The organism is Kribbella sp. VKM Ac-2571 (assembly GCF_004362255.1).
Lineage (GTDB): Bacteria > Actinomycetota > Actinomycetes > Propionibacteriales > Kribbellaceae > Kribbella > Kribbella pratensis.
The window spans coordinates 55,720-112,673 of sequence record NZ_SNWS01000016.1 but is presented as its reverse complement, the minus strand read 5'-3'; the positions used below and the strand labels follow the sequence as shown (position 1 = coordinate 112,673).

General features: G+C 68.5%; 56 protein-coding genes (2 of these 56 only partly in view). 39 read left to right on the top strand and 17 right to left on the bottom strand.

The window, feature by feature from the left end:
* Both EV651_RS30600 and EV651_RS30595 read right to left on the bottom strand, forming a co-directional pair.
* Positions 1–824: the 5' portion of a M56 family metallopeptidase gene (locus tag EV651_RS30600; RefSeq protein WP_133788736.1), read on the bottom strand. 82 nt of this gene lie to the left of the window's left edge; the window shows 824 of its 906 coding nt (coding positions 1–824); it begins with the start codon at positions 822–824; its stop codon lies off the left edge, out of view.
* Positions 821–1,213, bottom strand: a complete 393-nt coding sequence (locus EV651_RS30595) for a BlaI/MecI/CopY family transcriptional regulator (RefSeq protein ID WP_133788735.1) — start codon at positions 1,211–1,213, stop codon at positions 821–823. The genes EV651_RS30600 and EV651_RS30595 overlap by 4 nt, the downstream gene beginning before the upstream one ends.
* Before the next feature lie 82 nt (positions 1,214–1,295).
* Here EV651_RS30595 and EV651_RS30590 point away from each other — a divergent pair, with 82 nt between their 5' ends.
* From EV651_RS30590 to EV651_RS30560, 7 genes are read left to right on the top strand one after another with little or no spacing between them, the layout of a single operon-like run.
* Positions 1,296–2,699 (top strand): cytochrome ubiquinol oxidase subunit I, encoded by a 1,404-nt coding sequence (locus EV651_RS30590; protein ID WP_133788734.1) that lies wholly within the window; start codon positions 1,296–1,298, stop codon positions 2,697–2,699.
* Positions 2,700–2,709: 10 nt separating this feature from the next.
* Complete coding sequence (gene cydB, locus EV651_RS30585) at positions 2,710–3,693, top strand: cytochrome d ubiquinol oxidase subunit II (RefSeq protein ID WP_133788733.1); 984 nt, start codon at positions 2,710–2,712, stop codon at positions 3,691–3,693.
* Positions 3,690–5,315: a thiol reductant ABC exporter subunit CydD gene (gene cydD, locus EV651_RS30580; RefSeq protein ID WP_133788732.1), complete on the top strand. Its 1,626-nt coding sequence runs from the start codon at positions 3,690–3,692 to the stop codon at positions 5,313–5,315. Before cydB ends, cydD begins: the two co-directional genes overlap by 4 nt.
* A complete protein-coding gene (gene cydC, locus EV651_RS30575) occupies positions 5,312–6,925 on the top strand; it encodes a thiol reductant ABC exporter subunit CydC (RefSeq protein WP_133788731.1) in 1,614 nt (537 codons plus the stop codon). The genes cydD and cydC overlap by 4 nt, the downstream gene beginning before the upstream one ends.
* A 43-nt stretch (positions 6,926–6,968) precedes the next feature.
* The gene (gene ftsY, locus EV651_RS30570) at positions 6,969–8,168 is read left to right on the top strand and encodes a signal recognition particle-docking protein FtsY (protein WP_133788730.1); all 1,200 of its coding nucleotides are present in this window, start codon (positions 6,969–6,971) and stop codon (positions 8,166–8,168) included.
* A gap of 60 nt (positions 8,169–8,228) precedes the next feature.
* A complete protein-coding gene (locus tag EV651_RS30565; RefSeq protein WP_133788729.1) occupies positions 8,229–8,636 on the top strand; it encodes a YciI family protein in 408 nt (135 codons plus the stop codon).
* The gene (locus EV651_RS30560; protein WP_133788728.1) at positions 8,614–9,825 is read left to right on the top strand and encodes an RNA polymerase sigma factor; all 1,212 of its coding nucleotides are present in this window, start codon (positions 8,614–8,616) and stop codon (positions 9,823–9,825) included. The genes EV651_RS30565 and EV651_RS30560 overlap by 23 nt, the downstream gene beginning before the upstream one ends.
* Here the strand turns inward: EV651_RS30560 and EV651_RS30555 are convergent.
* The 5 genes from EV651_RS30555 to EV651_RS30535 form a co-directional block, all read right to left on the bottom strand.
* A complete protein-coding gene (locus EV651_RS30555; protein WP_166658843.1) occupies positions 9,818–10,465 on the bottom strand; it encodes a DivIVA domain-containing protein in 648 nt (215 codons plus the stop codon). The genes EV651_RS30560 and EV651_RS30555 overlap by 8 nt on opposite strands.
* The gene (locus EV651_RS30550) at positions 10,462–11,604 is read right to left on the bottom strand and encodes a globin domain-containing protein (protein WP_133788726.1); all 1,143 of its coding nucleotides are present in this window, start codon (positions 11,602–11,604) and stop codon (positions 10,462–10,464) included. Before EV651_RS30550 ends, EV651_RS30555 begins: the two co-directional genes overlap by 4 nt.
* A gap of 7 nt (positions 11,605–11,611) precedes the next feature.
* Positions 11,612–12,001 (bottom strand): group 1 truncated hemoglobin, encoded by a 390-nt coding sequence (locus tag EV651_RS41620; protein ID WP_166658842.1) that lies wholly within the window; start codon positions 11,999–12,001, stop codon positions 11,612–11,614.
* A gap of 184 nt (positions 12,002–12,185) precedes the next feature.
* On the bottom strand, positions 12,186–13,142 hold the full coding sequence (locus EV651_RS30540; protein WP_133788724.1) for an asparaginase: 957 nt from the start codon (positions 13,140–13,142) through the stop codon (positions 12,186–12,188).
* An 11-nt stretch (positions 13,143–13,153) separates the two neighbouring features.
* Positions 13,154–13,729 carry a helix-turn-helix domain-containing protein gene (locus tag EV651_RS30535; RefSeq protein ID WP_131463962.1) on the bottom strand — a complete coding sequence of 192 codons (576 nt, stop codon included), beginning with the start codon at positions 13,727–13,729 and terminating at the stop codon, positions 13,154–13,156.
* Between the two features lie 78 nt (positions 13,730–13,807).
* Between EV651_RS30535 and EV651_RS30530 the strand changes: the two genes are divergently transcribed.
* The 3 genes from EV651_RS30530 to EV651_RS30520 are packed head-to-tail and all read left to right on the top strand — an operon-like array spanning position 13,808 to position 16,458.
* Positions 13,808–14,755 carry an NAD(P)/FAD-dependent oxidoreductase gene (locus EV651_RS30530; RefSeq protein WP_133788723.1) on the top strand — a complete coding sequence of 316 codons (948 nt, stop codon included), beginning with the start codon at positions 13,808–13,810 and terminating at the stop codon, positions 14,753–14,755.
* A 27-nt stretch (positions 14,756–14,782) separates the two neighbouring features.
* Positions 14,783–15,226 carry a sigma factor-like helix-turn-helix DNA-binding protein gene (locus EV651_RS30525; protein WP_133788722.1) on the top strand — a complete coding sequence of 148 codons (444 nt, stop codon included), beginning with the start codon at positions 14,783–14,785 and terminating at the stop codon, positions 15,224–15,226.
* Positions 15,223–16,458: a hypothetical protein gene (locus tag EV651_RS30520; RefSeq protein ID WP_133788721.1), complete on the top strand. Its 1,236-nt coding sequence runs from the start codon at positions 15,223–15,225 to the stop codon at positions 16,456–16,458. The genes EV651_RS30525 and EV651_RS30520 overlap by 4 nt, the downstream gene beginning before the upstream one ends.
* Here EV651_RS30520 and EV651_RS30515 read toward each other — a convergent pair.
* On the bottom strand, positions 16,447–17,061 hold the full coding sequence (locus tag EV651_RS30515; protein WP_133788720.1) for a TetR/AcrR family transcriptional regulator: 615 nt from the start codon (positions 17,059–17,061) through the stop codon (positions 16,447–16,449). The genes EV651_RS30520 and EV651_RS30515 overlap by 12 nt on opposite strands.
* 264 nt (positions 17,062–17,325) lie before the next feature.
* On the opposite strand from EV651_RS30515, the gene EV651_RS30510 reads away from it, so the two are divergent.
* The 4 genes from EV651_RS30510 to EV651_RS30495 are packed head-to-tail and all read left to right on the top strand — an operon-like array spanning position 17,326 to position 22,337.
* Complete coding sequence (locus tag EV651_RS30510; protein WP_202870578.1) at positions 17,326–18,678, top strand: ammonium transporter; 1,353 nt, start codon at positions 17,326–17,328, stop codon at positions 18,676–18,678.
* Positions 18,675–19,013 (top strand): P-II family nitrogen regulator, encoded by a 339-nt coding sequence (locus tag EV651_RS30505; RefSeq protein WP_133788719.1) that lies wholly within the window; start codon positions 18,675–18,677, stop codon positions 19,011–19,013. The genes EV651_RS30510 and EV651_RS30505 overlap by 4 nt, the downstream gene beginning before the upstream one ends.
* Entirely contained in the window at positions 19,014–21,272 is a 2,259-nt protein-coding gene (locus EV651_RS30500) for a [protein-PII] uridylyltransferase (protein WP_133788718.1), read from the top strand.
* Between the two features lie 9 nt (positions 21,273–21,281).
* Positions 21,282–22,337, top strand: a complete 1,056-nt coding sequence (locus EV651_RS30495) for a DUF2332 domain-containing protein (protein WP_133788717.1) — start codon at positions 21,282–21,284, stop codon at positions 22,335–22,337.
* Positions 22,338–22,355: 18 nt separating this feature from the next.
* Here the strand turns inward: EV651_RS30495 and EV651_RS30490 are convergent, their stop codons facing one another.
* Positions 22,356–23,231 (bottom strand): arginase family protein, encoded by an 876-nt coding sequence (locus EV651_RS30490; protein WP_238157285.1) that lies wholly within the window; start codon positions 23,229–23,231, stop codon positions 22,356–22,358.
* 277 nt (positions 23,232–23,508) lie between these two features.
* On the opposite strand from EV651_RS30490, the gene ffh reads away from it, so the two are divergent.
* From ffh to EV651_RS30445, 8 genes are all read left to right on the top strand, one after another.
* A complete protein-coding gene (gene ffh, locus EV651_RS30485) occupies positions 23,509–25,065 on the top strand; it encodes a signal recognition particle protein (protein WP_133788716.1) in 1,557 nt (518 codons plus the stop codon).
* 258 nt (positions 25,066–25,323) lie between these two features.
* A complete protein-coding gene (locus EV651_RS30480; RefSeq protein WP_133788715.1) occupies positions 25,324–26,688 on the top strand; it encodes a lytic transglycosylase domain-containing protein in 1,365 nt (454 codons plus the stop codon).
* A 290-nt stretch (positions 26,689–26,978) separates the two neighbouring features.
* Positions 26,979–28,163, top strand: coding sequence for a lytic transglycosylase domain-containing protein (locus EV651_RS41615; protein WP_166658841.1), 1,185 nt, complete (start codon positions 26,979–26,981; stop codon positions 28,161–28,163).
* A gap of 142 nt (positions 28,164–28,305) precedes the next feature.
* Positions 28,306–29,400, top strand: coding sequence for an amidohydrolase family protein (locus tag EV651_RS30465; protein WP_133788713.1), 1,095 nt, complete (start codon positions 28,306–28,308; stop codon positions 29,398–29,400).
* 110 nt (positions 29,401–29,510) lie between these two features.
* Positions 29,511–30,830: an N-acetylmuramoyl-L-alanine amidase gene (locus EV651_RS30460; RefSeq protein ID WP_133788712.1), complete on the top strand. Its 1,320-nt coding sequence runs from the start codon at positions 29,511–29,513 to the stop codon at positions 30,828–30,830.
* Between the two features lie 61 nt (positions 30,831–30,891).
* On the top strand, positions 30,892–32,124 hold the full coding sequence (locus EV651_RS30455; protein ID WP_133788711.1) for a histidine kinase: 1,233 nt from the start codon (positions 30,892–30,894) through the stop codon (positions 32,122–32,124).
* On the top strand, positions 32,115–32,753 hold the full coding sequence (locus tag EV651_RS30450) for a response regulator transcription factor (RefSeq protein ID WP_133788710.1): 639 nt from the start codon (positions 32,115–32,117) through the stop codon (positions 32,751–32,753). Before EV651_RS30455 ends, EV651_RS30450 begins: the two co-directional genes overlap by 10 nt.
* 86 nt (positions 32,754–32,839) lie before the next feature.
* Positions 32,840–33,958 (top strand): S1 family peptidase, encoded by a 1,119-nt coding sequence (locus EV651_RS30445; protein WP_133788709.1) that lies wholly within the window; start codon positions 32,840–32,842, stop codon positions 33,956–33,958.
* A 63-nt stretch (positions 33,959–34,021) separates the two neighbouring features.
* On the opposite strand, the gene EV651_RS30440 is transcribed toward EV651_RS30445, so the two are convergent.
* Positions 34,022–35,371, bottom strand: a complete 1,350-nt coding sequence (locus EV651_RS30440) for a flotillin family protein (protein ID WP_133788708.1) — start codon at positions 35,369–35,371, stop codon at positions 34,022–34,024.
* A 21-nt stretch (positions 35,372–35,392) separates the two neighbouring features.
* On the bottom strand, positions 35,393–35,587 hold the full coding sequence (locus tag EV651_RS30435; RefSeq protein ID WP_130387656.1) for a hypothetical protein: 195 nt from the start codon (positions 35,585–35,587) through the stop codon (positions 35,393–35,395).
* Positions 35,588–35,702: 115 nt separating this feature from the next.
* Between EV651_RS30435 and EV651_RS30430 the strand changes: the two genes are divergently transcribed.
* Positions 35,703–36,086 carry a hypothetical protein gene (locus EV651_RS30430; protein ID WP_133788707.1) on the top strand — a complete coding sequence of 128 codons (384 nt, stop codon included), beginning with the start codon at positions 35,703–35,705 and terminating at the stop codon, positions 36,084–36,086.
* A 1-nt stretch (position 36,087) separates the two neighbouring features.
* Complete coding sequence (locus tag EV651_RS30425) at positions 36,088–38,172, top strand: caspase family protein (RefSeq protein WP_133788706.1); 2,085 nt, start codon at positions 36,088–36,090, stop codon at positions 38,170–38,172.
* On the opposite strand, the gene EV651_RS30420 is transcribed toward EV651_RS30425, so the two are convergent.
* The 4 genes from EV651_RS30420 to EV651_RS30405 are packed head-to-tail and all read right to left on the bottom strand — an operon-like array spanning position 38,138 to position 42,156.
* The gene (locus tag EV651_RS30420) at positions 38,138–38,965 is read right to left on the bottom strand and encodes a carbohydrate ABC transporter permease (protein ID WP_133788705.1); all 828 of its coding nucleotides are present in this window, start codon (positions 38,963–38,965) and stop codon (positions 38,138–38,140) included. The two genes, EV651_RS30425 and EV651_RS30420, sit on opposite strands and share 35 nt — an antisense overlap.
* Positions 38,962–39,879, bottom strand: a complete 918-nt coding sequence (locus EV651_RS30415; RefSeq protein ID WP_133788831.1) for a carbohydrate ABC transporter permease — start codon at positions 39,877–39,879, stop codon at positions 38,962–38,964. Before EV651_RS30415 ends, EV651_RS30420 begins: the two co-directional genes overlap by 4 nt.
* An 11-nt stretch (positions 39,880–39,890) precedes the next feature.
* Positions 39,891–41,180 (bottom strand): ABC transporter substrate-binding protein, encoded by a 1,290-nt coding sequence (locus EV651_RS30410; RefSeq protein ID WP_133788704.1) that lies wholly within the window; start codon positions 41,178–41,180, stop codon positions 39,891–39,893.
* Between the two features lie 4 nt (positions 41,181–41,184).
* Positions 41,185–42,156 (bottom strand): carbohydrate kinase family protein, encoded by a 972-nt coding sequence (locus tag EV651_RS30405; RefSeq protein WP_133788703.1) that lies wholly within the window; start codon positions 42,154–42,156, stop codon positions 41,185–41,187.
* Positions 42,157–42,281: 125 nt separating this feature from the next.
* On the opposite strand from EV651_RS30405, the gene EV651_RS30400 reads away from it, so the two are divergent.
* The 15 genes from EV651_RS30400 (at position 42,282) to EV651_RS30330 (ending at position 54,566) form a co-directional block, all read left to right on the top strand.
* Positions 42,282–43,034, top strand: coding sequence for a DeoR/GlpR family DNA-binding transcription regulator (locus tag EV651_RS30400; RefSeq protein WP_133788702.1), 753 nt, complete (start codon positions 42,282–42,284; stop codon positions 43,032–43,034).
* On the top strand, positions 43,031–44,401 hold the full coding sequence (locus EV651_RS30395; RefSeq protein WP_133788701.1) for a 6-phospho-beta-glucosidase: 1,371 nt from the start codon (positions 43,031–43,033) through the stop codon (positions 44,399–44,401). Before EV651_RS30400 ends, EV651_RS30395 begins: the two co-directional genes overlap by 4 nt.
* 185 nt (positions 44,402–44,586) lie before the next feature.
* Positions 44,587–45,123: a 30S ribosomal protein S16 gene (gene rpsP, locus EV651_RS30390; protein WP_133788700.1), complete on the top strand. Its 537-nt coding sequence runs from the start codon at positions 44,587–44,589 to the stop codon at positions 45,121–45,123.
* Positions 45,124–45,128: 5 nt separating this feature from the next.
* Entirely contained in the window at positions 45,129–45,380 is a 252-nt protein-coding gene (locus tag EV651_RS30385; protein WP_133788830.1) for an RNA-binding protein, read from the top strand.
* 94 nt (positions 45,381–45,474) lie between these two features.
* The gene (gene rimM / locus EV651_RS30380; RefSeq protein WP_133788699.1) at positions 45,475–46,020 is read left to right on the top strand and encodes a ribosome maturation factor RimM; all 546 of its coding nucleotides are present in this window, start codon (positions 45,475–45,477) and stop codon (positions 46,018–46,020) included.
* Position 46,021: 1 nt separating this feature from the next.
* Entirely contained in the window at positions 46,022–47,221 is a 1,200-nt protein-coding gene (trmD, locus tag EV651_RS30375; RefSeq protein ID WP_133788698.1) for a tRNA (guanosine(37)-N1)-methyltransferase TrmD, read from the top strand.
* Positions 47,222–47,402: 181 nt separating this feature from the next.
* The gene (rplS, locus tag EV651_RS30370) at positions 47,403–47,762 is read left to right on the top strand and encodes a 50S ribosomal protein L19 (protein WP_130387668.1); all 360 of its coding nucleotides are present in this window, start codon (positions 47,403–47,405) and stop codon (positions 47,760–47,762) included.
* Positions 47,763–47,906: 144 nt separating this feature from the next.
* Entirely contained in the window at positions 47,907–48,536 is a 630-nt protein-coding gene (gene lepB / locus EV651_RS30365) for a signal peptidase I (RefSeq protein ID WP_238157283.1), read from the top strand.
* Positions 48,533–49,297 carry a signal peptidase I gene (lepB, locus tag EV651_RS30360; protein WP_133788696.1) on the top strand — a complete coding sequence of 255 codons (765 nt, stop codon included), beginning with the start codon at positions 48,533–48,535 and terminating at the stop codon, positions 49,295–49,297. The genes lepB (EV651_RS30365) and lepB (EV651_RS30360) overlap by 4 nt, the downstream gene beginning before the upstream one ends.
* A gap of 52 nt (positions 49,298–49,349) precedes the next feature.
* Positions 49,350–50,051 carry a ribonuclease HII gene (locus tag EV651_RS30355; RefSeq protein ID WP_133788695.1) on the top strand — a complete coding sequence of 234 codons (702 nt, stop codon included), beginning with the start codon at positions 49,350–49,352 and terminating at the stop codon, positions 50,049–50,051.
* Positions 50,048–50,371 (top strand): DUF2469 domain-containing protein, encoded by a 324-nt coding sequence (locus EV651_RS30350; protein ID WP_012922325.1) that lies wholly within the window; start codon positions 50,048–50,050, stop codon positions 50,369–50,371. The genes EV651_RS30355 and EV651_RS30350 overlap by 4 nt, the downstream gene beginning before the upstream one ends.
* Positions 50,372–50,465: 94 nt before the next feature.
* A complete protein-coding gene (locus EV651_RS30345; protein ID WP_133788694.1) occupies positions 50,466–50,822 on the top strand; it encodes a YraN family protein in 357 nt (118 codons plus the stop codon).
* Complete coding sequence (locus EV651_RS30340; RefSeq protein WP_133788693.1) at positions 50,822–52,399, top strand: YifB family Mg chelatase-like AAA ATPase; 1,578 nt, start codon at positions 50,822–50,824, stop codon at positions 52,397–52,399. The genes EV651_RS30345 and EV651_RS30340 overlap by 1 nt, the downstream gene beginning before the upstream one ends.
* Positions 52,400–52,743: 344 nt before the next feature.
* Positions 52,744–53,832, top strand: coding sequence for a DNA-processing protein DprA (gene dprA / locus EV651_RS30335; protein ID WP_166658840.1), 1,089 nt, complete (start codon positions 52,744–52,746; stop codon positions 53,830–53,832).
* A gap of 95 nt (positions 53,833–53,927) precedes the next feature.
* Positions 53,928–54,566: a glyoxalase gene (locus EV651_RS30330; protein ID WP_133788691.1), complete on the top strand. Its 639-nt coding sequence runs from the start codon at positions 53,928–53,930 to the stop codon at positions 54,564–54,566.
* A gap of 38 nt (positions 54,567–54,604) precedes the next feature.
* Here EV651_RS30330 and EV651_RS30325 read toward each other — a convergent pair whose 3' ends face one another.
* Together EV651_RS30325 and EV651_RS30320 are read right to left on the bottom strand one after the other, a co-directional pair.
* A complete protein-coding gene (locus EV651_RS30325) occupies positions 54,605–54,946 on the bottom strand; it encodes a DUF2200 domain-containing protein (protein WP_133788690.1) in 342 nt (113 codons plus the stop codon).
* A 684-nt stretch (positions 54,947–55,630) separates the two neighbouring features.
* A protein-coding gene (locus tag EV651_RS30320) for an APC family permease (RefSeq protein WP_133788689.1) crosses the window boundary here: on the bottom strand, positions 55,631–56,954 show its 3' portion. It continues 311 nt past the right edge of the window; 1,324 of the gene's 1,635 nt are visible here — the last part of the coding sequence; its start codon lies off the right edge, out of view; it ends in the stop codon at positions 55,631–55,633.

The following is a 56,954-nucleotide window of genomic DNA, read 5'->3' as shown; positions in this document are numbered from 1 at the left end:
GCGTACGTGACAGCGGAGAGCGTCGGCTCGTTGGAGGCGGGGCCGGCCAGGCGTTGCACTCTCAGGACCGTGGCGGACTTGGCTGCTGCCATTGCGGCCTCTGGCGCAGGTGAACCGGCTAGTGCGACCAGGGCGCGCGCCAGTGGACGTGGACCGTTACGGCGGCGAGCGTCGTCGTCGGCGAGCAGTTCGACCAGTGTGCGTGCCTGCTCCAGCGCCACATCGCTACGCACCCAGTGCGGGAAGGCATGGTGCAGCGCGGTGAACTCCTCCAGCACCAGGTCGTGCCGAGCCCGCAGGTGCGCCTGCTCGTGGGCGAGGACAGCCTTCAGTTCACTGTCGTCCAGCCGCTCCAAGGCGCCAACGGAGACGACCACCCGCGCGCCACGCAGCGCCGGCAGGCAGTAGGCCAGCGGCGTCTCCTCGGCCAGCACCCGCAGTCCTGGGATCAGCCCGTCCGGTGTGGCCAGTACGTCGACCAGGTCGCGGTGCCGCTTGCGCCGTGCCCGAGTCCCCACCGCTACCCGCCCGATCGCCCACAGCAGTCGCACTACGACCAGCGCGACCATGGCGAGGATCGCTGCGGCCACCAGGTCGCGTGCCGACGACGGATCGAACCGTGGCTCACCGGGGCGGCCCGCAATCGAGTAGGACAACGCGACACCAGCACCTAGGGCAGCCAGTACGGCGGCCAGTGCGATCGCCTGCCACAGGATGACCGCGGCGCGGGGGACCCGGTAGGGCCAGTCGGAACGAGCCAGCAGTGCCGGTGCCGGGCCGGTGAGTACCAGCGCCAGAACGGCCAGCAGGACCGGGGTGATCACCCCGTCTGCTCCTGTTCGTTCAGCGCGGACAGGGCCTCGCGGAGCAGTGCCGCTTCCTCGTCGGACACCTGGCCCACGAAACGGACCAGGGCCTCGCGCCGGTCGCCCGCACGGTCGAGTGCGTCCCGCATCAGGTCGGCGGCCAGCTCCTCGCGGGGTGCGGCGGCGCGGTAGCGCCAGGCTTTGCCGTCGCGCTCGCGTTCGGTCAGCTTCTTCTTCGCCAGCCGGTCCAGAACGGTCATCACGGTCGTGTAGGCGAGCTCACGGGTGCCTGCCAGCCGCTCGTGCACCTCACGCACGGTCAGCGCGGCAGAAGCCGTCCAGAGCTGCTCCATCACCAGGCGCTCCAGGTCGCCCAGGGGCCGCGGACCCTTCTCCTCACTCGCCACGTGACCAGTATAACTACACGTCGTAGTAGATCCGCGCTAGCATCTACTACGACACGTCGTAGATGGCTGGGGAGGCCTTCCGATGGACACCCTGGATCTGGCGCGGTGGCAGTTCGCGATCACCACCGTGTACCACTTCTTCTTCGTGCCGGTGACGATCTCGCTGGTCGCGATCACTGCCGGCCTGCAGACCGCCTGGTACCGGACGGGGAAGGAGAAGTACCTGCGGCTGACGAAGTTCTACGGGAAGCTGTTCTTGATCAACATCGCGATGGGTGTGGTGACCGGTCTGGTGCAGGAGTTCCAGTTCGGGATGAACTGGAGCGACTACTCGCGGTTCGTGGGCGACGTGTTCGGTGCTCCGCTGGCGCTGGAGGGCCTGCTCGCGTTCTTCCTCGAGTCGACCTTCATCGGTCTGTGGATCTTCGGCTGGGAGCGCTTGCCCCGGCTGGTCCACCTCGGCTGCATCTGGATGGTGGTGCTCGGCACGCAACTGTCGGCGTACTTCATCCTCGCGGCCAACTCGTGGATGCAGAACCCGGTCGGCTTCCGCTACAACGCCGATTGCGGTCGTGCGGAGCTGACCGACCTGTGGGCGGTGCTGACCAACAAGGTCGTGCTGGTCACCTTTCCGCACACGATCTTCGCCGCCTTCATGGTCGGCGGCGCGTTCGTCGCCGGGGTCGCGTTGTGGCACCTGGTACGGCGTCCAACGGTCGACAAGGACGTGTTCCGGTCGGCGCTGAAGATCGGCGCGTCCGTCGTACTGGTCGCGAGTGTCGGGGTCGCGATCAGCGGTGACCTGCAGGGCAAGGTGATGACCGAGGTGCAGCCGATGAAGATGGCCGCGGCCGAGGCGCTGTACGAGACCGAGAAGCCGGCGTCGTTCTCGGTGTTCACCGTCGGCACGCTGGACGGTTCGAAGGAGATCTTCTCGATCAAGCTGCCGTACCTGCTGTCCTTCCTGGCCACCGGGCACTTCGACGGTGAGGTGAAGGGGATCAATTCGCTGCAGGACGCGTACGAGCAGCTGTACGGGCCGGGGTCCTACAAGCCGAACATCCCCCTGACGTATTGGACGTTCCGGTTGATGATCGGCGTCGGGATGGCGTCGGCCGCGATCGCGCTGTGGCTGTTGTGGACCACGCGCCGCGGCCGGGCTCCTACCCGCTGGCTGATCTGGCTGGCGGCCCCGCTGCCGTTGCTGCCGCTGGTGGCGAACACGTTCGGCTGGATCTTCACCGAGACCGGCCGGCAGCCGTGGCTGGTGTTCGGTCTGTTGCCGACGGCATCGGGTGTGTCACCCGGTACGACGAGCGGCGAGGTGATCACGTCGCTGGTCGGGTTCACCGCGCTGTACGGCGTACTCGCGGTCGTCGAGACCAAGCTGCTGCTGCGGACGATCCGGGCCGGTCTGGCAGGGACCGATGCGCCACCGGAATCGGCTCCGGATCAGCCCGACAAACCGCTGTCGTTCGCGTACTGAGGGGCTTGTGATGGAACTGACGACTGTATGGTTCGTCGCGATCGCGACGCTGTGGACCGGGTACTTCGTGCTCGAGGGCTTCGACTTCGGAGTCGGGATGCTGTACCGCGTGCTCGGTCGGAACGAGCCCGAACGGCGGGCCGCGATCAGCACGATCGGCCCGGTCTGGGACGGTAACGAGGTCTGGCTGATCATGGCCGGCGCGGCCACGTTCGCGGCGTTCCCGGAGTGGTACGCGACACTGTTCAGCGGGTTCTACCTGCCGTTGTTCGCGATCCTGGTCGGGCTGATCGTGCGCGGTGTCGCGCTCGAGTACCGCGGCAAGCGGGACGAGCCGGTGTGGCGCGCGCGGATGGACGCGATGATCGTCGTCGGGTCGGTACTGCCGGCCCTGCTCTGGGGCGTTGCCTTCGGCAACATCGTGCGCGGGGTGCCGCTGGACGCCGATCACGAGTACGTCGGCGGCCTCGGGACGCTGCTCAATCCGTTCGCGCTGCTCGGCGGGCTGACCTTCGTCGCGGTGTTCGTCACCCACGGCGCGATCTTCCTCGCGCTGCGGACGACCGACGACCTGCGCCTTCGCGCCAACCGGCTCGCCACCCGCACCGGTGCCGTCGCCGCGGTGCTGACGATCGCCTTCCTCGCCTGGGCGCAGGCGTTGCGCGGCGACACGGTGTCCCTCATCGTGACGATCGCCGCGATCGTTGCATTCGCCGGCGGCCTGGTCGCGAACCTCCTGCGCCGCGAGGGCTGGGCCTTCGTCGGTACGACGCTCGCGATCGGACTGGCCGTGGTGTCGTTGTTCGTTGCGCTGTTCCCCGACGTCATGCCGTCAACACTTGACCCCGGATCAACATTGACAATTGTTGATGCCGCGTCAACGCCGTACACGTTGAAGGCGATGACGATCATCACGGCGATCTTCATGCCGCTGGTGCTGCTCTATCAGGGGTGGACGTACTGGGTCTTCCGCAAGCGGGTCGTGGTCGCATGAAGCCGCTGGACCCGCGGTTGCTGAGGAGGGCCCGGGGCGCCCGGGTCTTCCTGGCGGCGTCAGTACTGATCGGCGTCGCCAGCGGCGTGCTGATCATCGTGCAGGCCGTGCTGCTCGCTCACGGCATTGCAGGGGTCGTACTGCGGGGCAGCGGGGTGACTGCTGTCGCCTGGGGTCTGGCTGCTGTCGTTACAGGCCGGGCGTTGCTGGTGTGGGCGCAGGAGGTGGTCGCACAACGCGCAGCCGCCGCTGTGAAGTCCACGCTGCGGCGGCAGGTGCTGGAGCACTCTCTGAAGCTCGGACCGGTCTGGCTGAGCGGTGAACGCAGCAGTGCGCTGACAACCCTGCTGACCAAGGGCCTGGACGACCTGGACCCGTACTTCGCCCGCTACCTGCCGCAGCTCGTCCTGGCCTCTACCGTGCCGGCCGGAGTGATCGGCTGGATGGCGACCGGTGACCTGATCGCTGCTGGAACAGTGCTGATCACGCTGCCGCTGATCCCAATTTTCATGGCGTTGATCGGCTGGGTGACGCAGGCGCGCAGCCGGCAGCGTCAGCACGCGCTGGCCGTCCTGGCGCATCACTTCGCCGATGTGGTCGGCGGACTGACCACCCTGAAGCTGTTCGGCCGCGCGAAGTCGCAGGAGTCCGCGGTACGACGGGTTACCGACCAGCATCGGGCTGCGTCAATGGGAAGCTTGCGGCTGGCGTTCCTGTCGTCGTTTGCGTTGGAGCTGTTGGCGAGCCTGTCGGTCGCACTGGTTGCTGTCGGCGTCGGTCTTCGGCTGGTTGACGGGAAACTAGGGCTCGAGACCGCGTTGATGGTGCTGATCCTGGCGCCGGAGGCGTACCTGCCGTTGCGACAGGTCGGCATGCAGTTCCACGCGAGCGCGGACGGGGTCGCGGCGAGCGAAGAGGTGTTCCGCGTGCTGGAGACGCCATTGCCCGCACGTGGCGAACGCACTGACATACCCGATCTTCGCGTGAGTCCGCTCTACCTGTACGACGTGACTGTGACGTACCCGGGGCGGGACGTGCCGGCGTTGGAGGGGTTCGATCTGGAGTTGCGGCCGGGTGAGGTGGTGGCGCTGACCGGGCCGAGCGGTGCAGGGAAGTCGACCGCTCTGGCTGTACTGCTCGGGTTCGTGGCGCCCGAGCGTGGGGTGGTCGTCGCTGCCGGCAGTGCAGCGGACGAGTTCGATCCGGTGGAGTGGCGGCGACAGTTCGCGTGGGTGCCGCAGCGTCCCGGTCTGAGGCTGGGGACCGTGGCCGACAACGTGCGGCTGGGCCGGCCGGACGCTTCGGACGACCAGGTCCGCTTGGCGCTTCTGGCTGCTGGTGCTGCCGACCTGCCTTTGGACAAGCCGGTAGGGGAGCAGGGACAGCAGCTTTCAGGCGGTCAGCAACGCCGGGTGGCGCTCGCCCGGGCGCTCATCACCGACGCCCCGGTGCTGCTGCTCGACGAACCAACAGCCGGCCTCGACGCCGACACGGAGGCCACCGTCATCACCGGTCTGCGCTCCAGCGGACGCACAGTCCTCATGGTCGCCCACCGCCCAGCCCTGATCGCCGCCGCCGACCGCACGGTCACCGTCGGCGCCCGAGAGTTGGTGAACGCATGAAGAGCCTGCAGCTAGCTCGGCCGCAGCACGAAGTGGTGTGGCGGCTCTGGTTGGCGCTCCTGCTGGGCGTCGCAGCTGCCGGGTCGGCTGTCGCCCTGCTCGCCACGTCGGCCTGGCTGATCACAGCAGCCTCGGCACAACCACCTGTGCTGTTGCTGATGGTCCCGATCGTCGCGGTGCGCGCCTTCGGTGTCGGGCGCGGCGTCTTCCGGTACGTCGAACGGCTCGTCGGACACGATGCGGCGTACCGGGTGCTGGGAGAGACCCGCGCTCGTATCACCGGGCGTCTGGAGAAGCTCGCACCGCTCGGTTCGCAGCGGAAGGGTGATCTGCTCGCCCGACTGGTGCTGGACGTGGACGCTGTCCTCGACCTCTGGCTGCGAGTCCTCCTGCCCGTTGCGGTCGCAACTGTCACAGCAGCCGCCACGGTGGGCCTCCTTGCGGTGCTGCTTCCCACAGCCGGCGCCGCGGTCGCCTTGGCGGTCCTGATCGCGTGCACCGTCGTACCGTGGCTGACTGCCCGGACTGCCGAGCGAGCCGAGCGCAACGTCGCTGGCGCCCGTGGGGACGTCGCGGCCACCACCACCGAGTCTCTGCTCACTGCAGCCGATGTGGTCGCCTACAACGCGATCGACTCGGTGCTGGACGACTTCAGCCGCCGCGACGCGCACCTGGCCGCCGCTGAACGCCGGTCTGCCTGGAGTGCCGGTCTCGGCAGCGCACTCCTCGTCCTGTGCGTCGGCGGCGCCAGCGTGGCCGCCCTGGTCCTCGGCAGTACGGCGAACATCACTGGTGCCGTCTTCGCTGTACTGGTCCTCACCCCGCTCGCCCTGGCCGACGTACTCGGCGGAATTCCCGCAGCCGCCCAACTGGCCATCCGGGTACGGGCGTCCCTCGACAGAGTGCAGGAACTCGTAGACACCCCCGCGCCGGTCACCGAGCCGACCAAGCCGCTGCCCCTCCCAACGGGACGCGACCTGCAGGTGAACCTGCTGCGAGCCGGGTACGACGGCCCTGACGTACTGGATGGACTCAGCCTCGACATGCCGGCCGGGAGCCGTGTGGTGATCACCGGTCCGAGTGGCTCGGGCAAGAGCACGCTGGCCTCGGTACTGCTCCGGTTCCTCGAGCCACGTGGGGGAGAGGTGCTGCTGGACGGTGTGGACCTGGCCAGGCTCGAAGGCGACCAGGTGCGGTCCGTCGTCGGGCTGCTGACCCAGGAGAGCCACGTCTTCGACACGAGCATCCGGGAGAACCTGCTGCTCGCGAAGCCGGGGGTCAGCGACCTGCAGGTGTGGAAGGCGCTCTACCGGGCACGGCTGGGGCTGCTCGTCGAGAAGCTGCCGCAGGGCCTCGACACCATGGTCGGGGAGCACGGTGCGCGGCTCTCGGGTGGTGAGCGCCAGCGACTCGCCTTCGCACGGCTGCTGCTGGCCGATCGCGACGTACTAGTGCTCGACGAGCCCACCGAACACCTGGACGAGGAGACCGGACGGGCGCTGCTCGCCGACCTGTTCGCGGCGGCGGGCGACCGAACGGTGGTTCTGCTCACTCACCGCCCGGAGTTGGTGCCTCCTCACATACCGCAACAATTCGTTTGCCTGACGTGACAAATGCCAGCGGCGGGCCGGGTGTCTGTCAAGATGGGGAACCGTGTTGACCCCACTGCTCGTTTCTCTGCTCACCGACCAGGCTCTCATCACGATCGTCGTGGTCATCGCGGTCGTTCTGGTCGTCGGAACCACCGGCCTGGTCGTCACGCGGCGCCGCCGCGCCGAGCTGCCGCCGGACGCCCAGAAGCCCGCCGTCGAGTCCGCGGAGGTCGCCGAGCCGAAGGTCGGTGACGACGCGGCGGAACCGCGGGACACCCCGACCCGCACGCTGGAGGACACCGATCTACCGGAGCCCGCGGCGACCCAGACGATCGAGAAGCCTGAGTCCGCGCAGGGCCGGCTGGTCCGGCTCCGCGCCCGCCTGGCGCGTTCGCAGGGCTCCCTCGGCAAGGGGTTGCTCGCGCTGCTCTCCCGCGACAAGCTCGACGAAGAGGCGTGGGAGGACATCGAGACCACGCTGATCACCGCGGATGTCGGTGTGGCGCCCACGCAGGAGCTGGTCGAGAAGCTGCGCACCCGCATGCGCGTCGAGGGCGTCGGCGCCGCACAGGCCCGGGAGATCCTCCGCGAGGAGCTGATCGACCTGGTCAACCCGTCCCTGGACCGGTCGCTGAACGTGAGCCGCAAGGAGACGCAGCCGGCGGTCGTACTGGTCGTTGGTGTGAACGGCACCGGCAAGACCACCACGGTCGGCAAGCTGGCCCGAGTGCTGGTCGCCGAGGACAAGCACGTCGTACTGGGGGCCGCGGACACGTTCCGCGCCGCCGCGGCCGACCAGCTGCAGACCTGGGGCGAGCGGGTCGGCGTGCGGACCGTGCGCGGTCCGGAAGGCGGCGACCCGGCCAGCATCGCGTTCGACTCGGTCAAGCAGGGCATCGAGGAGGAGGCCGACGTCGTCCTGGTCGACACCGCCGGCCGCCTGCACACCAAGACCGGGCTGATGGACGAGCTCGGCAAGGTGAAGCGAGTCATCGAGAAGTCCGCCGAGGTGGACGAGGTCCTGCTCGTCATCGACGCCACCACCGGCCAGAACGGCCTCACGCAGGCCCGGGTGTTCGCAGAGGTCATCAACGTCACCGGACTGGTCCTGACCAAGCTGGACGGTACGGCGAAGGGCGGCATCGTGATCGCGGTGCAACGCGAGCTCGGCGTACCGGTCAAGCTCGTCGGCCTCGGCGAGGGTCCGGACGACCTTGCCCCGTTCGACCCTGAAGAATTCGTCGACGCGCTGCTCGACTGATGTAGAGAACGCAGCACCGGCTCCGTCTCCAGGTAAAGGCTCAACAAGGAGGAGACCCTGATGACCAAGTTCATGCTGCTGATGAACATGGATGGCGGCAACTGCGAGACCCCGATGCTGGAGTGGGACCAGGCCGACATGAAGGCCCACATGGACCACCTCGGCGAGGGCATCGAGCGACTGCGGAAGAGCGGCGAGCTGGTCGAGGTCCAGGGGCTGACCTGGCCGTCGCACGCCAAGGTGGTGCGGGCGACGAGCGTGACCGCGCCGGTGCTGACCGACGGTCCGTACGCCGAGTCGAAGGAGGTCCTGGCCGGCTACACGATGATCGACGTGGAGTCGGAGGAGCGGGCCTACGAGATCGCGGCGTGGCAGTCCGCCGCACCCGGGCCCGGCGGCGTACCGCTCGAGCAACCGATCGAGGTACGCCGCGTGATGGAGTCGGATGCCGATCTCCACGACTTCTGAACCGGACGGCGAGCTCGAGGACCTGCTGCGGGAGTTGACGCCGCGGGTCCTCGGCGCCGTCGTGCGCTGGTCCGGCGACTTCGCCGCGGCCGAGGACGCGGTCCAGGAGGCACTGCTCGCTGCAGCGACCACCTGGCCGCGGGCCGGCCGGCCGGACAATCCGAAGAGCTGGCTGATCCAGACGGCCTCACGGCGGCTGATCGACGAGGTCCGCCAGCAGCAAGCCCGGCGACGCCGCGAGGAGCGGGCGGCGCTACGGGAGGTACCGGCCGGTGAGGTCGAGGAGCACGACGACACGCTCCGGCTGCTGTTCCTGTGCTGCCACCCGACGCTCACACCGGCCTCGGCGATCGCACTGACCCTGCGGGCGGTCGGTGGACTCACCACAGCCGAGATCGCCACGGCGTACCTGGTGCCTGAGGCGACGATGGCACAGCGCATCAGCAGGGCGAAGTCGAAGCTCAAGGGCTCCAGCTTCGAGCTGGACGCCGACCCGGACCGGCTGCGCAACGTGCTGCACGTGCTGTACCTGATGTTCAACGAGGGCTACACGAGCACCAGTGGTCCGGAGCTGCACCGTAGCGACCTCTCCAGTGAGGCGATCCGCCTGACTCGCGCGGTACGGACTCAGTTGCCGGACGACGGACAGGTCACCGGACTGCTCGCTCTGATGCTGCTGACCGACGCACGTCGCGCAGCGCGGACCGGTAAGGGCGGGGAGATCATTCCGCTGGCTGAGCAGGACAGGTCCCTGTGGGACCACGACGCCATCACAGAAGGCGTGGCACTCGCGGTCGAGGCGTTCAGCACGCCCCCGCTGGGTGAGTACCAGATCCAGGCAGCGATCGCCGCACTGCACGACGAGGTGGACCGCGCCGAGGACACCGACTGGCCGCAGATCCTAGGGCTGTACGGCCTCCTCGAAGACCTCTCCGGCAACCCGATGGTGAAGCTCAACCGGGCGATCGCCGCCGCCATGGTGGACGGACCGGACGCCGGCCTGAAGCTCCTCGCACCGCTGGACGACGAGCTGGCCGGCCACTACCGCCTCGACGCCACCCGCGGTCACCTCTACGAGATGCGCGGCGACCGCGAGACCGCCGCCGAGCACTTCCGGGCGGCGGCCCGCGGTACGACGAGCTTGCCGGAGCGCGACTACCTGATGACGAAGGCCGCGTCCCTCAGTTAGTGCGGCGGTGACCTCCGACGGGGGCGCGGGTGTCCAGGATGGCGTTGTCCGCCGCGGCGGACAGGTCGTTCCACCACAGGACCTCCCCGGACGGCTCCTCGTCCGGTCGCGCCGGTGCGTCCGGCAGCTTGCCGAGTCGCTCCACCTGCTCGGCCAACGCGTCCAGCACTGACCGCAGTTGGACGTGAGCGACCCGGGTGAACGTTCGTACGTACTCCAGTTCGGCGACCGGGGCATCGGCCACCGGCATGTGCTTCACCGCGGACTCCACCGAATCGCGTGCCTGCTTCAACGCATCACGCTGTTGCGACCGCGCGTTGTCGACCAGGTCCTTGGCGTACTGCTCTGCCTCGGCCACCAGGTTGTCCGCGATCTGTTGCGCCTGGCTGAGCAGTCCGACCGCGTGGGCAGTGATGTGCGCCCGCTGCTCCGTGTCCGTCGTGGTGGCACGCAGCCGTTCGACCTCTGCGCGCAGCTCAGCCCGGTCCGCGTCGGCGTACTCGACCTGCTCGGCCAGTTCGCTCAGGTACTCCGAGACCTCATTGGTGTCGTAGCCCTTCCGCCGGACGGCGAACAGCTTGTTCCGGATCGAGTACGGCGACTGGGCCGGTCTCCGGCTGAACGGGTCTTGGCGCGTCACTGCTGACTCCCTGCCGAGGTCGTGATCCCCAAGGATTCGGTGCGGATGTCGGTGGCCGGCATGCCGGCCGCGGTGAGCTCTGCGACGGTGTGCCGGACCATTGCAGGCGAGCCGCACACCAGGGCGGTGCGGTCGGCCCCTGAGCCCTGGGCGGCGGCGACCGACCCCACGAGGCCACGCTGACCGGGGTACGACGTGTCGTCCGAAACCACTGGTGTGTAACTGAACCACGGCCGCAGTGTCAGGTTGGTCAGCTGCTTGTGCTCGTAGAGGTTCCACGGCATCCGGGCCCCGTGGAACAGGTGCACCCGTGGAACCGGGCGGGTCGACGCCTGCCGGTCCAGCTGCTCGAGCATCGCCCTGAACGGCGCCAGTCCGGTACCGCCGGCGATCATCACGATGTCGCGGCCGGCATCCTCTGGCAGCTTGAGCGACTCACCGACCGGCGCACCGATGCGGACCCCGTCGCCGCGCTTCAGCGATCGGACCGCGGGTCCGCTGACCTGACCGCCCGGCACCAGCCCGATGTGCAACTCGAAAGAACCGTCCGGCCGCGGCGCGTTCGCAGGGCTGTAGTAGCGCCACCGCCGCGGTCGGTACGGGATCTCCATCGCGACCGACTGACCCGGCCGGTAGTTCAGCGGCTGCTCCGGGTGGATCTGCACGATCGTCACGTCCATCGTGCGCCGATCCACGCCGAGCACCTCGCCGCCCCACCAGGCGGGCGCCTCGTCCTCGGCCGACTCCTCCGCGGCCTGGACCATCACGGTCGAGACCAAGCCGTACGCCTCGGCCCAGTCGGCGGCCAGCTCGGACGTCCAGGCCGCACCGAGGAAGTGCTGCAACGTCGCGAGCAAGGATGCGCCGACCGCCGAGTAGTGCTCGGCCACGGCACCGAAGCGCCGGTGGTCGCGGCCGAGTTGCTGCAGGAACGGCACCACCTGGTCGAGCTGCGTGGCGTTGCTGACCACGGCGCCGAGGGCGCCGACCAGCTTGTCGCGCTGTGCGGCCATCGAGACCGGGAACATGTCCCGGACCTCGGGGTGCGACAGGAACAGGTGTGAGTAGAAGAACAATGGCACCTCGTCGCCGGCCTTGGCGACGAGTGCCCAGCTGTTCCTCAGTGCGTCCGGGTCCATCCCGGCTTCAGTTGGCGCTGACGACGTCGCCCTGGGTCGCGCCCAGCGCCTTCACCACCCGGCCGATGATGTCGTCCGGCACCTGGTGCGCCTCCAGCGCACCGACCAGGTGCACGACCACCTTGCCGAAGTCGCCTGCGGTGATGCCACGGCCCTTGTGCGCGTCGGCCAGCGCCTGGCCTTCGTACGTCACCGGACCACCCATCACCTGCGAGACAAGCTGCACCTGGTGCCTCTTGAGCCGGACCAGATCGCTGTCCGCGAAGTATCCGGACAGGTCCGGATCGGCGAGGACGTTGCGGTAGAAGAGCTCCACCACCGAAGCGATCGCCGGACCACCGCCGACCGCGTCGTAATCACTGTCCCCCGGCGTGCCGGCCTGTGTCTGATCGACCACGGCGCAACCATCTCCCAACCTCGAAATCAGTCCCCGAGCGGTGACGATCCGAGCACTCTCAGGGGCCAAGGTCAAGTAGGGGACCGGCAATTCCCGTAATCCGTCCGATGATCGTGCCTCCTGGTTTGAGTTCGTGCCATGCGGGTAGAACAAGTGCTCAAGAGAAGGTTGCTGGAGGCAATAATCAAACGTATTGTCCAAACCCGGCCAGGTCGTCGTCCGTTGCCAGGAGCAACCGGAGCAGGACGCGCGCCTTGTACGGGTCGAGGAACCCACCGTCGATCAGGCCGCGCTGCAACAGATCGGTCTCCGAGCCGGGGGAGTGGTACGTGTTGCGGACGATCGAGCCGGCGCCGGTCCGTGACGTGAGGACGACCGGCATCCGGGCCGCCAACTCGCCGAGAACCGGTGCGAGCGCGGCCGGCACGTGTCCGACGCCGTACCCGGCGACGACGAGCCCCTGGTGTGTCTCGGCGAGGCCTTGCAGCAGCAGGCCGTCGTCGTCCAGCGTGACGGTGTAGAGCGCGACGTGGATGTTGTCGAGCTCGGCTGGTTCGGGACTGCCCTGTACGCCGTCCAGCCGCAGCGGGCGCGTGAGTACGCGGACCTGATCCTCGACGACGTGGCCGATCGGACCGGTGTTCGGTGACACGAACGTCGCCGTACTCGTGCTGTGCGTCTTACGCACCCAGCGCGCCGCGTGGATCTCTTCCTTGAAGACGACGAGTGCACCCAGGTCACGCGCCGCCGGGGAGCAGGCGACGCGCAGCGCGGCCAGCAGGTTCGCAGGGCCGTCGGGACCGGCCAGCGTCGGATTGCGCATCGCCCCGGTGAACACGAGCGGCTGAGGGTGCGGCCAGACCAGGTCGGCGAGGAACGAGCTCTCTTCCAGTGTGTCGGTTCCCTGGGTGACGACGACTCCCGCGGCTCCGGCGGCGACGGCCTTGGAGGCCGCGTCGACGACCTCGAGCAGCTTGGCGGCTGTGAGGTTGGCGCTGGGAACCTTCTCGATGTCCTGGATCTCGACCGCATGGCCGAGCTCGGGGAGCCCGGGCATCGCGGCGGTGAGGTCGTCACCGGTAAGGCGGTGGGTGCCGGCCATCGAGATGGTCCCGCCCAGCGTGAACAACGCGACGCTCACTAGGTCTCTCCTCAGGTAGTGCGAGCTCTGACGTGCATCCGCTCCCCTTGCGGGCCGTAAAGACATAGCACCTCGGTCGGTCCAGGTCCCGGATTGGAGAACCAGTGCGGCACCCGGCAGTCGAACTCGACCGCCTCACCCTCCTTGACGATGAAGTCCTGGTCGCCGAGCTTCAGCCGGATGCGGCCCGACAGCACGTAGAACCAGTCATAGCCCTCGTGGGTCTTCTGCACCACGTCATTGCCCGGATAACCGGCCGGCAGGATCTGCTTGAACGCCTGCAGTCCGCCCGGCCGCCGGCTCAGTGGAACGTGAATGGTGCCGTGCCGCTTGATCGGTTTCTGGTAGATCCGCGGGTCACCGGTCGGTGGTGCGTCCACCAGTTCGTCCAGCTGTACCTGGTGCGCCCGGGCCAGCGGCAGCAGCAGTTCCAGCGTGGGGCGGCGCTGCCCGGACTCCAGCCGAGACAGTGTGCTGACCGAGATGCCGGTCGTCTCGGACAGCTGGGCCAGCGTCGTGCCACGCTCGGTCCGGAGCGCCCGCAGCCGCGGTCCGACCGACTCGAGGACATCCTCGTCGTTTGCCATACCGGCAACAATACTTGTCGAAAATGAAAACCACGACGCATCCTCGGTTCAGACCTTGAACAACAGAGGAGTCCAGAGATGACGAAGTACGACGTGATCGTGATCGGCGGCGGCGCGGCCGGGCTGAGCGGGGCGCTGGCGCTGGCCCGGTTCCGCCGGTCGGTCCTGGTGATCGACGACGGTACGCCGCGCAACGCGCCCGCCGACGGTGTGCACAACTTCCTGACGCGTGACGGCGCACCGCCCCGGGAGCTCTACGCGATCGGCCGCCAGGAGGTGCAGGGGTACGGCGGTGAGTTCGTCGACGGCACAGTGACGACGGCCCGGCGAGACGAGGACGGGTTCACGGTCGAGCTGGCCGACGGTACGACGTACCGGAGCAGGCGACTGCTGGTGACGACAGGGTTGACTGACGTGCTGCCCGACGTACCTGGGCTGGCGGAGCGGTGGGGGAAGGACGTGGTGCACTGCCCGTACTGCCACGGGTGGGAGGTGCGAGACCAGGCCATCGGAGTGCTGGCGACCACGTCCATGGCAATGCACCAGGTGCAGCTGTTCCGGCAGCTGAGTGATGACGTGACGTTGTTCCTGCACACTGCGCCGGAGCCGACCGAGGAGCAGTGGGAGGAACTGGCTGCGCGTGGAATCGCCGTAGTACAGGGGAAGGTCGAGCAGGTCGAGATCACGGACGACCGGATCACCGGTGTGCGGCTGGAGGGCGGCAAGGTCGTTCCGCGGCAGGCACTGGCGATTCAGACGACCATGCGAGCACGCGCCGGCTTCCTGGCCGACCTGGGCCTGGAGACCACTCTGGTGGAGTCGAACGGGGTAGAGGTCGGTACTGCGGTCCAGGTCGACGGCATGGGTGCCACGCAGGTCCCTGGTGTCTTCGCAGCCGGCAACGTCAGCAACCCGATGGCGCAGGTCATGCCGTCGGCAGCAGCCGGTCTGGCAGCCGCAGGTGGTATCAACTTCGACCTGATCACCGAAGAGACGCGTCTGGCTGTAGCAGCGCGCAGTAGTTGAGGAGTTGAATAGAGGCCGGGAGGGTGGATGCACGACACGGTCGACCCGGACTTCGCCTCGTTCGTCGATGCGCGGCAGGGCAGATGGCTCCGTACGGCGTACCTCGTGTACGGCGACCTGCACCGAGCCGAAGAGCTACTGCTGCACGCCTTCACGGAGCTGTCCGTGCGCTGGACCAGGGTGGACGACCCGGACGCCTTCGTCCAGCGCCAGCTCTACCAGCCGGCCCTGCGGCCGTGGAACCGAGCCAAACCGTTCCCGGACGAGGAAGACCCGGTGAAGCTCGCACTGGCCGAGCTGACGCCCGTACAACGCACGGTGTTCGTGCTGCTGCACCTGGAGGAGCTGACCGAGTTCGAGGTGTCCGAGCTGCTCGGTCTGTCACACACCGCCGTACACGCCCATGGCCTGAGCGCGTTCGGCCGCTTCCGTGCGGCGATGGGCGCGGGGGACTGGCGTGATGCCCGATGAGACGGGAAGACGTGCAGCCCCTGCTGCTCCAGGCCGCCGACCAGCTACCGGAGCCCGAGCTGGCCGACGCGGCGTGGTCAGCCGGCGTGCGGGTCAGTCGCCGACGGCGCCGTACTGTCGGGATCAGCGTGATCGCCTTCATCGCGCTGGCGATCCTCGCCTCGATCCTGATCGGGGTGGGTACGTCGGGCAACGCCGACATCACACCCCCGACGACTCCGCCCGGGTACATCGAAGCGTCCGGCAGGATCAGCGGGATCGACTACTGGGTCGCGCCGCCGCCCGGCAGCGAGCGCTTCCTCGACCGGCTCGAGACACCACTCGGTGATCGGCTGGAGTTGCCGCACAAAGTCCGTCCGCTGGCGAAACACACCCTGGACGACATTGCGGCGGTCGTCCTTGTGAAGCAGAACGACCGCTACCGGCCGCTGCTGCTCGGCGCGGACGGCTCCTGGGCCCAGGCCGACGTCAGCCTCGGGGCGGTCGGCGGCGAAGAACCGCTCAGTTCGGGAGCGATCTCTCCGGACGGCCGGGTGGCGGCCTTCCCGCAGCCGGCCGAACTGGTCACGGTGAACGCATCGACGGCGGAGATCTCTCACTTCCCGCTGCCCGAAGGCGCGTTCCGCAGCGTCTCCTGGGTCGCCGATGGGCAGCGCGTCCTGGTCAGCGGCCCCAGTTCGGCCTTTCAGGTGGTCGTCGGAGAAATCGCGAACGGAGAGCGGGCTGTGCTCCCGATCCCGGCGACGAAGGACCCGGACGAGGTCACCGCGCCGTACCGGATCCAGACCGGGGCGGTGCTGCGCTACGTGTACGACGGCCAGTGGTCGGACGACAGTCCTCTCACCCTGCCTGTCCGGTCCTGGCAGGGGCAGACCATGTCGTCGAACTCCGCCGCGGCGCGCGTCTTCGTCGCAGAGGACCTCCCAGAGGTCCCGACACGGGTGTCGCAGCCGCAGGTGCTGGCCGCGATCTCCACGCTGCGGACGCTGCCCAGCCGGCTGTTGGTGCTCGGGGAACCACAGGACAGTCCCCCGACCTACGAGGGGGCGGGGGATCATCCGTACGTGCGTGAGGCAGGCTGCTGCGCCGTACTCGGCTGGTACGACGACAACAACGTGCTGTTCCGGGTCCACGGCTGGGTCCTGGCCTGGAACCTCGACAGCGGACGGGTCCGACGCGTCACCGAAATGGGCGTGGACCAGGTGGCCCTGGGTCCCGGACTACGGCTCTGAGACAGGCATGTCGAGTACTGCGCGCAGCGTGATGTCGGCCAGGCGATCGGCATCTTCGGGCGGCGGCATCGACTGTCCGGTCAGGGCCCGGATCACGAACACCCCGGCCATCCACTCGACCATCAGCACCGGGTCCGCGGTGCTCTTGATCGGTTCGCCACGCGCCCGTGCGCGCTCCAGTGCTTGCCGGGTGAGCTCGATCCGGCGTTCCAGTACACCTCGGTAAATCGCGGCGGACCGCGCGTCGCGGTTCGCCTCCGAGACCGCCAGGCGAATCATCGCCCGGCCGTACTCGCTGTTCGCGAACGCCAGCGCGACGCGGTAGACCTGGCGCAGGTCACCCGCGATCGAACCGGTGTCCGCGTCCGGGATCTCCAGGTCGAACAAATCGGCCATCGCATCATTGGCGAGCAGCTCCTTGCTGGCCCACCGCCGGTAGATCGTCGCCTTGCCGACCCCGGCGGCCTCGGCGACGTCGTCCACCGTCATTCCTTCGAATCCCCGCTCCAGCAGCAGCTGCACGGCGTACCTGCGGATCCTGGGCTCCGCATCCGGGTCCCGTGGCCGGCCGCGGCGCGGCCTCACCCCGTGGTTCGGCTCCATTTCGTCGTTCCCCAGCTCGGACGGGTGCAGTGGCGCGGCTGCGGCCCGTGTGGTCCAGGCCAGAGTGCCACATGTCGGCCTTCGGTGAGCGATGTCACCTCGATGTCACCTGGGAGCCCGCTTTGTCACATGCCTGAAACAAATGGACCGATCGGCTGAAACGGCACGCCGACACCGTGTCCGTTGTGGCCGAGCGGCGGGCTCCCCGGCGTTGTGGAGACCTCCCGACTGAGGACGCCGGCCACCCCCAGTTCGATGGAAGGGATGACGTTGATGGAGATCAACGCCGGCGATACCGCCTGGGTCTTGGCAAGTGCCGCCCTGGTGATGCTGATGACCCCGGGCCTGGCTTTCTTCTACGGCGGCATGGTGCGCGTGAAGAGCGTGCTGAACATGATGATGATGAGTTTCGTCACCATCGCCGTCGTCACCATCCTCTGGGTGGTGGTCGGCTACTCGCTGACATTCGCCGGTGACACCGGGCACGTGATCGGAGACTTCTCCGAAGTCGGGCTGAAGGGCCTGCTCGCACCCGAGGCGGTGAGCGGGACGACGCCCACGCTCGCTTTCGTCGCCTTCCAGTTGATGTTCGCGATCATCACCCCCGCGCTGATCTCGGGCGCGATCGCCGACCGGGCCACGTTCCGCGGCTGGATCGCGTTCGTCGTCGGCTGGACGCTGCTCGTGTACTTCCCGGTCGCGCACTCCGTCTGGTTCCTCGACGACGGCAACGGCGGCTGGATCGGCGACAAGCTGAAGGCGGTCGACTTCGCCGGCGGTACGGCGGTGCACGTGAACGCCGGTGCCGCCGCGCTCGCGCTGGCGATCGTGCTCGGCAAGCGGATCGGTTGGAAGAAGGACCCGATGCGGCCGCACAGCCTGCCGCTGGTGCTGCTCGGCGCCGGCCTGCTGTGGTTCGGCTGGTTCGGGTTCAACGCCGGCTCCGCGCTGAGCGCCGGGACGACCGCGGCCGTCACCTTCGTGAACACCCAGGTCGCCACCGCTGCCGCGGTGATCGGCTGGCTGATCGTCGAGCGGCTGACGCACGGCAAGGCCACCACGCTGGGTCTGGCGTCCGGTGCGGTCGCCGGTCTGGTCGCGATCACCCCGTCCTGTGGGGCTGTCACCCCGGTCGGGGCGATCATCCTCGGCCTGTTCGCCGGTGCCATCTGCGCCTTCGCGGTGTCCCTGAAGTACAAGCTCGGCTTCGACGACTCGCTCGACGTGGTCGGCGTCCACCTGGTCGGCGGTCTGTTCGGCTCGCTGGCGATCGGTCTGCTCGGCTCGGCGGCGGCGCCGTCCGCGGTCGACGGCCTGTTCTACGGCGGTGGAGCCTCCCAGCTCGGCAAGCAGGCACTGGCGAACCTGGTCGTCGGTGTCTACTCCTTCACCATCGCGTTCATCCTCGGCAAGGTGATCGACAAGACGATCGGCTTCCGGCTCAAGGAGGACGACGAGCTCACCGGTGTCGACCAGGTCGAGCACGCGGAGACGGCGTACGACTACCTCAGCGCCGGCGGTTTGCGCGGCGCGCTGTCGAGCCGCCCCGCACCGGCCCCCGCCGAGACCGAGAATGGAACCACCGAGGCCTCGGAGAAGGAAGGTGTCAAGGCATGAAGCTGATCACCGCGGTGGTCAAGCCGCACAAGCTGGAGGATGTCCGGGCCGCGCTGGAGACGTTCGGCGTCACCGGCATGACGGTCACGGAGGCGAGCGGCTACGGGCGGCAGAAGGGCCACACCGAGGTCTATCGTGGCGCGGAGTACGAGGTGGACCTGGTGCCGAAGGTGCGGCTCGAGGTGGTCGTCGAGGACGGTGACAGCACCGACGTGGTCGATGTGATCGTGAAGGCCGCGCAGACCGGCAAGATCGGCGACGGCAAGGTCTGGGTCACCCCGGTGGAATCGATCGTCCGGGTCCGCACGGGCGAACTGGACGGAGACGCACTCTAGATGACCGATCGAGCAGAGCAGCGGCGCGGGCGTGCCGAAGAGGCCGACGCGCTGCTGCAGCTGCTGCTCGCAAAGGCATGCGACGCCCTCGGTGTACCTACCGAGGGCGTCGCCCTGGTTGCGGTGGGCGGCTACGGGCGTGAGGAGCTGTCGCCGTACAGCGACCTCGACGTGATGCTCGTGCACGCCGAGGGGTACCCGCGGCTCGACGAGCTGGCCGCGCAGATCTGGTACCCGCTGTGGGACTCGAGGACCAAGCTGGACCACAGCGTCCGCACACTGGCCGAGGCACGGGAGGCCGCGGCGGCCGATGACCGCGTGGCCCTTGGACTGCTCGACGCACGTCATGTCGCGGGCGACACGCACCTGACGCTGCAGCTGCGTTCGGTGCTGATGGCGGACTGGCGACGTACTGCGAAGTCCAGGCTGCCCGGACTGGCACAGTCGTGCCGCGACCGGGCGTCCACGGTCGGAGAGCTCGCACACCTCGCAGAGCCCGACCTGAAGGAGGCGTACGGCGGTCTACGCGATGCCGTCGTACTGCGGGCCTTGGTGGCCTCGTGGTTGGTCGACGTACCGCATCCAGTGTTGGAGCGTGCGCGGCGGGATCTGCTCGAGGTCCGCGACGTACTGCACGAGGTGGCCGGTCGCGCGACGGACAGGCTTGTTGCCGACCTGGCAGGTGAAGTGGCGGCTGGGCTCGGGCTGTCGGGGCGGGACGAGTTGCTCCGGCACGTGTACGCGACGGGCCGGACGCTGGCGCACGTGTGTGACGTGTCCTGGCGGCGCGTCGAGAGCTTGATGACCAAGCCGCCGCGGTCCCGGCGTCGTCAGCGCAGCGGTGGGCCGTTGCTGCTCGCGCTGGACGAGGGCGTGGCTCAGCACGAGGGCGAGGTCGTGCTGATGCCGGACGCGCGTCCGGAGCGGGACCCGGTGCTCGGACTGCGCGCTGCTGCAGTTGCTGCGGACCGCGAGCTCGTGCTGTCACCTGCTGTCTGCGCGCGGCTGGCAGCGTCAGCTGCGGACCTGCCCGAGCCGTGGCCGGGGGAGGCGCGGCGGTTGCTGTGTGCTCTGCTCGGCGCGGGCAACGGACTGCTTGAGGTGTGGGAGGCCTTGGATCAGGCCGGGTACATTTCCCGGATCCTGCCCGAGTGGGACGCCGTACGGTTCCGGCCGCCGCAGTCGGCGATCCACCGGTTCACCGTCGACCGGCACTTGCTGGAGACCTGTGTCGAGGCGTCCGCGATGGTGCGCGACGTACGGCGACCGGACCTGTTGCTGGTGGCTGCTCTGGTGCACGACCTGGGGAAGGCGCTCGACGGCGACCACAGCGTCACCGGTGCGGGCATCGCGGCTCGGGTGGCCCGTCGCATCGGCTTCAGCGAGGCTGACGCAGACACCATCACGCTGCTGGTTCGTCAGCACCTCATGCTCGCGCAGGTCGCCACCCGGCGAGACCTGGACGACCCGATGACCGTGGACATGGTGGTCGGCATCGTGCGCAGCACCGAGACGCTGGACCTACTGGAGGCCCTGACGTACGCCGACGCGCGCGCAGCCGGTCCGGCTGCGTCGTCGCCCTGGCGGATGCGCCTGGTCGGTGAGCTCTGCCGGCGCGTGCGTGGTGAACTGGCTGGTGGTGGCGAGGGGATGTGGACCGAAGCCCCGCCTGTTGCGGTGCCCGTGCTGCACCAGGTGGTTGGCGTGGGGCGGCTCGGCGTCACAGTGTCCGACCATCACGGCGACCTGCGAGTGAACGTCGCCGTACCTGATCAAGTAGGCACACTGTCGACCGTTGCCGCCGTACTCGCGGTGGAGCGGCTGGCGGTCCGGTCCGCGGTCATAACGTCCGTTGACGGGTTGGGTATCTCGCAGTGGACCGTCGCCGGATCGCCTCCGGATCCGGTGCGCCTGAGGGACCGGCTGGCGGTGGCGCTGCGTGACTCGACCGACGTCGTACGGCGATTGGCCGCACGGGACTCGTCGCGCGCTCGTGTGGCGAGTCGCGTGGACCTGTTGCCGGAAGCATCGGAGACAGCCACGGTGCTGCAGGTGCGCGCCCACGACCGTCCGGGCCTGCTGTACGACGTCACGGCGGCGATCGCCTCCACTGGTGCGGACATCCGCTCCGCACACGTCAGCACGCTCGGTGCGGAGTGTGTGGACGTCTTCTACCTCACCGACAGCCATGGCGCGCCACTCGAATCCGAGGACGCGCGGACGACGGCAAAGTCAGTTCTGGATCGACTGACCTTCTAGTCTCGGCACGTGGATCTTGTAGAGGCTCTCCAGCGACAAGCGACCGCCTGCGAGGACCTCGGGTCCCCGATGTACGCCGAGCTGCTCCGGCTGCTCGTGGATGACTACGAGGTCGGCGGGGTGTCGGTCGAAGTACTGGCCGGGTACGAGAGCCGTTCGTTCGGGGAGGCGATCGGCCTGCGCTTGCTGGCAGCTGTGCACGGCATGGTGCTGTCCGGTACGGCGCCTGAGCTGGCGGCGTTCTACCCGAGTGTCGGCGGGACGTGGGACCCAGTGCTCGGCTGGGAGGCGTTCGAGCAGGTACTGCAGTCGCGGATGGGAGAGGTGCGGTCGCTACTGACACAGCCGCCGCAGACGAACGAGGTGGGACGGTCGGCCGCGTTGTACGGCGGCCTGCTGCAGTTGGTTGAGGCGGTGCCGCTGCCGGTGCGGCTGTTCGAGATCGGAGCGAGCGGCGGTCTGAACCTGCGGGCCGATCGGTACCGGTACGTGACGGACGAGGCGTCGTACGGACCTGCTGATAGTCCGGTGGTGTTTGACTCGGCCTGGTCCGGACAGGTGCCGTCAGTGGAGTTGCGCATCGCTGAGCGGGTGGGGTGCGACATTGCCCCGGTGAACCCGCTGACGGCGGACGGTGCGCTCACACTCACGTCGTACGTGTGGCCGGACATGGCTGATCGCCTCGAGCGGCTCCGTGGTGCGCTGAAGGTCGCGCGGGAGGTGCCGGCCGACGTACGACGGGAGGACGCGGTCTCGTTCCTGCGCGGGCTGGAGCTTTCGTCGGAGCACGTGACTGTCGTGTGGCACTCGATCATGTGGCAGTACCTGCGCCGCCCCGACCGAGCGGCGATCGAGGCGCGCTTGGACGAGCTCGGCGCATCGGCCACCGCGTCGACGCCACTAGCCCATCTACGGCTCGAGCCGCACCAGGTGATCGCCCATGGTCGCGGCGCGCCCGGCTGGGAGTACCGCGTCGACCTGCAGACCTGGCCAGGCGGAGAGCGCCGGGTCCTCGGCCGTGCCGAACCACACGGACAGGGCTTGGTGTGGGGGTCCTCGGAGTGAGTTACATCCTGGCCTCGATCAGCTGAGAGCAGCGACGAGGGTGTCGGTGAGTTCGGTGGCGTATGTGCCGTCGGGGTCGAGGTCAGGGTCGAAGATGCCGATGTCGATCCCGACGCACTGCGGGGACGCGAGCAGTGGCCGGAGGAGCGCCCGCAGTTGCTCGTGGTCGATGCCGCCCGGGTCAGGGCTGTCGACGGCCGGCATGATCGCCGCGTCGAGGATGTCCACGTCCAGATGCACCCAGAACCCGTCGAGGTCGGCCAGGTGCTTGAGCGTTCCTTGGGTGGCCGCGCTCGGGTCGTCCGCGATCTTCGACGCCGGCCAGACCGGGATCCCTGCCTTCTCGACATCGCCGACGTACTCGTCGTCGGCCCGAATCCCGAGCAGCACCGCGTCGCTGTCCCGCGTGTACGGCCTCGATCCTTCGAGATCGGTCAGGTCTGCCTGACCCCGGCCGGTGACCAACGCCAGTGCCTCGCCGCCCGCTGCCCCGACGTACGGCGAGTTGTCGACGGTCCGGAAGTCCGAGTGCCCGTCGATGTACACCACGCCGTACCGCCCGAGCCGCCTCAACGCCAACGCCGGCCCCAGCAGGTTGCTGCACTCACCGCCCAGCAACACCACGAACTTTCCCTGCTCGACGAACCCGGCCACCCGATCCGCGAGCTGCACCGTGTACGACGCCATGCCCGCCGCGTTGAACACGCCGTCTCCGGGTTTCCAGTCGTGCATGTCGTACCGCGGCGGCGTGACACAGCCACCGTCCTCCGCCCCGATCCGCCCCAGGAATCCCCGATCCCGCACCGCCCCCGCCAACTTGTAACACCCCGGCACCACCCCCGCCTTCGGCGCCCGCAACCCCAAGTTGGAAGGCCCGTCCACCACAACCCGCACCCGAGTCCCCTAACCTGTAAACGCCATTGAATTGGTTAGATCCTCGATCCTTGATCCCCGCCTGTCAACCAGCCGCCACGCCCGCCTGCCTCCCGTCCCGTGCGTGCGTCACCTCCGACTGTTTGCTGCTTCGTACGGGCGTCTGCTCCGCAGCCCGCTGCCGTACGCCGTCGGCCGCGGAGGCCGAGAAAGAGGGCTGGGCCGGTGGAGTCATGCACAGGTTGGGGGGCCGGTAGACTCGGGGAGTTCATCGCTTCGAGGAAACGGACTGTTTCTCGTGTTCGACACGCTTTCCGATCGGCTCTCCACCGCGTTCAAGAACCTGCGGGGCAAGGGCAAGCTGACCGACGCCGACATCGACGCGACCGCCCGGGAGATCCGGGTCGCGTTGCTGGAGGCCGATGTCGCGCTGCCCGTCGTGCGGGAGTTCATCGCGGCGGTGAAGGAACGCGCCTCCGGGGCAGAGGTCCGTGGCGGGCTGAACCCGGCGCAGCAGGTCATCAAGATCGTCAACGAGGAACTGGTCAACATCCTCGGCGGCGAGACCCGCGAGCTGCGGATGGCCAAGCGGCCGCCGACGGTGATCATGCTCGCCGGTCTGCAGGGTGCCGGTAAGACCACCCTGGCCGGAAAGCTCGCCAAGTGGCTGAAGGAGACCAAGCACCAGACCCCGATGCTGGTCGCCGCCGACCTCCAGCGGCCGAACGCGGTGACCCAGCTGCAGGTCGTCGGCGAGCGTGCCGGCGTACCGGTGTTCGCGCCCGAGCCCGGCAACGGCGTCGGAGACCCGGTCGAGGTGGCCCGCAAGGCGATGGACGAGGCGCGCTCCAAGCAGCACAGCGTGGTCATCGTCGACACCGCCGGCCGGTTGGGTGTCGACGAGGAGCTGATGAAGCAGGCCGCGGACATCCGCGACGCGGTCAGCCCGGACGAGATCCTGTTCGTCGTCGACGCGATGATCGGTCAGGACGCGGTCGTCACAGCGCAGGCCTTCCTGGACGGTGTCGGGTTCGACGGGGTCGTGCTGTCGAAGCTCGACGGTGACGCCCGCGGTGGTGCCGCGCTGTCGATCGCGCAGGTCACCGGCCGCCAGGTGATGTTCGCCAGCAACGGCGAGAAGCTCGAGGACTTCGACGTCTTCCACCCCGACCGGATGGCGTCGCGCATCCTCGGCATGGGCGACATGCTGAGCCTGATCGAGCAGGCCGAGCGCTCCTTCGACGCGGAGGAGGCCGCCAAGACCGCGGCCAAGCTGCAGAAGAAGGGCGGCAAGGACTTCACGCTGGACGACTTCCTCGCCCAGATGCAGTCGGTCCGGAAGATGGGCCCGCTGACGAAGATCTTCGGCATGCTGCCGGGCGCGAACCAGTTCAAGGACCAGCTGGAGAACTTCGACGAGCGCGAGATCGACCGGATCGAGGCGGTCATCCACTCGATGACCCCGGCCGAACGGGCCGATCCGAAGATCATCGACGGCTCCCGCCGGGCCCGGATCGCGAAGGGCTCCGGGACCGAGGTGGCAACCGTCAGCGGCCTGGTCGAGCGGTTCTTCGAGGCCCGCAAGATGATGTCCGCGATGGCCTCGGGCAAGGGGATGCCGGGCATGCCCGGGATGCCGGGCATGCCGGGGATGGGCGTCGGCGGCCGGAAGGCCAAGCAGCAGCAGAAGAAGGGCAAGAAGCGCGGCTCCGGCAACCCCGCCAAGCGGGCCAACCAGGGCAACCAGCAGCCGCAGGCCCCGCAGCCGGGTCAGCTGCCGGCTGCGTTCGGCGGGCAGAACGGCGGCGACTTCGAGCTGCCGGACGACCTGAAGAAGATGCTCGGCAGCAACTGAGCCCTTCCCGAAAGGGCAGACCCGCGTCGGCCGAACGGATGAACTTTTGTCATCCGTTCACCCGGCGCGCCCCGTGCTGCCTGCGACCTACTGTGGTGAGACGTGGGGGAGTGAACGCCCGGGGACGAATACCTGAACTTGCCTGTTCGGTACTCGGTCACGGCGCACCGGCACCGGTTGTGGCAGACCTTCCGGGGACTAAGATCATCCCTACGCCCGAGAGACACACCACTGCGGAATGCGTCGAGGACGGTTCGGATGAGGCAGCAGTTCAAGAACCTGGACACGTGGCGGGGGAAGCTGACCGCCACCTGGGTCTGCCTGGCTCCGCCCACCGCCATGATCGCCGTGTTCGTGGTCGGCGGAGTCACCTCGAACACGTTCGTCGTCGACGCCCACGCGCTGGCCGCTCCGCGGCAGGACGCGGTGTTCGACGAGCTGGCCAAGGACGTGCCGAACCAGCCGGGTGTCGACGGCAGCCTGCCGACCCAGGAGAAGTCCACGGTCCAGGTCCCGATCACGGGTACGACGGACGGCACCGGCAAGCCGATCCCCGGCGTGTTCGGGGACGCTTCGGGGATCCCGGGCACCGTGCTGGCGGCGTACCAGAAGGCGGCGCGCGACCTCGCGATGTCGATGCCGGGCTGTCACATCACGTGGCCGCTGCTGGCCGGGATCGGCAAGGTCGAGTCCGGGCACGCGAGCGGCGGCAAGGTGGACGCGAACGGCAACACCCGCGGCAAGATCCTCGGCCCGGTCCTCGACGGCGGGCCCGGGATGGCCGCGATCGCCGACACCGACCAGGGCGTGTACGACGGGAACGCGTCGTGGGACCGTGCCGTCGGGCCGATGCAGTTCGTGCCGGGCACCTGGAAGGCGTTCGGTGCCGACGGCAACGGTGATGGACTCAAGGACCCGCACAACGTGTTCGACGCGGCGCGGGCGGCGGGCGACTACCTCTGCTCCGGCGGGGCGAACCTGGCCGACCCGCAGGGCCTGGTCCAGGCGGTGCTGCGTTACAACCACTCGATGGACTACGTGTCGACCGTCCTGCGGTGGATGCAGACGTACAGCAAGGACACCGTGACGATCCCGGACGAGCCCGGGACCATCGACACCCCGGACGACGACGGCAACAACAACGAGCGGGACTCGACCCGTACGACGACCTCGCCGTCGACCACTGCTCCGACGTCCGCGCCCACGACGGCCCCGACCACGGTGCCCACCACAGCGCCCACCACGGTGCCCACCAGCGTGCCGGCGACCACGCGCCCGACGACGCCCCGTCCTGGCGTGACGTCGAAGCCGACCTCGTCGCCGACGTCGACCAGGACCCCGACCCCGACGCCGACCAAGACGCAGAACACCCCGACCACCACGCCGACGACGCCCACCACGACGCCGACGACACCCACCACGACGCCGACGACGCCCACGACGACGCCGACAACCCCGACTCCGAGCGACCCGACCTGCACCCCGACTCCGACCGGGACGCCGACGACCACGCCGACGGTAACGCCCACGTCGACCCCGAGCCCGTGCAGCTCCACCGACCCGGACTCGAACCCGAGCGAGTCGGCAGGCAGCCCGACCGCCGCACCGCAAACCTCCAACTGACCCGCAACCTGTGGTTTGCGCGTTTGGGTGTCCTACGCCCGCTTCGGCGACTGGACTTCGGGCAGTTAGGTGTCGGCTGGTTACCGTGGGTAAGGTGACGTAGCGGTGGTCGTTACCTCGGTGCCGGTTTTCCGAGGGGATTCTGGGCGGCGTAACTTTGCGTCGTCTTGATGTAACTTTCTGGCGCATGGTTCGTTGAAGGGGCTATGCGCCTAACCCGTAGTGGTAACCGTCGGGTCAAAATCATCATCGCTTCATTGTGTACGGCCCCGCTCCTGGTCGGGGCCATCGTGACCGTCGCCTCGGGCGGAGCCGGTGCCTCCGGACCGCTCACGGCAGGCAACCCGGTCGCCCCATCGCCTGGGGCCGGGCTGAACAGCGGTGAGTTCGACGAACTGACGATGATCGTGCCGCAGCGTCCCGGAGTGGACGGCCGGCTCGGATCGGACAAACCTGCCCGCGACGACGTCCCCGTGCAGGGGGCCACCGACGGCCGCTCGGTCGTCCGTCCCGGGCGTCCGGGTGCCGTGAACGGCATCCCGCGCGGGGTGTTCCCCGCCTACCGCCGCGCCACCGCCAACCTCGCGGTCGTGCGGCCGAACTGTGGGCTCACCTGGCCGCTGCTGGCCGGTGTCGGCAAGGTCGAGTCCGACCACGCGAGCGGCGGCCGCGTCGACGTGGCCGGCACCACCCGCGGCCGGATCCTCGGCCCGGTGCTGAACGGCCGGCACGGCAACGGCCGGATCACCGACTCCGACAAGGGCAAGTACGACGCGGACTCGACCTGGGACCGCGCGGTCGGCCCGATGCAGATCATCCCGCAGGTCTGGGACGAGTTCGGGGCCGACGGCAACGGTGACGGCTACCGCAACCCCAACAACGTGTACGACGCGGTCACCACGGTCGCCGTGGTGCTGTGCGCCGAGGGCGACGACCTGCGCAGCCCGCGCGACCTGGTCGCCGCACTGCTCCGCTACCAGCACTCCAAGGACTTCGTCGCCACCGTGCTGAAGTGGATGCGCGTGTACAGCAAGAACGCGGTCCTGGTGCCGAACGCGAAGGGCAACATCGCAAGCGCCAAGGCGAACGGCAACGCCGACCGCCGGGTCGACCCACGGGACGTCCCGGACGTGCCGGACGACACCAAGACGCCGACGCCGACCCCCACCGCGGCCCCGACGACGCTGCCGACCGAGGTGCCGCCGTCCTCGCCGTGGGCGACGCCGACGCTGCCGAGGCCGGTGGACACGCCGACCAGGACGCCTACCAGGACGCCGACGCCGACGAAGACCCCCACCAAGACGCCGACGAAGACGCCGACCAAGACGCCGACGCCGACTCCGACTCCGACGCCCACGCCGACTCCGACCCCGACGCCCACACCGACCCCGACGAGCACCCCGTCCGGATCGCAGTGCGCAGGCAACGAGACCACCACCCCGACCTGCACCCCGGGCACAGGCTCGCACGGATAACGCTCGCCCGATACGGTCGCTCCATGACGGTATTGATGCCACGCCTCCGGCGCGGCGGGTCATCGGGCTGTGACTCCCGGCCTTCCCTCGTCGCTCCGGTCGCTCCGCTCCCTGCGCTCCTCAGTCCAGGCCGGGAGGCCCGATGACCGGCACCGGCGTACTCAGGCTGGTCGGCACGGTTCTGCCGGGCGGTGAGCAGCAGGAGCTTCATCTCAGCGGTGGGCTGGTTGTCGACCGGCCCACTGCTGCTGATGTGACCACCGTGCACACCGGCGGCTGGATCGTGCCGGGGCTGGTCGACGCGCATTGCCACATCGGCCTCGACCAGCACGGCGCCGTCGACCGGGAGACCCAGGAGCAGCAGGCGATCGCCGACCGCGAAGCCGGTGCGCTCCTGGTCCGGGACGCCGGTTCGGCCGCCGACACCCGCTGGATCGACGACCGCGCGGACCTGCCGAAGATCATCCGCGCCGGCCGGCACATCGCCCGCTCGAAGCGGTACATCCGGAACTACGGCTGGGAGATCGAGCCCGACGAGTTGGTCGCGTACGTCGAGCAGGAGGCCCGCCGTGGTGACGGCTGGGTGAAGCTCGTCGGCGACTGGATCGACCGCGACGCCGGCGATCTGACCCCGTGCTGGCCGGCCGAGGCGCTGAACGCCGCGATCGCCCGCGCCCACGAGCTCGGAGCCCGCGTGACCGCGCACGTCTTCGGCGAGCATGCCCTCCCGGACCTGCTGGCCGCGGGCATCGACTGCCTCGAACATGGCACCGGCATCGAGCCCGGTCTGCTCAGCGAGATGGCCGAGCGTCAGGTGGCCGTCGTACCCACCATGATCCAGCTCGAGAACTTCCCGCAGTACGCCGACCAGGCCGCGGCCAAGTTCCCGGTCTACTCGGGCCACATGCGCGACCTCTACGAGCGCCGCCTGCACCGGCTGCGGGACGCGTTCGAGGCAGGCGTCCCCGTGTACGCCGGGACCGACGCGGGCGGTGTCCTCGGACACGGACTGGTCGCGCAGGAGGTCCAGGCGCTCACCGAGATCGGCATGTCAGGGGAGCAGGCCCTCGCCGCCGGGTCGTGGGCAGCCCGTGCCTGGCTCGGTGCGCCCAGCGAGCTGCGCCCCGGCGATCCGGCGGATCTGGTCGTGTACGACGAGGATCCGCGCGCGAATCCCGCCGTCCTGACGCACCCGCGGCTGATCGCACTGCGTGGAAACGTGGTCTTCTCCCGGTGACGGGAAGAAATTCACTCAAACACTGGATTGGACGGAAGATCTTCCCTTAGCGTGACTCTCGGGACCGCCGACGCCCCTCGGCGGACCAGACACGGGAAGGAACCGCCCCAATGTCCCGAGTACCCAAGCTGTCCGCACTCCTGGCCGTCGGCGCACTCGCGCTGACCGCCCTGCCCAGCAACGCGGCATCACCGCCGTCCGAGTCCGAGCTCGCGGCCGCGTTCACGACGGCGTCCGCGAAGTACGACGTACCGCGCGAAGTGCTGGTCGGTGTCGGCTTCGCCGAGACGCATCTCGACGGCCACAACGGCATGCCGAGCCAGGCGAACGGCTACGGCGTGATGCACCTGGCCGGCAACAACGTGAACAAGACGATGTCCGAGGCAAGCAAACTGACCGGGATGCCGGTCGCGGAGCTGTCCAAGGACGACACGTCGAACATCCTCGGCGCCGCCGCCGTGCTCGACTCCTACGCCGACCAAGCCGGTCTGACGGATCGATCGGATGTCGGCAAGTGGTACGGCGTGATCGCGAAGTACTCGCACTCCGCCGACGCCCCGACCGCGCGGCTGTACACCGACGAGGTCTACCGCGTGATCGCCCGCGGCGTCCGCACCGCAGGCGTTTCGACGGACCCGAAGACGGTCACACCGGACCGCGGCGCGTACGCGAAGGCCGCGCCGCTCGGGACCGCCGCGGTCGACTATCCGGGCGCGATCTGGAACCCGGCCAGCACCAGCAACTACCGCGTCGGCCGGACCGCGGCGATCACCACGATCGTGATCCACGTGACCCAGGGCTCGTACGCAGGCACCATCAGCTGGTTCAAGAACCCGTCCGCACAGGTCAGCGCGCACTACGTGGTGCGTTCCAGCGACGGCGAGGTCACCCAGATGGTGGCCGAGAAGGACACCGCCTGGCACGTCCGGACCGAGAACCCGTACACGATCGGCATCGAGCACGAAGGGTACGTCGACCAGCCGTCCTGGTTCACCGACGCGATGTACCGCTCGTCCGCGGCGCTGACGCGCAACATCGCCGACCGGCGGGGCATCCCGAAGGACCGGGCCCACATCAAGGGCCACAGCGAGATGCCGAACAACGACCACACCGACCCCGGACCGAACTGGAACTGGGACTACTACATGCAGCTGGTGAACGGCGGCGACCCGAACCCGCCGGAGTACAACTTCACCACGTGGGGCAGCGGCGTGAACGTCCGCTCGGCTGCGAAGCTGTCCGCGTCGGTCGTGACCACGCTGCCCGGCCCGACCCGGGTGTTCGTCGAGTGCCAGGTTCAGGGCGACACGGTGACGGCGGGCGGCTACACCAACAACTGGTGGGCCAAGCTGCGGGACCAGAAGGGCTACATGACCAACATCTACATCGACGACCCGAACGCGAAGCTGCCCGGCGTACCGGACTGCTAGAAGGCGAAAGGTAGAGCCTGCTGTACCGACTGCGGCGGTGCGGGTGCCGCAGGATATGAGCATGCTCAAGAAGATCCTGTCCCGGGGTGGTCCGGCCGCTGGTTACCTGGTCATCCGCTTCTTCAAGTCGGTCACGCTGCTGGCCGCGCTTCCGGTCAGCCTGATCTGGGGCTGGCTCATCCCGGGCGCCACCGCGGGGCTGGTACGGCTCGCCAACAGCGAGCGGTATCGCGCTGCGAAGTACCTGGGTCTCCCGCAGGCCGAGGAACTGCCGCCCGCGCTGCCCCGCGCGCCGGGCGACGTGGTCACGCTGTTCCGGGACACGTCGTTCAAGCGGAGTCTGCGTTGCCTACTGATGCCGGTCGTGATGATCCCGGAGCTGTTCGTCGCGGCCGTCTCGGTGATCGGTGCGCCGGCAGCCGTCGCGGGCATGCTGCTGTGGAAACTTGACCCGGGCAACTTCAGCCTGATGGGTGTAGGCGTCAGCAACTGGTTCGAGGCGCTCACCCTCGGCCCACTGCAGATCGGCGCCAGTCTGTGGTTCCTGGGACGGGTCGCCCCCGCTCTGGCTCGTGGCCACGCCAGGACCGTGCTGACGGCGCTCGCACCGACTCAGGAGCAGCTGGAGACCGCCAGACTGGAGCAGCGCGTGGAGGAGCTCACCAAGAGCAGGGCCGGTGCTGTCGACTCACATGGCGCAGAGCTGCGTCGCATCGAGCGAGACCTGCACGACGGGACACAGGCCCAACTGGTGTCGCTGGCGATGCGGATCGGCATCGCCAAGCAGACGATGGCCAACGACCCGGAGAAGGCCGCCAAACTGCTGGACGACGCCCGAGACGGCGCGGAGCAGGCCATGACCGAGCTGCGCGGCGTACTGCGGACCATGTACCCACCGATCCTTGCGGACCGCGGTCTGGCCGGAGCGGTCTCCGCACTGGCAGCCCGCTGTCCGCTACCGGTTGAGCTCCGTATCGGCGAGCTGGGCGAGGTCCCGGCGGCAGTAGAGGCCGCTGCGTACTTCGTAGTCGCGGAGTCCCTCACCAACATCACCAAGCACAGTGCTGCGGGACATGTCGACATACAGCTCGAGCGACGCGAAGCCGAGCTCTACCTGGCTGTGACGGACGACGGGATCGGTGGAGCACGAGTAAATGAGCAGTCCGACCTACTGGGCCGGGGGAGCGGCCTGCATGGCATGCTCCATCGCGTGCAGGCGATCGACGGTCATTTGGAGCTGAACAGTCCGATCGGCGGGCCGACCACCGTCGAGGTGATCCTTCCGTGCGGGTGATCATCCTCGAGGACAACCCGATCCTCGCCGAGGGTCTGAGCCTGCTGCTCGACAACTCCGGCTTTCAGGTCGCCGCCGTAGCCACCGACGCGGGCGAGTTCGCCAAGGCGATCGACGAGCACCAGATCGACATCGCGATTGTCGACGTACGGCTGCCACCGACCTTCACCGACGAGGGTCTGCGCGCGGCGATCGAGGCCCGCCGCGTCCGTCCGGGGCTGCCGGTCCTGGTGTTCTCGCAGTACGTCGAGGAGGTGTACGCCGCCGAGCTACTGGCGGCCGGCAGCGAAGGGGTCGGCTACCTCCTGAAGGACCGGGTGTCCCGCGTCGACGAGTTCCTGGAAGCGGTACGCCGGGTTGCGGGCGGAGGGACTGTGCTGGACCCGGAGGTGGTTAGCCAGCTCATGGTGAAGCGGAGCAGCCCGCTGGACCGGCTGACGCCGCGCGAACGCGAAGTACTCGCACTGATGGCCGAAGGCCTCGGCAACACGGCGATCGGGGAGAAGCTGTTCATCTCCGACGGCGCGGTGCACAAACATGTCGGCAACGTGTTCCTGAAGCTCGACCTGCCGCCGACCGACTCCGGCCACCGCCGGGTGCTGGCCGTTCTCGCCTACCTCGGACTCTGAGCCCTTGACGCGCCTGACAACGTAGGCCACTCTCAACCTGAGAGCGCTCTCATCCACCGAACCGCCCCTAGGTGAGGAGAGTTCTGATGAAGGTTCTACTGGCCGCCGTACTCACGGCGGCTGTCCTGACTGTGCCCGCGCAGGCGTTGGCAGCACCCGAGCCACTGGCTGTGCCCGGCCAGTCTGCCGCCATGCAACGTGACTTCGGGCTGACCGAGCAGCAGATGCAGCAGCGCCTGGCAGCCGAGACCTCGGCGGCCAAGCTGTTGCCCGCGGCCCAGAAAGCGGCCGGCGCCGCGTTCGGCGGAGCCTGGTACGACCCGGCCACCCAGAAGCTGGTCGTCGGCGTAGTCGGCTCTGAGCGTGCAGCCGCAGTACGAGCCACAGGTGCGGAGGTGGCCGCCGTACCTGTGCCGGCAAAGGCGTTGGACCAGCAGAAGGCTGTAGTCGACAAGCTGGCCGGCAAGGCGGTGCCTGCTGCGGTGAGCGGCTGGGCTGCCGATCCCCGGACCGGCAGCGTGGTGATCAACGTCCAAGCAGGCAAGCGTTCCCAGGCCGTCGAGGCGTTCGTCGCCAAGGTCGCGAAGGCCGGAGCGGTGACGGTCAAAGAGGTCGCGGCGCAGGCGCCTCGCACCTTCGCGGCCGGCACCGTCGGCGGTGACCCGTACTACGTCAGCAACATCCGCTGCTCGATCGGCTTCTCCGTGTACGGCGGGTACGTCACAGCCGGGCACTGCGGTCGTAGCGGCATAGTGCGCGGCTGGGACGGCACCGACCAGGGCTCGTTCCAGGGCTGGTCGTTCCCCGGCAACGACTACGCCTGGGTCGCCACGGGCTATGGCTGGTGGACCGTGCCGGTCGTGCTCGGCTGGGGACAGGTGAGCGACCAACTGGTCCGCGGGTCGTGGGAGGCGCCGATCGGCTCGTCGGTGTGCCGGAGCGGTTCGACGACACACTGGCACTGCGGCTCGATCCTGGCCAAGAACGAGACCGTGAACTACGGCAACGGCCAGCTGTTCTACGGTGCGACCAAGACCAACGTCTGCGCCGAGGGCGGGGACTCCGGCGGGTCGTTCATCACGGGTGACCAGGCGCAGGGCGTCACATCCGGTGGCTGGGGCAACTGCAGCAGCGGCGGCGAGACGTGGTTCCAGCCGGTCAACGAGATCCTGCAGGCGTACGGCCTGACCCTGCACACGGCCTGAAAACAGTAACGTCCGAAGAACCGAGCGCTACAGGCCTCAGTTCTTCGGACGTTACGTGGGCTGTCAGGCGGATTCGTCCGGAACCGGCTCCAGTTTCGGGGCCTCGTCCTTCTTGGTGGCCAGCGAGTCGATCAGCTGCTTGGCCAGCGCGAAGCCGGAGCCGCCCATCGTGATCGTCTTCACCAAGGTGTCCTCGATGCCTTGGGCACCGTTCAGCACGACCATGTTGCCGACCTTGTCGAACGAGCTCGCCGCGGCGGTCACGATCGCCGGGTAGGCCTCGGCCAGCTGCTGCGCGACGACCGCCTCGGTGTTGGTGGCCAGCGCCTCGGCGCGCGCCTTGATACCGGCCGCTTCCGCCATCGCCTTGGCCTGTACGGCGGACGCCTCGGCTCTACCGGTCAGCTCGGTGGCCTTCGCCTGCGCCTCACCGCGCAGCTGGACCTCCCGGGCGTTCGCCTCGGCGGCCGCGATCTGCGCGTCACGGGCGGCCTGGGCCAGCGTGCGCTGCCGGTACGCCTCGGCGTCGGCCGGCTTCAGCACCGTCGACTCCAGCTGCTTCTCGGCCAGCGACGCGTTCAGCTTGGCGGTCTCCGTCTCGGCGACGACGACCTCCTGGCGGGCCAGCGCCTCGGCCAGCGGGCCGGACTGTGACGCCTTCGACTTCGCCTGGTCGACCTCGGCCTGGTAACCGGCCTGGGCGATCGAGCTCTCCCGGACGGCTGCGGCCTTCTGGGCGGCGGCGGCCTGCTCGCGCTCGGTCGCCTCCCGGTCCCGCTCGGCCTGCGCGATCCGGGCCGCGGCCTCGACCGCGGCGGCCTGCGGGCGGCCGAGGTTCTTGATGTAGCCGGACTCGTCGTCGATCTCCTGGATCTGCAGCGAGTCCACGACCAGGCCCAGCTTCTCCATGTCCCCGGCCAGCGAGCCGCGGATGTTGGTGGTCAGCGTCTCCCGGTCGTGCAGCATCTCCTCGACCGTGGTGGAGCCGACGATCGCCCGCAGGTGACCCGCGAACAGCTCGTGGATCGTGCCCATCACCTGCTCGTCGCTCTGCTCCAGGAACCGCCGGGCCGCGTTCGCGATCGAGCCGTAGTCGTCACCGACCTTGTACGCCGTGACGCCCTTGATGTGCAGCGGGATGCCCTGGCTGGACACGCAGGTCACGGTCAGCGGCGTCGCGCGAATGTCCAGCGGCAACCGCCGTACCGTCTGGAAACCCGGCAGCACCGCGGTGCCGCGACCGACGACGATCTTGAAACCGAGGGTCTCGTTGACCTGGTCGGTGCTCGAGTGCGCGCCGAGGCCGGAGATGATCAACGCCTCGTTCGGCTCCGCCACCCGCCAGACCATCCGGAACAGGATCAGAAGGACGACCACCGCGACCGCCGCGATGATCAGGTACGTCCAGAGCATTTCCCCTCCAAGGGAACGAAATTAGATGGCGCGAGCGACGTACACGGTGCGGGGCGGGTCGAAGTCGACGACGACAACCTGCGTCCCCACCTCGAGCACCTCGTCGGTCGCCGGGTAAGCGTAGAAGGCCTCGGTGGCACCCCGGACCGGCAGCATCACCTCGCCGACGATCCCGGGTGCGATCCGGCCGATCACCCGCCCCCGCTTGCCTACCATGTTGCCCCTCCGACGCACTTCGTCCTGCTCCAGTTCCCCGAAGCCTAGATCACCGCTTGTGGCCCGGGCGGGTACGGGCGCATTGTGGGAGAGCGGCCTGGGGTGGGGAGGGGCCATGGACGACGGTGTCCAGCTAGAGGTGGTCGAGGACGCGGCCGACGAGGAACGGCTCGAGGACCTCGCGTTGCTGCTGCGGCAGGAACTGCTGATGCTCGACGTACGGTCGGTCGAGCCGTACACCGAGGACGCGGCGCCGGACGGTTCGAGGGGCGCGCTCGCTGCCGTCGCGGGAGTCCTGAGTGTCTCACTCGCGCCGGGTCTGCAGGCGCTCGGCTCGGTGATCGTGGTGATCCGGGAGTGGCTGCGCCGCGGCGGCTCGAACCGTACTGTGAAGCTCACCGTCGACGGCGACGTGATCGAGCTGACCGGAGCCACCGGCGAGATGCAGCAGCAGTTGGTCGACGCCTTCGTCCGACGGCACAGCGGAGTGGACGCCTGACATGAGCGGCTCGCGGGTCGCGCTCGTGGTGGCCAACGACGAGTACGACGACCCTGGGCTGCGGCGGCTGGTCGCGCCGGCGCAGGATGCCGCCGCGCTGGCCGAGGTGCTCGCCGATCCGGCGGTCGGCGGCTTCGAGGTCCAGGTACTGCGGAACGCGTCGGCGCAGGCGATCCGGGTCGCCGTCGAGGACTTCTTCGCCGATCGCGTACCGGAAGACCTGCTGTTGCTGCACTTCTCCTGCCACGGACTGAAGAACGCGGCGGGCGAGCTCTACCTCGCGGTCGCGGACACCCGGCCGTCCCGGCTCGCATCGACCGCGGTCGCCGCGGACTTCGTCAACCGGCAGATGGCCGATAGCAGGGCGCAACGGATCGCGCTGTTCCTGGACTGCTGCTATGGCGGCGCGTTCCCGCGCGGCATGGTCGTCCGGGCGGCCGGTGAGGCGCAGGTGCAGGACGCGTTCGCGCGCCAGGCGGACGTCGGCGGCGGCCGCGGGCGGGTGGTGATCACCGCGTCCAGCGCGATGGAGTACGCGTTCGAAGGCGGGCAGTTGACCACCGGCGCCGCACCTGCTCCCTCGGTGTTCACCGGCGCGGTGGTCGACGGGTTGACGACGGGTGAGGCGGACCGCGACGGCGACGGCTGGGTCGGCCTCAGCGAGCTGGTCGGCTTCGTCACCGACCGGGTCCACCGGGTGACGCCGAACCAGAACCCGCAGATGTGGACCTTCGGGTCCCAGGGCGAGTTGCTGATCGCGCGCAGCCGGATCCGCCGGATCACCGCGGCGCCGTTGGCGTCCGAGCTGGTCGAGGCGATGGACAGTCCGTTGCCTGCAGCAAGATTCGGCGTGGTCGACTACCTGCGTGAGCGGTTGTCCGACGCCGACCTCGGGCAGGCGTACGCCGCGTGGCAGGCGCTGCACCGGATGACGCTCGACGACAGCCGCAAGGTCTCCGAAGCCGCCGCGACCGCGATTGCGAGCGCCGTACCGAACGTCACTCCGCCGGAGTTGACGCTCGACGGTACAGGTGCGGCCGAGGTACGGCTGGACGGACCGCCGCTCGCGCTGACCGCGGTCGCGTCCGCCGCCGACAGTTGGCTTACGGTCGAACAGCACGGCTCGCTGATCCGCGTCCAGGCCGGCGAGTCCGGCCCGGGGGCCGGCACCACAACAGCCCTCCTACTGACCGGTCCCACCGTAGACCTCAGCATCCCGGTCCGGGTCGCCAAGGACACCGCGCCCGATCAGCAACCAGTTCCCACCCCACATCCCGAGCCCCCACAACCCGAACCCCCGCACGTCGAGCAGATGCAGCCGGCGCAGAAAACCGCCGTGGCAGCAGCGATGCAGCCGTGGTGGTTGGTCGCCGTGCTGGTTCTGGCCGCAGCCTTCCTCGTGCTGGTGAACTGGCCAGGCTCTGCGGACTCCCGGAAGCTCTGGTACGACCCGGATCCCACCGGCTGGTACATCTACCGCACGTGGGCCGACCCCGCGATCCTCGCCGCGTCCGTGGCGGTCCTGGCTTCATTGCTGCTGCGTTTCGCCGGTGCGCCGGCCCTCGGCGTGATCGTCGGCTGTGTGGTCTCGCTGCTCGAGGACGGTCTGGTGACCCTCGGCGGCGGAATCAGCGCGGACGAGACCAGCGCATGGGCCGTCACCGTAGCGGTCTCATTCGCGCTAGTCGTCGTACTCGTGCTGACGCAGCGACCACGGCCTTGGCCGCTGCGTCCCGTCAAGCCTCTGCCTGCTGCCCTGGTTGTTGCCGGCGGTTTGCTTCTGGTCATAGGCCTCTCGATCCAGGACACCAGTAGCCACTCGCTGCTGACCGTGACCCCACTGTTCTTGTTGGAGCCCCTCGTCACCGTCGCGCTCGCATGGTCCACGCTGGCAGCCGTAGATGCAGTACGGCGGGCCTGGCTCACTGCAGCCACTCTGACGCTCGCCGTGCTCGGCGCCATTGCCGCGATACCGACATGGACCCAGGGGCACTCAGTACCGGTCTTCGTGGTCTATCTGGTCGGCAACGTGCTGCTGGCCGCCGGCGTCCTCATCCCCGCACCGCGCCTTCGGTCGCGCCCTTGATGAACTGGCGGGCGAAGACCGCGAACACGATCACCAACGGGATCATCGCCAGCAACGCGCCCGTCATCACCATGCTGTAGTCCACGCCGTGCGAGCGGTTCAGGGTCGACAGGGCGACCTGCAGGGTCACGTGGTCCGGGTTGGTCAGCACGATCAGGGGCCACATGTAGTCGTTCCAGGAACCGACGAACGTGAAGATACCGAGGAACGCCAGCGCCGGCCGCGCCGACGGCAACGCGACGTGCCAGTACGTTCCGAAGAAGCCGCAGCCGTCCAGCGTCGCGGCCTCGATCAGCTCGTCGTGGATCGAGTTCTGGAAGTACTGCCGCATCCAGAAGATGCCGAACGCGTTCGCCGCACCCGGGACGATCAGTGCCTTCAGCGAGCCGACCCAGCCGAGGATCGCCATCGTCTGGAACTGCGGTACGGCGGCCAGTTGCGCCGGCAGCAGCATCGTCGCCAGCAGGATCACGAACAACGCGTTCCGCCCCGGGAACCGGAACTTGGCGAACGTGAACGCGGCCAGCGAGTCGAAGAACAGCACCAGCAACGTGGTCGAGATCGCCACCGTCGCGGTGTTCGCCATCGACTGGAAGAACGCCACGTTGTCCAGCACGTGCCGGACGTTGTCGCCGAAGTGCCCGCCGAAGCTGAACTTCGGCGGGAAACGATAGATGTCCGCGGTCGTGTTCGACGCCATGATGATCGTCCACACGAACGGGAACATGAACACCAGCAGGGCCAGCACGAGGGCGGCGTGCAGCGCGAGCCCGCGCAGCCGGTAACGCGTCATCGATCCTCACTCCGTCCACGGAAGATCCGCCAGTTGATTGCCGTGAACAACAGCACGAGCGCGAAGATGCTCAGCGCGATCGCGGCGGCGTACCCGTAGTCGTTGTCCAGGAACGCGGCCCGGTAGAAGAACAGGACCACGGTCATCCCGCTCTGCCCGGTGCCGCCGCTGTTGCCGACCATCACCTGCGGCTCGGTGAACGTCTGCAGTCCGCCGATCGTCGACATGATGACGGTGAACAGTACGACGGGACGCAGCTGCGGCAGCGTGATCGAGAAGAACGTCCGTACCGCTCCCGCCCCGTCCACCTTGGCGGCCTCGTACTGGTCCTTCGGGATCGCCTGCAGACCGGCCAGGTAGATCAGCGTGTTGTACCCGACCCACTGCCACACGATCATCGTGGAGATCGCGATCTTGATCCCCCACGGCTGCCCGAGCCAGTCCTGCTGCGGGATGCCGAGGGAGCGCAGCGCGGCGTTCACCAGACCGAAGTTCGTGCTGAAGATCGAGCTGAAGAAGATCGCCATCGCGACCAGCGACGTGACGTTCGGGATGAAGTACGCGATCCGGTAGACGTTGGTGAACCGGACCGCGGACTGCAGCATCACCGCCAGCAACAGCGCCAGTACCAGCGTCGGCACCGTCGACATCAGGAACAGTACGACGGTGTTCTCCAGCGACTGCCAGAACGTCGGGTCCTTCACCAGGAACGCGAAGTTGTCCAGCCCGGTGAACCTGCGGGCGCTCAGGCCGTCCCAGCGCTGGAACGCCAGCACGATCGTGGACAGCATCGGGTACAGCCCGAACACCGCGAACAGGACGTAGAACGGCGACAGCGCCAGATAGAACCGCCAGTACGACCAGACCCGCCGCTGCTGACCTGTCGATGACTCGGTCAGCGGCGCGGTCCGCATCGTTGTAGCCGTCACTGCACGCCCTGGCGTTTGGCGATCGCCTTCGCCTTCGAGACGGCGGCGGACCATGCCGCGTCCGAGGTCTTGGCGCCGGTCTGCACGGTCTTCAGCTCGTCGTGGAACGGCGCGGCGACCGCGTCGTCGAACGGGCTCTGGTATGCGACCGGGATCGCTTTGGCCGCCGGGCCGAAGATGTCGATCGGCACCTGGCCGCCGAAGAACTTGTCGGCCGCCTTGAGTTGCGGCTTGTCGTACGCCGCCGGCGTCGACGGGAAGATCTGTGCGTCGGCGAACGCCTTGGCCTCGTTGTCGGCGCTGAGCATGTACTTGATCACGTCGAACGCCTTCTGCGGGTCGGCGGCGTTCTTGGTGATCGCGAGGAACGAGCCGCCGAAGTTCGCCGGGCCGCCCGGGGTCGGCGCCAGCCGCCACTTGCCCGCGGTCTTCTTCACCGCGGACTTGATGTCGAGCGCGACCCAGGCCGCCCCGATGTGCGCGGGCACCGTCCCCTGGTCGAGGCCGGCGTTCCAGTCCGGCGAACCACTCGGCGTCTTGCCGTCGATCTTCATCGTCATCGCCTTGACCGAGGTGTCCCAGGCCTTGCGGATGTGGTCCTGGTCGCCGATGAACTTGTTGTCCTTGGAGATGTACCGCTCGGTGCCCTGGCCGACGACCATGTCGTAGAGGTCGGTGGCGTCCCAGACCAGCAACGTCTTCGGGTTCTTCGCCTTCAGTTGGACGCCGGCGGCGAAGAAGTCGTCCCAGGTCTTCAGCTGCTCGGCCACCTTCGCGGGGTCGCTCGGCAGCCCGGCCGCGGCGAAGACGTCCTCGCGGTAGAAGAGCGCGGTCGGGCCGACGTCGATCGGCAGACCGATGACCTTGCCGTCCAGCGTGGTGGCCTGCTTGACCTTCCACTCCAGGTAGTCGCCCAGGATCGAGTCCGCGCCGACGGTCTTCAGGTCCACGAACCGCTCGGCCTGGGGCAGCAGCGACGCGATGTCCTCGCCCTTCAGGCCGGTGATGTCCGGGATCGACGTACCGCCGTTGAAGGTGGTGATCAGCTTCTGCTTGAAGTCGCCGCCGATCTCGGAGTACTTGATCTTCGGGTCCGGGAAGTGCGCGATCGTGTCGTCCAGCACCGACTTGCCGAGACCGCCGGGCCAGCACCACATGGTCAGCGTGGTGGCGGTGTTCTTCTTGGCCGTTGTCCCGGTGTTGTTCATTCCTGACGAGCATCCGACCAGCGACCCGCCCGCTACGGCTGCGAAGCCCCCGAGCAATGTCCGACGTGAGAGCTCCATGGTTCTACCTTCCTGAGTGTGCCCATGAGTGTGCGCTGATCAGCGCCTGGAGGTGGTGATCTTCGGGATCCCCGGTATCGAGCAGGGCCTGCCAGGCCACGAGGTCTTCCCAACGCGGTGCGGCATCCGCACCGCCCAACCGGGTGACAGAGAGCGCTGCGGTGAGTGCTGCGAACCGCACCCGCTGCGCCAGCGGCAGGTCCCAGAGCGTGGCGGCGATGAAGCCGGCGGCGAACACATCACCCGCCCCGGTGGTGTCCGCCGCCGGGACCGCATACGCAGGTACGGCGACCTGCTCGCCAGTACTCGCGTCGAGTGCGGTGGCGCCCGCAGCGCCGTTGGACACGACCACCAGCGGCACCTGCTCCGCCAACCGGCGCATGGCCTGCTCTGGTGAGTCTGTCCGCGTGTACTGCATGGCCTCGTCGGCGTTCGGCAGGAACACGTCGCAGTGCTGGAGCTGGTCGAGCACTGCCGGGTCCCACTGCTCGGTCGGGTCCCAACCGACGTCTGCGAACACCACGCTGCCGGCCGCCTTCGCCTTCGCCAGCCACTCGTTCGGCCAGGATCCGATGTGGGCGGCGACGGCTCTAGCAGCCGGCGGCGTGGTGATCAGCTCGTCGGCCGACAGCAGGGGAGGGGTACCCCGGGTGACCAGTGCCCTGTCGTTGTCGTAGGCAAGGGCCACGGTGAGGGGCGTCTGCCAGCCGGCGAGTCTTCGGGACAGAGTCAGATCGATGCCCTCGGCACTCAGGTACGTCCAGACGCGGTCACCGTCGGCGTCCGCGCCGAAGGCCGCGGCCATGCCGGTCCGCAGGCCGAGCCGGGCGAGTGCGACCGCGAAGTTCGCGATACCTCCCGGGCTCTCGTGCGACTCGGTGGCCCAGACCTCGGTGCCCGGACGCGGTGCAGTGGGCAGGCCGAGCACCAGGTCCTGGAAGACCAGACCGGACACCACTACGTCCAGCTCGTGCATACTCAGCACACTCCTGCAGGGTCGATCAAACTCGTGCATGAATCTTGAAACTCTTGATCAGGATCCGCAATACCTGATCAGAAGTTTGACTGAAAATGACGGAGTTTGCGTGATACGGTCTCTCTGTGTTGCCGAAGCAGCGTCAGGATCAGATCGTCCGCGCGCTCCGGGCCGACGGGGCCGGGGGCGTCAAGGTGCTGGCCGGGAAGCTCGGCGTCAGTGAGGCCACCATCCGGCGCGACCTCGAGCAGTTGCACGCCGAGGGCCGCCTGACCCGTGTGTACGGCGGTGCGCTCGCGGTCGACGGCGGTGACGAGCCGTTCGCCGACGTCAACGCCGTCCATGCCGAGGAGAAGGACCGCATCGCGCGTCGTGCGGCAGAGCTGGTCGCCGACGGCGAGTCGGTGCTGCTGGACATCGGTACGACGGCACTCCGGGTCGCACAGCACCTGCACGGCCGCTCGTTGACCGTGGTGACCAGCAACCTCGCCGTACTGGAGGAGTTGCAGAACGACGAGCAGATCGAGCTGATCGTGCTCGGCGGGTTCGTACGGCGAAGCTACCGGTCGCTGGTCGGCTACCTGACCGAGGAGAGCCTGCGGCAGATCCACGTCGACTGGCTGTTCCTGGGGACCAGCGGGGTCCGGCCGGACGGCCGGGTCATGGACAGCACGATGATCGAGGTGCCGGTCAAGCGGGCGATGATCAACGCCGCCGACCGGGTGGTCCTGCTCGCCGACCGGACGAAGTTCCCGGGGCACGGTGTCGCCCGGGTGTGCGAGCCGGGAGAGCTCTCCATGGTCGTCACCGAACCCGACTCCGACGCGGCAACCCGTGCCCAACTGACCGAAGCAGGAGTAGAGGTGGTTCTCGCGTGAAGCTGACGATTCTGGGTGGGGGCGGCTTCCGGGTTCCGCTCGTGTACCACGCGTTGCTCGGCGACCGTGGAGCCGGACGGATCACGTCCGTCGTCCTCTATGACACCGATCCATCGCGTTTGTCCGCCATCGCCGCTGTGTTGCGTCAGCAGGCGGCTGGCCTCGGCCACTCCGGTGTCGACGCGGCTCCCCTCGACCCGCCGGTCGTGACCGCGACCACGGACCTCGACGAGGCGCTGCGGGGCGCCGACTTCATCTTCTCGGCGATCCGGGTGGGCGGCCTCGAGGGACGGACCGTCGACGAACGGGTCGCCCTCGACCTCGGCGTACTGGGGCAGGAGACGGTTGGCGCCGGAGGGATCGCCTACGGGCTGCGGACGCTCCCGGTCGCCGTACAGATCGCCCAGCGGATCGCGGCGGTCGCTCCGGAAGCGTGGACCATCAACTTCACCAACCCGGCCGGCATGGTGACGGAGGCGATGATCCCGTACCTGGGCGACCGGGTGATCGGCATCTGCGACTCCCCGTCCGGTCTGGGTCGCCGGGCGGCGCTGGCGCTCGGTGTGGACCCGTCTACTGCGTTCTACGACTACGCCGGCCTCAACCACCTCGGCTGGCTTCGGGGCCTGCGGTCAGGTGGAGCAGACCGCTTGCCGGAGCTGCTGCAGTCGACTGACGCGTTGGCATCCTTCGAGGAGGGCCGGCTGTTCGGGGTGGACTGGCTGCGGTCGCTGGGGTCCATTCCGAACGAGTACCTGCACTACTACTACTTCGCCCGCGAGACGCTGGCCGCCGTACAGGGCGTGCGGCAGACGCGCGGCACGTTCCTTCTGGAGCAGCAGTCCGCCTTCTACGCCGAGACTGGACAGCACCCCGAGCAGGCGTTCGAGCTGTGGCAGAAGACCCGGGCCGAGCGTGAGTCGACGTACATGGTGGAAAGCCGTGAGGTCGCCGATGCGGGGGAGCGGGACGAGCGCGACATGGCTGCCGGTGGGTATGAGCAGGTCGCGCTGTCGCTGATGCGAGCGATCGCCCACAACGAGCGGGCCTCGCTGATCCTCAACGTCCGCAACCGCGGCGTACTGCGCCACCTCGACGACGACGCCGTGGTGGAGATCCCCTGCACCGTGGACGCCAACGGGGCACTCCCGGTGACCGTCTCGCAACTGACGGACCACCAGGCCGGTCTGGTCAGTGCTGTGAAGGCCGTCGAGCGCGCGACGATCGAGGCCGCCACCACTGCCTCCCGGGCCACCGCGGTGAAGGCCTTCGCCTACCACCCGCTCGTAGACTCGGTGACAGTCGCTCGCAGCCTCCTGGACGCGTACGTCGAGCAGCTCCCGAACCTGGCGTATCTACGTCCCTGAATGCGCTCCCGACGCCAATTGGTTGGGCAGCGTGGTTTCTGGCACAATGGCCTGCTGAGTCCGTCCAGGTTCGTGCAGCCCTCTAACTCCACTGCCCGGCCGGCCCATCGAGCTGTCACTGCGTTGTCCCCACGACGCGTCGTGCACCTCATCAAGACAGTAATTCCAAGGGAGACCCCACAAACGTGGCAGTCAAGATCCGTTTGAAGCGCATCGGCAAGAAGCGCACCCCGCACTACCGCATCGTCGTGATGGACGCCCGCGCCAAGCGGGACGGCCGTGCGATCGAGGAGATCGGGATCTACAACCCGAAGACCGAGCCCTCGTTCATCCGCGTCGAGTCGGAGCGGGCGCAGTACTGGCTGGGCGTCGGCGCGCAGCCGAGCGAGGCCGTCGAGGCGCTCTTCAAGGCCACCGGCGACTGGCAGAAGTTCAAGGGCCTGGACGCCCCGGCGCCGCTGCGGGTGGCCGAGCCGAAGCGGGACAAGCAGGAGATCTTCAACGAGGCGCTGGCCGAGGCCCACGGCTCGCTGAAGACCGAGGCGGTCACCGCCAAGAAGACCGCGAAGAAGGCTCCGAAGTCCGACGACACCGCGAAGGACGAGGCTGCCGCCGAGGCGCCGAAGGCCGACGAGGCCCCTAAGGCGGACGACGCGAAGGCTGAGGCCAAGGCCGACGAGCCGAAGGCCGACGAGGCTGCGGCCGAGACCACCGAGGCCTGACGATGATGGAGACCGAGGCGCTCGAGCACCTGGTCCGAGGCATCGTGGACAACCCCGACGACGTCAGCGTCCGGGCCCGGAACCTGCGGCGTGGCCGCACCCTCGAGGTGCACGTCCACCCCGACGACATCGGCAAGGTGATCGGCCGCAACGGCCGCACCGCCACCGCGATCCGCACCGTCGTCGGCGCCCTCAGCACCGAGTCCTCGCTACGCATCGACTTCGTCGACGAGTTCAACCGGCGCCCGCGCCGCTGACTCGGTAGTCCACAGCAGTCCTGTGAGGGGCCGCACCCGGTCTGGGGTGCGGCCCTTCATCTCGTACAAGAGGTCTTACAAAGGAGTAATGCAGGTGTTGGTGACTGTCGGGCGGATCGGCCGCGCACACGGGATCAAGGGCGAGGTCGGTATCGACGTGCGCACCGACGAGCCGGACCGCCGGTTCGCCGACGGAGCGACCGTCGTGACCGATGCCAAGGTGTCCCGGACCCTGACCATCGCTTCGAGCCGCTGGCACAGCGGGAAGCTGCTGGTGAAGTTCGCCGAGGTGCCGGACCGGACCGCGGCGGAGCAGCTGCGCAACCTGGTCATCCAGTCCGAGATCGACGAGGACGAGCGCCCCGAGGACCCCGAGGAGTACTACGACCGCGACCTGATCGGCCTCGCGGTCCGCACCACCGAGGGCGCCGAGGTCGGCGAGGTGACCGACGTCGTGCACCTGCCGGCGCAGGACCTCCTGGAGATCCGGCGTACCGCGGGCAACCTCGTGCTGGTCCCGATGGTCGAGGAGCTCGTCCCGGAGATCGACATCGACAAGCGGTACGTCGTCGTGGCGGACCGCCCCGGCCTGCTCGACCCCGAGGGCGCAGAGGTGGTCCAGACCGAGCCGGGGGACTGACATGCGGCTGGACGTCGTCACGATCTTTCCGGAGTACCTGGCCGCCCTTGACGTCTCCCTAGTCGGGAAGGCGGCCAAGAGCGGTCTGCTGGACATCCACCTGCACGACCTGCGCGAGTGGACCCACGACCGCCACCGGACCGTCGACGACACCCCGTACGGCGGGGGAGCGGGCATGGTGATGAAGCCGGAGCCCTGGGGACAGGCGCTGGACGCGGTCGCCCCCGTCGACGGTCCTTCGCAGCCGCGGTTGATCGTGCCGACCCCGGCCGGGCGGCCCTTCACCCAGGAGCTCGCGTACGAGCTCGCTGCTGAGCCCTGGCTCGCGTTCGCGTGCGGCCGGTATGAAGGCATCGACGCGCGCGTGGCGTCGTACGCCGGCGAGCGGATGCGCGTCGACGAGGTGTCCATCGGCGACTACGTGCTGAACGGCGGTGAGGTCGCCGTACTCGTGATGGTCGAGGCGGTAGCCCGCCTGCTGCCCGGTGTGATCGGCAACCCGGAGTCGCTGGCGGAGGAGTCCCACTCGGGCGACGGCCTGCTCGAGTACCCGGTCTACACGAAGCCGCCGAGCTGGCGCGGGTACGACGTACCTGAGGTCCTTTTATCCGGGAACCACGCTCTGATCGCCGACTGGCGCCACGACGAGTCCGTACGGCGTACTGCGGAACGCCGGCCGGACCTCCTGGCAGCGTGGGGCGACGTGGTCGCTCAGAAGGAGGACGCGACCTCAGGGGTCCGCCTGCTGCCCGCTACGGCCGCCGACGCGGGCGAGATCCACGTACTGCAGCTGGCCGCCTTCCTGTCCGAGGCGCAGCTGTACGACGATTACACGATCCCGCCGCTGACAGACGACCCTGCCGCGACTGCCGCCCGCCTCGAGCGGGGGACTGTCCTCAAGGCCGTCGCCGGCACCCGCATCGTCGGATCGGTCCAGCTCCTCGTCGACGACACGGTCGGACGGATCGAACGGCTCATCGTTGCCCCCGACTGGCAGGGTCGCGGTCTCGGTGCACGCCTGCTGCGTGCCGCTGAGCAGGTGGCTCCCGCCGAAGTCACGTCGTACACGCTGAACACGGGCGCGCAGAGTGACCGGAACCTCGCCCTGTACCGGAAAGCGGGCTACCGGGAGCTCAGCCGCGAGCCGCAGACGCCCAAGGTCGACCTGGTCCGGCTCGGCAAACGCCGCCGCCGTAAGTGATCACCCTGCGCGGTCGACGCACCGGATTTCGTCGCCGTGTGGGGCGTATGGCAAGATTGTCTGTTGCTGCCCTTCGGTGCTCCTGCCACAGGGGGTGACCACCGACCGGCAGCCTTTTGATGACTTCATCACCACCGACATTCGTGGGTGACCTGTGGCACGCGCGAGGAAGAGACGCCAGATGAGCAACATCCTGAACGAGCTCGACAACGCGAGCAAGCGCGACGACATCCCGGCCTTCCGCGCCGGTGACACCGTGAACGTGCACGTGAAGGTCGTCGAAGGAAACCGGTCCCGCGTCCAGGTGTTCAAGGGTGTCGTGATCCGCCGCCAGGGTGGTGGCCTGCAGGAGACCTTCACGGTCCGCAAGGTCAGCTTCGGTGTCGGTGTCGAGCGGACCTTCCCGCTGCACACCCCGATCGTCGACAAGATCGAGGTCGTGACCCGCGGCGACGTCCGCCGCGCCAAGCTGTACTACCTGCGCGAGCTGCGCGGTAAGGCAGCCAAGATCAAGGAAAAGCGCGAAGTCCCGGCCTCCTGACGCCCGTAACGACGACGGTCACCTATGGCGCCGAGCACTGCGACTCGCGCTCGCCCTCGACCGGTATCCAAGAGGGCACGTCGCAGCAAAGGACGTCACCGCAGGCTGAAGCAGCGGAATCCGCTGCTCAGCCTGCTCGTGGAGATGAGCACCGTGACGGTGCTCGCCCTCGTCATCACGGTGGTCCTGCGGCTGTTCGTCGCGGAGGCGTTCTACGTCCCGTCGGAGTCGATGTACGACACACTGACGAAGGACGACCGGATCCTCGCCGAGAAGATCAGCTACCTGCACCGCGACGTCGACCGCGGAGACATCATCGTCTTCAAGGACCCGGACAACTGGCTGAACGAGGAAGAGGTCAAGCCGGGCACGGTGCGCCGGATCGGTGAGTTCGTCGGCATCCTGCCGCGCAGCGGCGAGGGTCACCTGGTGAAGCGGGTGATCGGCATCCCCGGCGACCGGGTGGTCTGCTGCAACAAACAGGGCCAGATCACCGTCAACGGCATCCCGCTGGACGAGCGGGAGTACCTGCTGAAGGACGCCAAGCCGTCCGAGCTGCCCTTCAACGTGCTGGTTCCGGCCGGTCACCTGTGGGTGATGGGGGACAACCGGGCCGAGTCCGCCGATTCCCGCGCGCATATGGGCGGCCCCGGCGGCGGTTTCGTGCCGGTCGAGAACGTGGTTGGCCGGGCCTGTTGCGTAATCTGGCCGTCTGACCGGATGACGATGCTGCGTCCTCCGGAAACCTTCAAGAAGCCGGGGCTGAAGAAGTGACCGATACACCGACCAAGACGGACGCCAAACCTGCCCACCGCTCGGGCTTCGCGGCGGCCACCCGCGAGTTCGTGCTGATCGTGGTCGGTGCCCTGATCGTCTCCTCGATCCTGCGGGCGTTCGTCGGGCAGATGTTCATCATCCCGAGCGAGTCGATGGAGAACACCCTGCTGGTCGGTGACCGGGTCGTGGTGGAGAAGCTCACCGACGTCAAGCGCGGCGACGTGGTCGTGTTCGAGGACCCGGGCGGCTGGTTGGGCGCCGAGGAGAGCGGCCAGAAGCGCGGTTCGATCGGCCGGTTCTTCGAGATCGTCGGCCTGCTCCCGGACTCGAGCCATGGTCACCTGATCAAGCGCCTGATCGGCATGCCCGGCGACAAGGTCGCGTGCTGCGACGCCAAGGGCCGGCTGCTCGTGAACGGCCAGCCGCTCGACGAGACCAGCTACCTGTACCCGGGCGACGCCCCGTCCCAGATGGATTTCCAGGTCACCGTCCCGGCCGGCCGGATCTTCGTGATGGGCGACCACCGCTCCGCCTCCGGGGACTCCCGCGTGCACCTGCAGGATCTCGACGCGAACGGCGGCAACCAGGGCGACGCGGCGTTCGTTCCGCTCGACAAGGTCACCGGGCGGGCGATCATGATCGTCTGGCCGGCGGGCCGCTGGGGCAAACTCGGCGTACCGGACACTTTCAAGGCGGTCCCGGCGGCCGGTCCGGCGCCTGACAAACCCTCGATATCGCTGACGCCACCACCCAAGTAACCGTTCTGTCGCCTCGGACGCCTAGGGTGAGTTGTGTGATGCGGAGGGCTGGATGAGCGCGTTACCGCGCGGGAGCACGGTACGGCGGGACGCCGGGCTGTACGGGTACGAGCGGGCCCTGCGGCGCGTCGGCCTGGATCCGATCGCCGGTGTCGACGAGGCCGGTCGTGGACCGTGCGCGGGCCCGTTGGTGGCCGCAGCGGTGATCCTGCCGGAGGGAAAGCGCGGTCAGATCCCGGAGCTGGCGGACTCGAAGCTGCTCACCGCGAAGGCGCGGGAGCGCTGCTACGAAGAGATCCGCAAGCGTGCCCTCGCCTGGTCGGTAGTGTCCATCGAGGCGGACGAGTGCGACCGGCTCGGTATGCACGTCGCCAACGTGCAGGCGCTCCGCCGGGCGTTGTTCCGGCTCGACGTGCGGCCGTCGTACGTGCTGACCGACGGCTTCGGCGTCGACGGTCTCGGCGTACCGGGCCTGGCGATGTGGAAGGGTGACCGGGTGGCCGCCTGCATCTCTGCCGCGTCAGTGATCGCCAAGGTGACGCGGGATCGCGTGATGGAGCACTGGGACAAGGTGTACCCGCAGTACGGGTTCGGGATCCACAAGGGGTACTGCACCCCTGAACACCAGGCGGCACTGGACGAATACGGCCCGTGCCCACAACATCGACGGCGGTTTGAGAATGTCCGCCGCAGTCTGCGGCCCGATATGGGACAGAATGTCACCAGTCCCACCGGAGTGGAGAGCCAGGCATGAGCGCTGACGACCTCGAGAAGTACGAGACCGATATGGAGCTTCAGCTCTATCGGGAGTACAAGGACGTCGTCGGGATCTTCAAGTACGTCGTGGAGACCGAACGGCGCTTCTACCTGTGCAACGCGGTCGACCTGAAGGTCCGCACCGAGGGCGGCGACGTGTACTTCGAGGTGACGATGGCCGACGCGTGGGTCTGGGACGTGTACCGTTCCGCCCGCTTCGTCAAGAACGCCAAGGTCGTCACCTTCCGCGACGTCAACATCGAAGAGCTCGCCAAGTCCGACCTGGAAGTCCCGAAGGACTCCGACTTCGGCCGCTGACCTCGTCCGCAGGCAGGCGGTTGTCCACAGTTCGAAGGTGAGGTCCGTTTTCGAGGCCTGATCCCGGCATCTTCTCTGCCGGAGGTGGTCATCGATGCGGACCAGGAACACCGTCGGACGGTACGGCGAGGATCTCGCCGCGAGGTATCTCAGCACGCACGGTTTCGCCGTGCTCGAGCGCAACTGGCGCTGCGAGTTCGGCGAGATCGACATCGTCGCGCGCGAAGGCGACACACTCGTCGTCTGTGAGGTGAAGACCCGGCGCGGGCTGAACTACGGCTCCCCGCTGGAGTCGATCACCTACCGGAAGCTGGCCACGCTCCGGAGGCTGGCCGGCCGCTGGCTGCAGACCCATCAGCTCAGACCGGCAGAGATCAGGATCGACGTCATCTCGATCCTGTTCGACCACAACACGCCACCGACCGTGGACCACGTGCGAGGTGCGATCTGATGGCGCTCGCTCACACCTGGTCCGTCGCCCTGGTCGGTCTGGAGGGCCACCTGGTCGAGGTCGAGGCCGACATCGCCCAGGGCCTGCCGAAGACGACCCTGATCGGCCTTCCCGACACGTCGCTGTCCGAAGCCCGCGACCGCGTCCGCGCCGCCGTGGTGAACAGCGGCGAGCGGTTCCCCGACCGCAAGGTCACTATCGGCCTGTCACCCGCCACACTCCCGAAAACCGGCTCGCACTACGACGTCGCCATCGCGTTGTCGCTCCTCACCGCAGCCGGCGCAGTCGATCCCGGCGCGCTCCGCCGTACGGCGATCATCGGCGAACTGGGTCTCGACGGCCGCATCCGCGAGGTCCGCGGCGCACTCGCGATGACCCTGGCCGCGTCCCGGGCCGGCTTCGACCGCATCGTCGTCCCCGACCTCAACGTCGGCGAGGCCCGCTTGATCCCCGGCATCGAGGTGTACGGCGCTCGCTCGCTGCGCCAGGTCCTCGCCCTGCTCCGCGGCACCGAGATCCCCGACGAAGCACCACCCCGCGCCGAGCCACGCCTGGTGTCGGAGTCGCTGATCCGACTGCCGGAGGTCGATCTCGAAGACATCATCGGCCAACGCGAGGGCCGACGCGCCATCGAGGCCGCAGCCGCCGGCGGTCACCACCTGTTCCTGCACGGCCCACCCGGCTCAGGCAAAACCATGCTTGCCGAGCGCCTGGCCGGACTGATGCCTGACCTCAGCACGGACGACTCCCTCGAGGTCTCAGCCGTGCACTCACTCGCCGGCCTGCTCACCAACGACGCCGAGCTGGTCCACCGGCCGCCGTTCATCGCGCCGCACCACACCGCATCCCTTGCCAGCCTGGTCGGCGGCGGCACCGGCGTGCCGAGACCGGGCGCGATCAGCTGCGCGCACCGCGGCATCCTCTTCATCGACGAGGCGCCGGAAATGCATCCGCTGACCCTCGACACCCTTCGTCAGCCACTCGAATCCGGTTTCGTCGAGGTCCACCGGGCCGCAGCCGTTGCGAAGTTCCCCGCCCGCTTCATGCTCGTCCTCGCCGCCAACCCGTGTCCCTGCGGCCTGTCCGGCACCAACCAAGGCATCTGCAGCTGCACACCACAGCATCTGGCGCGGTACCGCCAGCGGATCAGCGGCCCGATCAAGGACCGCCTCGACATCCAGCGCCAGATCCTGCCGGCCGCCCGCACCGTCACCGACGGTCAACCCGTGGAGTCGACCGCCGTCGTCGCCGCTCGCGTCCAGGCCGCTCGCGATCGCCAGGCGCACCGCTACCGCGAGAGCGCCTGGACCCTCAACAGCGAGATCCCCGGCCCGGTCCTGCGTCGCGAGCATCCGCTGGACGACGCCAGCCAAAAGCTCCTGGAAGAGCACTACTCCGCCGGCCGCCTTACTGCTCGAGGCTTCGACCGCGTGGTCCGCCTCGCCTGGACCTTGACCGATCTAGCCGGCGCCCCCATCCCCACCGTCGACCAGACCCATGAAGCCTTCCAACTCCGCTCAGGCGAGCCCCTGACCCAGCTAGCCGATGTCCGCCCCCTCAAAGGACCCACCCAATGACCATCCACCACGCACTCCGACCCACGGTCCTCGCCTCCGCGTCCCGCGTCCCCGCAGCGCCCGTCCTCGCGCCAGCCGGTATCGCACCAGCCGGTGTCGCACCAGCCGGTGTCGCACCAGCCGGTGTCGCACCAGCTGTCCCCACAGCAGCCGTCCGTGCGGCGACCGTTCGCGCCGCAGCCGGCCTCGGGGGAGGAACCCCCGGGCGACCCGGGGCGGGGATTTCCGGAGCCGGGAGAGTCGGTGCCGAGGGTTCTGGCTCCGGGCGAGGAGCGGATGGCTTCGAGTCGGTTGCTGGTGGCAACGGAGATGAGGAGCGTCTGGCCCGCGCGGGTCTGTCCCGGGTGGTCGAGCCGGGCGACCTCGCCGCTCTCAAGGCGTTCGAAGGCCTTCCACCGTTGGAGATCTGGGACCGTCTCCAGCACAACGCCTCCGGCCTGGAGCGCTGGTCCACGCGACTCGCCACGGCCGACCCACACCGCGATCTCGAGCGAGCGGCGGCCGCCGGCGCCCGGTTCGTGATCCCCGGCGACGACGAATGGCCGGCTGAGGTCGAAGTCCTCGACGAAGCAGGTCAGTTGACCCGCCGAGCCGGCGTACCGTTCGGCCTCTGGGTCCGCGGCCGCGCGAACCTCCGCCGCGCCCTCACCCGAGCCGTCGCCATCGTCGGCGCCCGCGCCTGCTCGTCGTACGGCGAACACGTATCCGCCGAGCTGTCCTCCGGCCTCGCCGACAACGGCCTCACGGTCGTCTCCGGCGGCGCCTACGGCATCGACGCGGCCGCACACCGCGGAGCCCTCGCGGCGGCCGGCACGACAATCGCAGTCCTCGCCTGCGGCGTCGACGTCAGCTACCCGAAACGCAACTCCGCCCTGCTCAGCCGCATCGCGGAGGACGGCCTGGTCATCACCGAACTCCCACCCGGCTGCGCCCCGACCAAGCTCCGCTTCCTAGCCCGCAACCGACTCATCGCCGCCATCACCCAAGGCACCGTCGTCATCGAAGCCGCAGTACGAAGCGGTGCCCTCAACACCGCCGGCTGGGCCGAACAATGCGGCCGCCCCGTCCTCGCCGTCCCCGGCCCGATCACCTCGCGCATGTCCGCCGGCAGCCACCTACTCGTCCGCGAACGCAACGCCGTCCTGGCCACCAACGTCGCCGACATCATCGAAGCAATCTCCCCCTTCGGCACCAACCTGACCCAACCCCCAAGAGCCGCCCCAACCCTCACGGACACCCTCGACCCCGACCTCCAACGAACCCTGGACGCCGTCCCGGTCCACAACCCCGCTACCACCGACCGCATAGCCAACACCGCAGGCCTAGACGTCCCCACCGCCCAGCAATGCCTACAAACCCTCGCCGCACTAACCCTCATAACCCAAACCCCCGCCGGCTGGCGCCTACCCACCCCACCCCCACCGTCCCCGTGACAACCACGGGCCCAAGACAACGATCCACCTTCAGCCGTCCGGAGTTGGTCAGGAATCGAGAAGCAAGCCGCAGCCTGGCTACCTAGGTTGGAGACATGACAACTCTTCACAGTGTGGTTCTGGAAGTGGCCGACCGTTCTTCGGCAGAGCGGTTCCTCACGGATGCCTTCGGGCTGAGTGGGCAGGTACGGGTGCGGGAGTCGACCGCGGAAACGACTGGTTTTCGTGACTTCACGTTGTCGTTGACGGTGGCCCAGCCGAGTACGGTGAGCAGCCTCTTCGACTCGGCGGTGGCTGCCGGTGCGACGGTGGTGAAGCCGGTGACCAAGTCGTTGTGGGGGTACGGCGGCGTCGTCCAGTCGCCCGACGGCACGATCTGGAAGGTGGCCACCTCGGCGAAGAAGGACACCGGTCCGGTGACACGAGCGATCGACTCCGTCGTACTGCTGCTCGGCTGCGCTGATGTTGCCGTGAGCAAGAAATTCTACGTGGACCACGGTTTGGCCGTGGCGAGGAGCTTCGGGCGCAAGTACGTCGAGTTCGCCACCACGGGCCCCATCAAGCTGGGACTGTACGGGCGGAGGGCCCTGGCGAAGGACGCCGGCGTACCGGTCGACGGCAGCGGGTCGCACCGGATCGCACTGAGCGGCGACGCGGGCAACTTCGTCGACCCGGACGGATTCGTCTGGGAGCCCATGCCGGCAACGGTCGATGGCGACCTGACGAGCCGATGAGCCGATGAGCCGATGAGGTCGCGGGGTCGGCGGTGCGGCTATGGGCGCAGGATCTTGACCATTGGTTTGCCCTTGGCCAGTTCGTCGACCAGTTTGTCGAGGTAGCGGATCTTCTGCATCAGGGGATCTTCGATGTGTTCGACGCGTACCCCGCAGATGACGCCGGTGATCGACGATGCGCGCGGATTGAGTTCAGCCTCGGCGAAAAAGTCCTCGAAGGTCGTGCCCGCCTCCAGGTGATCATTCAACGCTACCGGGCCGAAACCGGTCAGCCACTCGATCACCTGATCGAGTTCGGCCTTCGTGCGTCCCTTCTTTTCGACCTTGGCCACATACAGCGGATACACAGACGCGAATGTGGCGGTGAAGATTCGACTCATCTGACAAACGTAAAAGGTCGACGCCTGCCAGGCCCCGGTAGGCTCGCCGAACGACGACCATTCAGAAGCCCGCCGGCTCCTGGCGGGCGCTGACGACGGTGGCGGCGGTTGCGGCTAAATGGTCCAGCAGAGCGAGCGCCTTGATGGCTGGCAGGGCCCGGTCGGCTGGCCGGACGTCGGACCGTTCTGGGGCCTGCTGACTCCTACCAGTGGCCTTCCTGGTCGAGGGCGCTTTCCCCGCCACGGACCCAGACAGCCGCTGCGCCGGCTGCGAGCAAACGCACCCAACGCCGCCGTGAACGTGCCCGTGAGTAAACGCGCCCTGCGCCGCCGGGCGGTTGCGAGCAGACGCGCCCAGCGCGGCCGTGAACGGCCCGTGAGTAAACGCACCCTGCGCCGCCGGGCGGCTGCGAGCAAGCGCACGCGGCGCCGCCGCGGACGCGCCCGCGAGCGCGTCCTTGCCGAGGACCCCACCGGCGAGAAGAAGGAGAGCGGGGCACGCGAGGCGGTCCAGGGAGAACGAGGGCCCAGGTGGCCCAGACGGCGGCCGATTTCGGGGCGATGGTTGCGTTCCGCTTGTTCACCGAGGCACGGCTTCGCCGCCTGCGGATGCGAACGAGTGCAGCCGGCTCGCCCTGACTGACGGTTCTCCACGGGCCGCTCGTGCGGTCGTCTGGTGGGGTGCTAGCTGCGCATGTGTTTGCCGCGGGTGGGTTTTTGTTGTTGCTGTTCGGGTGGGGTGCGGATGGCGCGGAGTTCGGTGGGGCGGTCGTGGTCGGCGCGGATGGCCTGGAGGCCGCCGGTGCCGGGGTCGGTGTCGCCGAGGTCGAAGTCCCAGCTGTCCTCGTTGGCGAGGCGGCTGTGCCAGCGGCCGTAGAGCCCGTAGATCGCGATGCCGATGACCATCCAGATGCCGAACTTGGTCCAGGTGCTCGTCTTCATGTTGAGCATCAGCCAGACCGTGGCGGCGAGTGACAGCAGCGGGATCAGCGGGACCATCGGCACCCGGAAGCCGCGCTCCAGGTTGGGCTCGGAGCGGCGCAGGGTGAGGACGCCGATCGCGCAGAACGCGAAGCAGAACAGGGCTCCGATGACGAGCAGTTCCTCGAGCTCCAGGACCTTCGGGTACAGCGTGAGGGCCAGGGCGGCGACGCCGGCGGCGGCTGCGGCGCGGGCGGGGGAGGAGTACACGCGGCTGACGCGGCCGAGGCTCCTCGGGAGCAGGCCGTCACGGCCCATGTTGAACAGCACCCGGCTCTGCGCGATGAGGACCACCATGATCACCGTCATCAACGCGAGCAAGGCACCTAGGTTGACCACCTTCGCGGCCCACCCGACGCCGACTGCGGCCAGCGCTTCGGAGACCGGTGCACCGCCGCCCAGCTGACCGTACGGGCGCATGCCGACCAGCACGACTGCCATCGCGATGTAGAGAATCGTCACTGCGCCGACGCCGAGCAGCATGCCCTGCGGGACGGTCTTGCGCGGGCTGCGGGCGTCCTCGGACGCGGTCGCGATCAGGTCGAAGCCGATGTAGGCGAACACGATCGTGCTCGCGGCCGTGAAGATGCCCATCGTCCCGAACGAGCCGAACGACGAGTCCAGGATCCAGCCCAGCAACGTCGGGCTCGCGGTCGCGGGTGCGGCCCGGGCCGGTGGGACGAACGGGTGGTAGTTGTCCATGTTGATGTGCGCGGCGCCGACGATGACCACCAGCAGGATCACCGCGACCTTCGCGATCACGACGACGGTCAGGACGCGGGACGAGAGTTTGGTGCCGGTCACGATCAGCGCGGTCAGGATCAGCAGCAGCAGCGGGGCCACCAGGTTCAATTTGGCTTCGGGGCCGAAGAACTGGGCCACTCCGGCGGGCAGCGTCACTCCGAAGCCGTCCAGCGTGGCCAAGAAGTACGCCGACCAGACCCGGGCGACGATCGCCGCCGCGGTGACGAGTTCGAGCACGAGCGCCCAGCCGACCAGCCACGCCCACGCTTCGCCGAAGGTGACG

Bases quoted from the DNA above. Each gene is read 5' to 3' on its own strand.
- EV651_RS30590 (WP_133788734.1), top strand. From the start codon at position 1,296: ATGGACACCCTGGATCTGGCGCGGTGGCAGTTCGCGATCACCACCGTG.
- cydB (WP_133788733.1), top strand. From the start codon at position 2,710: ATGGAACTGACGACTGTATGGTTCGTCGCGATCGCGACGCTGTGGACC.
- cydD (WP_133788732.1), top strand. From the start codon at position 3,690: ATGAAGCCGCTGGACCCGCGGTTGCTGAGGAGGGCCCGGGGCGCCCGG.
- cydC (WP_133788731.1), top strand. From the start codon at position 5,312: ATGAAGAGCCTGCAGCTAGCTCGGCCGCAGCACGAAGTGGTGTGGCGG.
- EV651_RS30565 (WP_133788729.1), top strand. From the start codon at position 8,229: ATGACCAAGTTCATGCTGCTGATGAACATGGATGGCGGCAACTGCGAG.
- EV651_RS30560 (WP_133788728.1), top strand. From the start codon at position 8,614: ATGCCGATCTCCACGACTTCTGAACCGGACGGCGAGCTCGAGGACCTG.
- EV651_RS30550 (WP_133788726.1), bottom strand. From the start codon at position 11,604: ATGGACCCGGACGCACTGAGGAACAGCTGGGCACTCGTCGCCAAGGCC.
- EV651_RS30535 (WP_131463962.1), bottom strand. From the start codon at position 13,729: ATGGCAAACGACGAGGATGTCCTCGAGTCGGTCGGACCGCGGCTGCGG.
- EV651_RS30530 (WP_133788723.1), top strand. From the start codon at position 13,808: ATGACGAAGTACGACGTGATCGTGATCGGCGGCGGCGCGGCCGGGCTG.
- EV651_RS30525 (WP_133788722.1), top strand. From the start codon at position 14,783: ATGCACGACACGGTCGACCCGGACTTCGCCTCGTTCGTCGATGCGCGG.
- EV651_RS30520 (WP_133788721.1), top strand. From the start codon at position 15,223: ATGAGACGGGAAGACGTGCAGCCCCTGCTGCTCCAGGCCGCCGACCAG.
- EV651_RS30515 (WP_133788720.1), bottom strand. From the start codon at position 17,061: ATGGAGCCGAACCACGGGGTGAGGCCGCGCCGCGGCCGGCCACGGGAC.
- EV651_RS30510 (WP_202870578.1), top strand. From the start codon at position 17,326: ATGACGTTGATGGAGATCAACGCCGGCGATACCGCCTGGGTCTTGGCA.
- EV651_RS30505 (WP_133788719.1), top strand. From the start codon at position 18,675: ATGAAGCTGATCACCGCGGTGGTCAAGCCGCACAAGCTGGAGGATGTC.
- EV651_RS30500 (WP_133788718.1), top strand. From the start codon at position 19,014: ATGACCGATCGAGCAGAGCAGCGGCGCGGGCGTGCCGAAGAGGCCGAC.
- EV651_RS30480 (WP_133788715.1), top strand. From the start codon at position 25,324: ATGAGGCAGCAGTTCAAGAACCTGGACACGTGGCGGGGGAAGCTGACC.
- EV651_RS30465 (WP_133788713.1), top strand. From the start codon at position 28,306: ATGACCGGCACCGGCGTACTCAGGCTGGTCGGCACGGTTCTGCCGGGC.
- EV651_RS30460 (WP_133788712.1), top strand. From the start codon at position 29,511: ATGTCCCGAGTACCCAAGCTGTCCGCACTCCTGGCCGTCGGCGCACTC.
- EV651_RS30455 (WP_133788711.1), top strand. From the start codon at position 30,892: ATGCTCAAGAAGATCCTGTCCCGGGGTGGTCCGGCCGCTGGTTACCTG.
- EV651_RS30445 (WP_133788709.1), top strand. From the start codon at position 32,840: ATGAAGGTTCTACTGGCCGCCGTACTCACGGCGGCTGTCCTGACTGTG.
- EV651_RS30440 (WP_133788708.1), bottom strand. From the start codon at position 35,371: ATGCTCTGGACGTACCTGATCATCGCGGCGGTCGCGGTGGTCGTCCTT.
- EV651_RS30435 (WP_130387656.1), bottom strand. From the start codon at position 35,587: ATGGTAGGCAAGCGGGGGCGGGTGATCGGCCGGATCGCACCCGGGATC.
- EV651_RS30430 (WP_133788707.1), top strand. From the start codon at position 35,703: ATGGACGACGGTGTCCAGCTAGAGGTGGTCGAGGACGCGGCCGACGAG.
- EV651_RS30425 (WP_133788706.1), top strand. From the start codon at position 36,088: ATGAGCGGCTCGCGGGTCGCGCTCGTGGTGGCCAACGACGAGTACGAC.
- EV651_RS30420 (WP_133788705.1), bottom strand. From the start codon at position 38,965: ATGACGCGTTACCGGCTGCGCGGGCTCGCGCTGCACGCCGCCCTCGTG.
- EV651_RS30415 (WP_133788831.1), bottom strand. From the start codon at position 39,879: ATGCGGACCGCGCCGCTGACCGAGTCATCGACAGGTCAGCAGCGGCGG.
- EV651_RS30410 (WP_133788704.1), bottom strand. From the start codon at position 41,180: ATGGAGCTCTCACGTCGGACATTGCTCGGGGGCTTCGCAGCCGTAGCG.
- EV651_RS30405 (WP_133788703.1), bottom strand. From the start codon at position 42,156: ATGCACGAGCTGGACGTAGTGGTGTCCGGTCTGGTCTTCCAGGACCTG.
- EV651_RS30385 (WP_133788830.1), top strand. From the start codon at position 45,129: ATGGAGACCGAGGCGCTCGAGCACCTGGTCCGAGGCATCGTGGACAAC.
- trmD (WP_133788698.1), top strand. From the start codon at position 46,022: ATGCGGCTGGACGTCGTCACGATCTTTCCGGAGTACCTGGCCGCCCTT.
- rplS (WP_130387668.1), top strand. From the start codon at position 47,403: ATGAGCAACATCCTGAACGAGCTCGACAACGCGAGCAAGCGCGACGAC.
- lepB (WP_238157283.1), top strand. From the start codon at position 47,907: ATGAGCACCGTGACGGTGCTCGCCCTCGTCATCACGGTGGTCCTGCGG.
- EV651_RS30355 (WP_133788695.1), top strand. From the start codon at position 49,350: ATGAGCGCGTTACCGCGCGGGAGCACGGTACGGCGGGACGCCGGGCTG.
- EV651_RS30350 (WP_012922325.1), top strand. From the start codon at position 50,048: ATGAGCGCTGACGACCTCGAGAAGTACGAGACCGATATGGAGCTTCAG.
- EV651_RS30345 (WP_133788694.1), top strand. From the start codon at position 50,466: ATGCGGACCAGGAACACCGTCGGACGGTACGGCGAGGATCTCGCCGCG.
- EV651_RS30340 (WP_133788693.1), top strand. From the start codon at position 50,822: ATGGCGCTCGCTCACACCTGGTCCGTCGCCCTGGTCGGTCTGGAGGGC.
- EV651_RS30330 (WP_133788691.1), top strand. From the start codon at position 53,928: ATGACAACTCTTCACAGTGTGGTTCTGGAAGTGGCCGACCGTTCTTCG.
- EV651_RS30325 (WP_133788690.1), bottom strand. From the start codon at position 54,946: ATGAGTCGAATCTTCACCGCCACATTCGCGTCTGTGTATCCGCTGTAT.